At 61.5% G+C, this 57671-nt stretch carries 46 protein-coding genes, 1 tRNA gene and 3 riboswitches; of the genes, 28 read left to right on the top strand and 19 right to left on the bottom strand.

Annotated features, from left to right (window positions below):
• The first annotated feature begins 59 nt into the window (after nt 1-59).
• The 8 genes from atpE to M0D68_RS29205 all read left to right on the top strand — a co-directional run bounded on the left by atpE (nt 60) and on the right by M0D68_RS29205 (nt 8177).
• Nucleotides 60-329 (top strand): F0F1 ATP synthase subunit C, encoded by a 270-nt coding sequence (gene atpE, locus M0D68_RS29240; protein WP_007180033.1) that lies wholly within the window; start codon nt 60-62, stop codon nt 327-329.
• A 138-nt stretch (nt 330-467) separates the two neighbouring features.
• Complete coding sequence (locus M0D68_RS29235) at nt 468-938, top strand: F0F1 ATP synthase subunit B (protein WP_054038575.1); 471 nt, start codon at nt 468-470, stop codon at nt 936-938.
• Nucleotides 939-940: 2 nt separating this feature from the next.
• Nucleotides 941-1480: a F0F1 ATP synthase subunit delta gene (locus M0D68_RS29230; RefSeq protein WP_054038574.1), complete on the top strand. Its 540-nt coding sequence runs from the start codon at nt 941-943 to the stop codon at nt 1478-1480.
• Nucleotides 1481-1540: 60 nt separating this feature from the next.
• On the top strand, nt 1541-3082 hold the full coding sequence (gene atpA, locus M0D68_RS29225) for a F0F1 ATP synthase subunit alpha (RefSeq protein WP_054038572.1): 1542 nt from the start codon (nt 1541-1543) through the stop codon (nt 3080-3082).
• A 91-nt stretch (nt 3083-3173) separates the two neighbouring features.
• Nucleotides 3174-4058 carry a F0F1 ATP synthase subunit gamma gene (gene atpG / locus M0D68_RS29220; protein ID WP_054038570.1) on the top strand — a complete coding sequence of 295 codons (885 nt, stop codon included), beginning with the start codon at nt 3174-3176 and terminating at the stop codon, nt 4056-4058.
• Between the two features lie 102 nt (nt 4059-4160).
• Nucleotides 4161-5555, top strand: coding sequence for a F0F1 ATP synthase subunit beta (gene atpD / locus M0D68_RS29215; protein ID WP_054038568.1), 1395 nt, complete (start codon nt 4161-4163; stop codon nt 5553-5555).
• Nucleotides 5556-5709: 154 nt separating this feature from the next.
• The gene (locus M0D68_RS29210) at nt 5710-6135 is read left to right on the top strand and encodes a F0F1 ATP synthase subunit epsilon (protein ID WP_012434800.1); all 426 of its coding nucleotides are present in this window, start codon (nt 5710-5712) and stop codon (nt 6133-6135) included.
• A gap of 311 nt (nt 6136-6446) precedes the next feature.
• On the top strand, nt 6447-8177 hold the full coding sequence (locus M0D68_RS29205) for an AMP-binding protein (RefSeq protein WP_266226104.1): 1731 nt from the start codon (nt 6447-6449) through the stop codon (nt 8175-8177).
• A gap of 843 nt (nt 8178-9020) precedes the next feature.
• Here M0D68_RS29205 and M0D68_RS29200 read toward each other — a convergent pair.
• The gene (locus tag M0D68_RS29200; protein WP_266226103.1) at nt 9021-9818 is read right to left on the bottom strand and encodes a transporter substrate-binding domain-containing protein; all 798 of its coding nucleotides are present in this window, start codon (nt 9816-9818) and stop codon (nt 9021-9023) included.
• 218 nt (nt 9819-10036) lie between these two features.
• Here M0D68_RS29200 and hemE point away from each other — a divergent pair, with 218 nt between their 5' ends.
• The 4 genes from hemE (at nt 10037) to M0D68_RS29180 (ending at nt 15705) form a co-directional block, all read left to right on the top strand.
• Nucleotides 10037-11137 carry a uroporphyrinogen decarboxylase gene (gene hemE, locus M0D68_RS29195; protein WP_211706279.1) on the top strand — a complete coding sequence of 367 codons (1101 nt, stop codon included), beginning with the start codon at nt 10037-10039 and terminating at the stop codon, nt 11135-11137.
• Between the two features lie 464 nt (nt 11138-11601).
• Entirely contained in the window at nt 11602-13848 is a 2247-nt protein-coding gene (locus M0D68_RS29190) for a primosomal protein N' (protein WP_266226101.1), read from the top strand.
• A gap of 181 nt (nt 13849-14029) precedes the next feature.
• Nucleotides 14030-15460 carry a YeiH family protein gene (locus M0D68_RS29185; protein WP_266226099.1) on the top strand — a complete coding sequence of 477 codons (1431 nt, stop codon included), beginning with the start codon at nt 14030-14032 and terminating at the stop codon, nt 15458-15460.
• Nucleotides 15460-15705: a hypothetical protein gene (locus M0D68_RS29180; RefSeq protein WP_200572713.1), complete on the top strand. Its 246-nt coding sequence runs from the start codon at nt 15460-15462 to the stop codon at nt 15703-15705. Before M0D68_RS29185 ends, M0D68_RS29180 begins: the two co-directional genes overlap by 1 nt.
• 114 nt (nt 15706-15819) lie before the next feature.
• Here M0D68_RS29180 and M0D68_RS29175 read toward each other — a convergent pair whose 3' ends face one another.
• Nucleotides 15820-15990 carry a hypothetical protein gene (locus M0D68_RS29175; RefSeq protein ID WP_167378372.1) on the bottom strand — a complete coding sequence of 57 codons (171 nt, stop codon included), beginning with the start codon at nt 15988-15990 and terminating at the stop codon, nt 15820-15822.
• 312 nt (nt 15991-16302) lie between these two features.
• On the opposite strand from M0D68_RS29175, the gene putA reads away from it, so the two are divergent.
• The 4 genes from putA (at nt 16303) to M0D68_RS29155 (ending at nt 22597) form a co-directional block, all read left to right on the top strand.
• Nucleotides 16303-20232 carry a trifunctional transcriptional regulator/proline dehydrogenase/L-glutamate gamma-semialdehyde dehydrogenase gene (putA, locus tag M0D68_RS29170; RefSeq protein WP_266226098.1) on the top strand — a complete coding sequence of 1310 codons (3930 nt, stop codon included), beginning with the start codon at nt 16303-16305 and terminating at the stop codon, nt 20230-20232.
• Between the two features lie 89 nt (nt 20233-20321).
• Complete coding sequence (locus M0D68_RS29165) at nt 20322-21470, top strand: branched-chain amino acid ABC transporter substrate-binding protein (protein ID WP_093634480.1); 1149 nt, start codon at nt 20322-20324, stop codon at nt 21468-21470.
• Between the two features lie 225 nt (nt 21471-21695).
• On the top strand, nt 21696-21968 hold the full coding sequence (locus tag M0D68_RS29160) for a hypothetical protein (RefSeq protein WP_244862811.1): 273 nt from the start codon (nt 21696-21698) through the stop codon (nt 21966-21968).
• Between the two features lie 8 nt (nt 21969-21976).
• Entirely contained in the window at nt 21977-22597 is a 621-nt protein-coding gene (locus M0D68_RS29155; protein ID WP_200654623.1) for a hypothetical protein, read from the top strand.
• Between the two features lie 100 nt (nt 22598-22697).
• Here M0D68_RS29155 and M0D68_RS29150 read toward each other — a convergent pair whose 3' ends face one another.
• From M0D68_RS29150 to M0D68_RS29110, 9 genes are all read right to left on the bottom strand, one after another.
• The gene (locus M0D68_RS29150) at nt 22698-22964 is read right to left on the bottom strand and encodes a PepSY domain-containing protein (protein ID WP_093634479.1); all 267 of its coding nucleotides are present in this window, start codon (nt 22962-22964) and stop codon (nt 22698-22700) included.
• 150 nt (nt 22965-23114) lie between these two features.
• On the bottom strand, nt 23115-24830 hold the full coding sequence (locus tag M0D68_RS29145; protein ID WP_256455830.1) for a thiamine pyrophosphate-binding protein: 1716 nt from the start codon (nt 24828-24830) through the stop codon (nt 23115-23117).
• A gap of 60 nt (nt 24831-24890) precedes the next feature.
• Nucleotides 24891-26279 carry an L-serine ammonia-lyase gene (locus M0D68_RS29140; protein ID WP_266226097.1) on the bottom strand — a complete coding sequence of 463 codons (1389 nt, stop codon included), beginning with the start codon at nt 26277-26279 and terminating at the stop codon, nt 24891-24893.
• Between the two features lie 28 nt (nt 26280-26307).
• On the bottom strand, nt 26308-27438 hold the full coding sequence (locus M0D68_RS29135; RefSeq protein WP_211706274.1) for an alginate lyase family protein: 1131 nt from the start codon (nt 27436-27438) through the stop codon (nt 26308-26310).
• A gap of 118 nt (nt 27439-27556) precedes the next feature.
• Nucleotides 27557-30487 carry an aminomethyl-transferring glycine dehydrogenase gene (gene gcvP, locus M0D68_RS29130; protein ID WP_266226096.1) on the bottom strand — a complete coding sequence of 977 codons (2931 nt, stop codon included), beginning with the start codon at nt 30485-30487 and terminating at the stop codon, nt 27557-27559.
• 94 nt (nt 30488-30581) lie between these two features.
• The gene (gene gcvH / locus M0D68_RS29125) at nt 30582-30962 is read right to left on the bottom strand and encodes a glycine cleavage system protein GcvH (protein WP_063497688.1); all 381 of its coding nucleotides are present in this window, start codon (nt 30960-30962) and stop codon (nt 30582-30584) included.
• Nucleotides 30963-31025: 63 nt separating this feature from the next.
• The gene (gene gcvT, locus M0D68_RS29120; RefSeq protein WP_266226095.1) at nt 31026-32144 is read right to left on the bottom strand and encodes a glycine cleavage system aminomethyltransferase GcvT; all 1119 of its coding nucleotides are present in this window, start codon (nt 32142-32144) and stop codon (nt 31026-31028) included.
• 80 nt (nt 32145-32224) lie between these two features.
• A riboswitch (glycine riboswitch) is annotated at nt 32225-32384 on the bottom strand.
• A gap of 33 nt (nt 32385-32417) precedes the next feature.
• A riboswitch (glycine riboswitch) is annotated at nt 32418-32519 on the bottom strand.
• A 141-nt stretch (nt 32520-32660) separates the two neighbouring features.
• Nucleotides 32661-33014, bottom strand: coding sequence for a hypothetical protein (locus M0D68_RS29115; protein WP_093634473.1), 354 nt, complete (start codon nt 33012-33014; stop codon nt 32661-32663).
• A gap of 201 nt (nt 33015-33215) precedes the next feature.
• A complete protein-coding gene (locus M0D68_RS29110; protein ID WP_093634472.1) occupies nt 33216-34265 on the bottom strand; it encodes an oxidoreductase in 1050 nt (349 codons plus the stop codon).
• 430 nt (nt 34266-34695) lie between these two features.
• On the opposite strand from M0D68_RS29110, the gene M0D68_RS29105 reads away from it, so the two are divergent.
• Together M0D68_RS29105 and M0D68_RS29100 are read left to right on the top strand one after the other, a co-directional pair.
• Complete coding sequence (locus tag M0D68_RS29105; RefSeq protein ID WP_093634471.1) at nt 34696-36786, top strand: UvrD-helicase domain-containing protein; 2091 nt, start codon at nt 34696-34698, stop codon at nt 36784-36786.
• 102 nt (nt 36787-36888) lie between these two features.
• Complete coding sequence (locus M0D68_RS29100) at nt 36889-37467, top strand: hypothetical protein (RefSeq protein ID WP_266226093.1); 579 nt, start codon at nt 36889-36891, stop codon at nt 37465-37467.
• A gap of 96 nt (nt 37468-37563) precedes the next feature.
• On the opposite strand, the gene M0D68_RS29095 is transcribed toward M0D68_RS29100, so the two are convergent.
• Nucleotides 37564-38463 (bottom strand): cytochrome c5 family protein, encoded by a 900-nt coding sequence (locus tag M0D68_RS29095; RefSeq protein ID WP_211703090.1) that lies wholly within the window; start codon nt 38461-38463, stop codon nt 37564-37566.
• A gap of 296 nt (nt 38464-38759) precedes the next feature.
• Between M0D68_RS29095 and M0D68_RS29090 the strand changes: the two genes are divergently transcribed.
• Nucleotides 38760-38835: transfer RNA gene (locus M0D68_RS29090), tRNA-Arg, on the top strand.
• A gap of 197 nt (nt 38836-39032) precedes the next feature.
• Here the strand turns inward: M0D68_RS29090 and M0D68_RS29085 are convergent.
• Complete coding sequence (locus tag M0D68_RS29085) at nt 39033-39308, bottom strand: BrnA antitoxin family protein (RefSeq protein WP_266226091.1); 276 nt, start codon at nt 39306-39308, stop codon at nt 39033-39035.
• Nucleotides 39280-39561: a BrnT family toxin gene (locus M0D68_RS29080; RefSeq protein WP_266226089.1), complete on the bottom strand. Its 282-nt coding sequence runs from the start codon at nt 39559-39561 to the stop codon at nt 39280-39282. Before M0D68_RS29080 ends, M0D68_RS29085 begins: the two co-directional genes overlap by 29 nt.
• Nucleotides 39562-39820: 259 nt before the next feature.
• On the opposite strand from M0D68_RS29080, the gene M0D68_RS29075 reads away from it, so the two are divergent.
• Entirely contained in the window at nt 39821-40207 is a 387-nt protein-coding gene (locus M0D68_RS29075) for a helix-turn-helix domain-containing protein (protein ID WP_266226088.1), read from the top strand.
• Between the two features lie 38 nt (nt 40208-40245).
• Complete coding sequence (locus M0D68_RS29070; protein ID WP_266226087.1) at nt 40246-40605, top strand: hypothetical protein; 360 nt, start codon at nt 40246-40248, stop codon at nt 40603-40605.
• 59 nt (nt 40606-40664) lie between these two features.
• Here M0D68_RS29070 and M0D68_RS29065 read toward each other — a convergent pair whose 3' ends face one another.
• Nucleotides 40665-41684, bottom strand: a complete 1020-nt coding sequence (locus M0D68_RS29065; protein WP_093640720.1) for an NADP-dependent oxidoreductase — start codon at nt 41682-41684, stop codon at nt 40665-40667.
• Between the two features lie 160 nt (nt 41685-41844).
• A riboswitch (yybP-ykoY riboswitch) is annotated at nt 41845-42016 on the top strand.
• Between the two features lie 100 nt (nt 42017-42116).
• Here M0D68_RS29065 and M0D68_RS29060 point away from each other — a divergent pair.
• Nucleotides 42117-43127 carry a sodium:calcium antiporter gene (locus M0D68_RS29060; RefSeq protein ID WP_200620166.1) on the top strand — a complete coding sequence of 337 codons (1011 nt, stop codon included), beginning with the start codon at nt 42117-42119 and terminating at the stop codon, nt 43125-43127.
• A 59-nt stretch (nt 43128-43186) separates the two neighbouring features.
• Here the strand turns inward: M0D68_RS29060 and M0D68_RS29055 are convergent, their stop codons facing one another.
• A complete protein-coding gene (locus tag M0D68_RS29055) occupies nt 43187-44245 on the bottom strand; it encodes an HAD family phosphatase (protein ID WP_093640726.1) in 1059 nt (352 codons plus the stop codon).
• A 642-nt stretch (nt 44246-44887) separates the two neighbouring features.
• Between M0D68_RS29055 and M0D68_RS29050 the strand changes: the two genes are divergently transcribed.
• The 6 genes from M0D68_RS29050 to M0D68_RS29025 all read left to right on the top strand — a co-directional run bounded on the left by M0D68_RS29050 (nt 44888) and on the right by M0D68_RS29025 (nt 53274).
• Nucleotides 44888-45682, top strand: coding sequence for a hypothetical protein (locus M0D68_RS29050; protein ID WP_167378469.1), 795 nt, complete (start codon nt 44888-44890; stop codon nt 45680-45682).
• Between the two features lie 37 nt (nt 45683-45719).
• Complete coding sequence (locus tag M0D68_RS29045) at nt 45720-47144, top strand: DUF1254 domain-containing protein (protein ID WP_266226086.1); 1425 nt, start codon at nt 45720-45722, stop codon at nt 47142-47144.
• A 28-nt stretch (nt 47145-47172) separates the two neighbouring features.
• The gene (locus M0D68_RS29040) at nt 47173-48660 is read left to right on the top strand and encodes a DUF1254 domain-containing protein (protein ID WP_266226085.1); all 1488 of its coding nucleotides are present in this window, start codon (nt 47173-47175) and stop codon (nt 48658-48660) included.
• Nucleotides 48661-48761: 101 nt separating this feature from the next.
• Nucleotides 48762-49733: a transporter gene (locus M0D68_RS29035; RefSeq protein ID WP_266226084.1), complete on the top strand. Its 972-nt coding sequence runs from the start codon at nt 48762-48764 to the stop codon at nt 49731-49733.
• Nucleotides 49734-50014: 281 nt separating this feature from the next.
• Nucleotides 50015-50743 (top strand): CatB-related O-acetyltransferase, encoded by a 729-nt coding sequence (locus tag M0D68_RS29030; RefSeq protein WP_200620192.1) that lies wholly within the window; start codon nt 50015-50017, stop codon nt 50741-50743.
• A gap of 170 nt (nt 50744-50913) precedes the next feature.
• Entirely contained in the window at nt 50914-53274 is a 2361-nt protein-coding gene (locus M0D68_RS29025; RefSeq protein ID WP_266226083.1) for a carbohydrate-binding family V/XII, read from the top strand.
• Nucleotides 53275-53295: 21 nt separating this feature from the next.
• Here M0D68_RS29025 and M0D68_RS29020 read toward each other — a convergent pair whose 3' ends face one another.
• The 3 genes from M0D68_RS29020 to M0D68_RS29010 are packed head-to-tail and all read right to left on the bottom strand — an operon-like array spanning nt 53296 to nt 57539.
• Nucleotides 53296-53958, bottom strand: coding sequence for an acetyltransferase (locus M0D68_RS29020; RefSeq protein WP_266226082.1), 663 nt, complete (start codon nt 53956-53958; stop codon nt 53296-53298).
• Nucleotides 53959-53989: 31 nt separating this feature from the next.
• Nucleotides 53990-55138 carry a dTDP-4-amino-4,6-dideoxy-D-glucose aminotransferase VioA gene (gene vioA, locus M0D68_RS29015; protein ID WP_266226081.1) on the bottom strand — a complete coding sequence of 383 codons (1149 nt, stop codon included), beginning with the start codon at nt 55136-55138 and terminating at the stop codon, nt 53990-53992.
• A gap of 46 nt (nt 55139-55184) precedes the next feature.
• A complete protein-coding gene (locus M0D68_RS29010) occupies nt 55185-57539 on the bottom strand; it encodes a tetratricopeptide repeat protein (RefSeq protein WP_266226080.1) in 2355 nt (784 codons plus the stop codon).
• Between the last annotated feature and the right edge of the window lie 132 nt (nt 57540-57671).

Raw genomic sequence — 57671 nt, 5'->3', positions numbered from 1 at the left:
TGTTTTTATTAAATCCCAGTTCCAACCAGTTCTAAAAGACTTTTCACAAAGGAGTGATCATGCAAGCTTTCATCGCCAACATCCAGGGTCTGACCGCCATCGGTATCGGCATCATCATCGGCCTGGGTGCAATCGGCGCCTGTATCGGTATCGGCCTGATGGGTGGCAAGTACATCGAAGCATGTGCTCGTCAACCGGAACTGATGAACCCGCTGCAAACCAAGATGTTCCTGCTGGCTGGTCTGATCGATGCTGCGTTCCTGATTGGCGTTGGTGTGGCAATGCTGTTCGCGTTCGCGAACCCGCTGCTGTCGAAGCTGGCAGGCTGAGGTTCCTCGGAAGTTTGCGCCTGAGCTATAACTGGTAAAGGCGCAGGGCGGAACGGGCACTTGGGCGCTGATCGAATACAGAATCGATGAGCGCCTTGCCGTTTCACTTTCCGAACTAGCAACGTTTAAGGAAACACCGTGAATCTCAACGCAACCCTGTTTGCGCAAATGGTCGTGTTCCTGATCCTCGCGTGGTTCACGATGAAGTTCGTGTGGCCGCCGTTGATCAACGCCCTCGACGAGCGCTCAAAGAAGATTGCTGACGGTTTGTCTGCCGCTGAAAAGGGCAAGGCTGAACTCGAAGCCGCCCACAAGCGCGTCGACCAGGAACTGGCTCAGGCACGCAACGACGGTCAGCAGCGTATTGCTGACGCAGAAAAGCGCGCAGTGACAGTCGCCGACGAAATCAAGGCTCAAGCACAAGCTGAAGCCGCTCGCATCATCGCGCAAGCGAAGGCCGACGCGGAACAGCAAGTCGTGAAAGCCCGCGAAACGCTGCGCGGCGAAGTTGCTGCACTGGCAGTGAAGGGCGCTGAACAGATCCTGAAGCGCGAAGTCGACCAGGCAGCTCACGCTGACCTGCTGAATCAACTGAAAGCCGAGCTCTGATCATGGCCGAACTTGCAACCATCGCCCGTCCGTACGCAGAAGCGCTGTTTGGCGTGGCCGAAGCTGGTGACATCGCCGCCTGGTCCACGCTCGTGCAGGAGCTGGCACAGGTTGCGCGTCTGCCCGAAGTGCTGTCGATCGCCTCGAGCCCGAAAGTGAGCCGCGCACAGGTCAGCGATCTGCTGCTGTCCGCGGTCAAGTCGCCGCTCAAGGACAATGCGCAAGCGAAGAATCTGGTGCAAATGCTGGTCGATAACCATCGCCTGCAATTGCTGCCGGAAATCGCCACGCAGTTCGAAGAGTTGAAGAACGCCCGCGAAGGGGCGGCAGATGTGCTGATCGTCAGCGCATTCCCGCTCGAAGGCGCGCAGTTGAACGAACTCGTCGCAGGTCTCGAACGCAAATTCAAGCGCAAGCTGAAGCCGACGGTCGAAGTCGACTCGTCGCTCATCGGCGGCGTGCGCGTGACGGTCGGTGACGAAGTGCTCGATACCTCGGTCCGCGCGCGGCTTGCCAGCATGCAGACGGCTCTGACGGCCTGAAGCGCTTCGTAAGCGCTGAAGCGGCTGGCACGCAACAGAATTGACTATCAGGAGCGAATAATGCAACTCAATCCCTCTGAGATCAGCGAGCTGATCAAGAGCAGGATCCAGGGCCTTGAAGCGAGCGCAGACGTTCGCAACCAGGGCACCGTGATCTCCGTGACCGACGGTATCGTGCGTATCCACGGCCTGTCGGAAGTGATGCAGGGCGAAATGCTCGAATTCCCGGGCAACACCTTCGGTCTCGCACTGAACCTCGAGCGCGACTCGGTCGGCGCCGTGATTCTGGGTGAGTACGAACACATTTCGGAAGGCGACATCGTCAAGACGACGGGCCGCATTCTCGAAGTGCCGGTGGGTCCGGAACTGCTCGGCCGCGTGGTCGATGCACTCGGCAACCCGATCGACGGCAAGGGCCCGATCAACGCGAAGAAAACCGACGCAATCGAAAAGATCGCTCCGGGCGTGATCTGGCGTAAGTCGGTTTCGGAACCGGTTCAAACCGGTCTGAAGTCGATCGACGCGATGGTGCCGGTTGGCCGTGGCCAGCGTGAGCTGATCATCGGCGACCGCCAGTGCGGCAAGACCGCAGTCGCAGTCGACGCGATCATCAACCAGAAGGGCAAGAACCTCTTCTGTATCTACGTCGCGATCGGCCAGAAAGCTTCGTCGATCATGAACGTGGTGCGCAAGCTGGAAGAAACCGGCGCGCTGGAATACACGATCGTCGTGGCCGCTTCGGCTTCGGAATCGGCTGCGATGCAGTACCTCGCACCGTACGCCGGCTGCACGATGGGCGAATACTTCCGCGACCGCGGTCAAGACGCCCTGATCGTTTATGACGATTTGACCAAGCAAGCTTGGGCATACCGCCAGATCTCGCTGCTGCTGCGCCGCCCGCCGGGCCGTGAAGCTTACCCGGGTGACGTGTTCTATCTGCACTCGCGTCTGCTGGAGCGTGCTGCTCGCGTCTCGGAAGAGTACGTCGAGAAGTTCACGAACGGCGAAGTGAAGGGCAAGAGCGGTTCGCTGACGGCGCTGCCGGTCATTGAAACGCAAGCAGGCGACGTGACCGCATTCGTTCCGACGAACGTGATCTCGATTACCGACGGCCAGATCTTCCTGGAAACCGACCTCTTCAACGCAGGTATCCGCCCGGCAATTAACGCCGGTGTGTCGGTCTCGCGCGTGGGTGGTGCGGCTCAAACCAAGGTCGTGAAGAAGCTGTCGGGCGGTATCCGTACCGACCTGGCGCAGTACCGTGAACTCGCAGCGTTTGCGCAGTTCGCATCTGACCTCGACGAAGCAACCCGCAAGCAGCTGGAGCGCGGCCGCCGCGTGACGGAACTGCTGAAGCAGCCGCAGTATCAGCCGCTGCAAGTGTGGGAACTGGCTGTCGCGCTGTTCGCTGCGAACAACGGTTACCTCGACGACCTCGAAGTCGCGCAAGTGCTGCCGTTCGAAAAGGGCCTGCGCGATTACCTGAAGTCGAAGCACGCTGACCTGATCAAGCGCATCGAAGATACCAAGGAACTCTCGAAGGACGACGAAGCCCTGCTGCATACGGCTCTCAAAGACTTCAAGAAGTCCGGCGCTTATTGATCCGCGAATGATCCGCAAGGCATAAACGGACCTTGAAGCGGCGCGGGCCACAGGCAACTGAACCCGCGCTGCTTCGATCAAGGAGCAAGCAATGGCTGGAATGAAGGAAATTCGCGGCAAGATCAAGAGCGTGCAAAACACGCGCAAGATCACGAAAGCGATGGAGATGGTGGCCGCATCGAAGATGCGCCGCGCTCAGGAGCGCATGCGCGCTGCTCGCCCGTATGCCGATAAGGTCCGCGATATCGCTGCGCACATGAGCCGTGCGAACCCGGAGTATCGTCACCCGTTCATGGTGTCGAACGAAGGCGCGAAAGCGGCCGGCATCATCCTCGTCACGACCGATAAAGGTCTGTGCGGCGGGATGAACACCAACGTGCTGCGTGCGTCGCTGCAGAAGTTCAAGGAACTGGAAGGCCAGGGCAAGACGATCGAAGCAACTGCGATCGGTACCAAGGGTCTGGGTTTCCTGAATCGTCTGCGCGCCAAGGTGGTGTCGAATGTCGTGCATCTGGGCGACACGCCGCATCTGGAAAAGCTGATCGGCGCGGTGAAGGTGCAGCTCGACCTGTACTCGGAAGGCAAGGTTTCGGCGGTGTACCTCGCGTACACGCGCTTCGTCAATACGATGAAGCAGGAGCCGGTGATCGAGCAACTGCTGCCGCTGTCGGCAGACCAGTTCGAGCGCAAGGACGAAGACGGCACGACGCCGAGCACGCAGTGGGACTACATCTACGAGCCGGATGCACAGGCAGTGGTGGACGAACTGCTGGTGCGTTATGTCGAAGCGCTGGTCTATCAGGCCGTCGCGGAAAACATGGCATCGGAGCAGTCGGCACGGATGGTCGCAATGAAGGCCGCTTCGGACAATGCGAAGACGGTCATCAACGAACTGCAGCTCGTGTACAACAAGAGCCGTCAGGCCGCGATCACGAAAGAACTGTCGGAAATCGTCGGTGGCGCGGCGGCAGTCTGACCATAAAGGTCAGGTACGCCGCTTCGTGTGCGCCCTTCGCGGCGCACCCACCGAAACTGCGCCTTTGCGCGAGTGAAGAATTGAGTATCTAAAGGAAAAGCGATGAGTACTACTGCTTTGGTAGAAGGCAAGATCGTACAGTGCATCGGCGCGGTGATCGACGTGGAATTCCCGCGTGACCACATGCCGAAGATTTACGACGCGCTTATTCTCGACGGTTCGGAACTGACCCTCGAAGTCCAGCAACAGCTGGGCGACGGCGTCGTCCGCACCATCTGTCTGGGTGCCTCGGACGGTCTGCGCCGCGGTACGACGGTGAAGAACACCGGTAAGCCGATCAGCGTGCCGGTTGGCAAGCCGACCCTCGGCCGGATCATGGACGTGCTGGGTCGCCCGATCGACGAAGCCGGCCCGATCAACTCGGACGTGGTTCGCGGTATTCACCAGAAGGCTCCGGCGTTCGACGAACTGTCGCCGTCGACGGAACTGCTCGAAACCGGCATCAAGGTTATCGACCTGATCTGCCCGTTCGCCAAGGGTGGTAAGGTTGGCCTGTTCGGTGGCGCCGGTGTGGGCAAGACCGTGAACATGATGGAACTTATCAACAACATCGCTAAGGAACACGGTGGTTACTCCGTGTTCGCCGGTGTTGGCGAGCGTACCCGCGAAGGGAACGACTTCTATCACGAAATGAAGGACTCGAACGTTCTCGACAAGGTCGCGCTGGTGTACGGCCAGATGAACGAGCCGCCGGGCAACCGTCTGCGCGTCGCGCTGACCGGTCTGACGATGGCTGAGCACTTCCGTGACGAAGGCCTAGACGTGCTGTTCTTCGTCGACAACATCTACCGTTTCACGCTGGCAGGCACGGAAGTGTCGGCACTGCTCGGCCGTATGCCGTCGGCAGTGGGCTATCAGCCGACGCTGGCTGAAGAAATGGGTAAGCTGCAAGAGCGTATTACGTCGACCAAGACCGGCTCGATCACGTCGGTTCAGGCCGTGTACGTCCCTGCGGATGACTTGACCGACCCGTCGCCGGCTACGACTTTCGGCCACTTGGACGCAACCGTCGTGTTGTCGCGTGACATCGCTTCGCTGGGTATCTACCCGGCAGTGGACCCGCTCGATTCGACCTCGCGTCAGATCGACCCGAACGTGATCGGCGAAGAGCACTACGCAATCACGCGCGGCGTGCAGCAAACGCTGCAGCGCTACAAGGAATTGCGCGACATTATCGCGATTCTGGGTATGGACGAACTGGCGCCGGAAGACAAGCTCGCCGTGGCGCGCGCTCGTAAGATTCAGCGTTTTCTGTCGCAGCCGTTCCACGTCGCTGAAGTGTTCACGGGTTCGCCGGGCAAGTACGTGCCGCTGAAGGAAACGATTCGTGGCTTCAAGATGATCGTTGAAGGCGAGTGTGACCACCTGCCGGAACAAGCGTTCTACATGGTCGGCACGATCGACGAAGCCTTCGAAAAGGCCAAGAAGATCCAGTAAAGGTCGGGTGTAACGAAGCGGGCGCCGCTCGCGCGTAGCGATACCCAAGCGGTATTGGAACGTAGAACCGGCGCCTCTTACTACACTCAATCCAGCCTTGCATGGGACCCGAGTAAGCGCCAAAGCGCTAATTTGGGTCGCCACAGGAGTCGATATGGCAACCATTAAAGTAGACGTCGTCAGCGCGGAAGAGCAGATCTTCTCGGGCCAGGCGAAGTTCGTCGCGCTGCCGGGCGAAGCAGGTGAACTCGGCATTCTGCCGGGCCACACGCCGCTCATCACGCGGATTCGTCCGGGCGCAGTGCGCATCGAAGCTGAAAACGGCGAAGAAGAGTTTGTGTTCGTCGCCGGCGGTATCCTCGAAATCCAGCCTGGCGCTGTGACGGTTCTCGCCGACACGGCGATCCGCGGTAAGGATCTCGACGAAGCCAAGGCCGAAGATGCACGCAAGCGCGCAGAAGAAGCGCTGCAGAACACGGGCTCGAACCTCGAATACGCCACCGCGCAAGCGGAACTGGCGTACGCGACGGCTCAGCTCGCTGCGATCCAGCGTCTGCGCAAGCTGCGCGGTCAGAACTAAGCATCACGTATCAGAGAGAAAGCAGCCTTCGTGGCTGCTTTTTTTTGACATTAACTTGACGTTTACGGAAAGGTAAGAGAGATTCGGTTTTTGGTCGTAACGCTCACGGCCCGCTGCCCGCAACTCGTGGCAGTGGCTGCGCTGCGTGAGCCGACAGGCGACGCGACGTGTGCTATTAGCACAGGCTCCAGCCATGGCAGAAGATGCGCTGCGGGTAAGACTTGATGCCGTACGGACACACGCCGGTGGCACAATCGATTTCAATTTCATTTCAATAGACTGGGCGAGCTTCCGCTCACGGAGACAACACCATGGCAACTCACATGTCAGGCGAAGGCGCACTCATCGAACCCAAAGACAATCTGTCGTATGTTCGCGGGTCGACCGAGATTCCGTTGAGCGAAGCCCCGGTAGGCCAGTTTCTGCGCGACACTGCGGCGCGTTTCCCTGAGCGCCCAGCCGTGGTGTTTCGTGAGCAGGGAATCAGCTGGACATGGAAGGAGTTCGCCGACGAAATCGACGTGCTGGCGGCCGGTCTTCTCACACTCGGCATCGAGAAGGGCGACCGCGTCGGCATCTGGTCGCCGAACCGGGTGGAATGGCTGCTTACCCAGTTCGCTACGGCACGCATCGGCGCCGTGCTCGTCAACATTAACCCGGCTTACCGGCTCGCGGAACTCGAGTACGCCTTGAACAAGGTGGGCTGCAAGGCGATCATCGCCGCAGAGCGTTTCAAGACGTCGATGTACCTCGAGATGCTGCAGGAGCTCGCGCCGGAACTGGCGACCCAGGCGCCGGGCGAACTGCGCGCCGCGCGCTTGCCCGATCTGCGCTACGTGATCCGTATGTGCGACACGGAAACGCCCGGCATGCTGACCTTCTCCGACGTGATCGAGCAGGGCCGCGCAACACTTGACGTCGCCAGGCTCGACGCCATCGGTGCGACACTATCCTCGCACGACCCGATCAACATTCAGTTCACCAGCGGCACGACAGGCAATCCGAAGGGCGCGACGCTGACCCATAGGAACGTCGTCAACAACGCGCGCTATATCGCGATGGCAATGCGTTTATCGGAGCAGGACGGCCTGTGCATTCCCGTCCCGCTCTATCACTGCTTCGGCATGGTGCTGGCGGTGCTGGCCTGCGTATCGGTCGGCGCGAATATGGTGTTCCCGGGTGAGGGCTTCGATCCAGCCGCCACGCTGGCGGCAGTCGCCGAAGAGCAGTGCACCGCACTGCACGGGGTGCCGACCATGTTCATCGCCGAACTCGATCATCCGAGCTTCGCCACTTATGACTTCTCGCGCCTGCGCACCGGAATCATGGCTGGTTCGCCGTGCCCGATCGAGACGATGAAGAAGGTCGTCTCGAAGATGCATCTGAACGAGATCACGATCGCATACGGCATGACGGAGACCAGCCCGGTGTCCTTCCAGAGTTCGACCACCGATCCGCTCGACAAACGCACCACGACGGTCGGCCGTATCCAGCCGCATCTGGAGGTGAAGATCGTCGACCCGCTCGGCGCGATCGTGCCGGTCGGTGAGACGGGCGAACTGTGCACCAAGGGCTATTCGGTGATGCAGGGCTATTGGGGGGACGAAGCGAAGACGCGGGAAAGCATCGTCGACGGCTGGATGCATACCGGCGATCTGGCGACGCTCGATGCCGAAGGCTATTGCAACATCGTCGGCCGCCTGAAGGACATGCTGATTCGCGGCGGTGAAAACATCTACCCGCGCGAGATCGAAGAGTTTTTGTTCCGCCACCCGAAAATCCAGAGCGTGCAGGTCTTCGGCGTGCCGGACGCAAAGTACGGCGAGGAAGTGTGTGCGTGGATCGTATTGCGCTCAGGGGAGCAGGCCACAGCTGAGGAAATCCAGCAGTTCTGCCAGGGCCAGATCGCACACTACAAGGTGCCGAAGTACATCCGCTTCGTCGACGAATTGCCAATGACGGTGACCGGCAAGGTGCAGAAATTCGTCATGCGCGAACGGATGATCAGCGAATTGAAGATTCAGGCAGACAAGACAGCCTGATGGCGAAGCGGGTTCGGCGCTGCGCGAATTTTCGCGCAGCGCCGGCCGGCATATTGGGGAAAACCGTTTGCCATTGAATGAACCCGTGGGCCGAAAATCGATCCGTCGGGAAGCTCGCAAACGTTTAACCAGACGAAAAAAAAGCGGGCCTGGAGCCCGCTAAAAACCACACGCTACGGGGTTAGCGCGAGGAGACCAAAGATGGAACCAACTGAGACGACGACCCTGCGTCGACTACGGCCCCAGCAGGGATGCCCCTTCACAGGGCTTCGGCAAACGCCGACCGGCAAGTGCATCGTATCCGCTCACACCACGCACCCAGCCACATCCGTGTTGAAACCGTTGAGGGCATTGTGGGCGAATTAACCTACGAGCGCGGTAACAAAGTGTTTCAGGTTGTAACGCCCGCCAGATAAGGCGCTGCGGGACTTATTTCCAATCCGAAACGTTTTAAACGTAATTTTTACCGATGACTGTTACGCAATTTCATACGCTTGATTGATGCTATTCGCGACGCATACTGCGGCGTAATCCGTTCAGTCGATTCCGCATGAAATAGTTGCATGCGCATCTTTTTCTGGACGGATCGGCTGTATTACAGGCGCTTTTCCAGCGTTACGAACTCCCTCGATTCCTGGATGAACACGTGCGCTGCGCTGCAACACCCCGCGCTCGGGTAACCGACATGTAAGCAGCCGGTTCGTTGGGCCCTTGTTCAACCGCATTGTTCGAGTTTTGCGTAGTGCCTTGGGGTCTGGTTACATGATTGTGCCGGCCATGCGGACCTATTAATCAATCGAACTGCTTTTCCGATTGAGCGGGGCGCGGGCCGGCCCGTGCAACTTACTTCAGCCACTTATCCGAGATCGCCTGGTATTCGCCGGTTGCTCGCGCAAGGTGCAACCACTGATCGACGTATTGCTGGAACGCCACATCGCCGCGCGGCAGCAGCCACGCCTTCTCGCCATACTGGAAAGGCTTGTCCGGATGCACCGAGCAAAGGCCCGGATTCAGCTTTTGTTGCAGCAAGGTCTCCGACGCATCCGTCACCATCACGTCGGCCTTGCCGGCGAGGATCTGCTTGAAGATCGTCACGTTGTCCGGATAGACGGTCAGGTTCGCATGCGGGAAATACTGCTTGGCGAAACGCTCGTTGGTACCGCCCGGATTGACGATCACGCGGGTTGCCGGCTGGTCGATCTGCGCCACCGTTTGATACTTGTTGACGTCGTCACACCGAACGATCGGCGTCTTGCCGTCAATCATGTACGCCTGCGTGAAAAACGCGCGCTTCTGGCGCTCGAGCGTCGGCGAAACGCCGCCCACGCCGACGTCGCATTTCGCCACGAAGTCGTTCATCAGGTTCGACCAGGATGTCTTGACGAATTCTGTCTTCACGCCGAGCGATTTGGCGAGCGACTCGGTCATATCGATATCGATACCTTCGAACTGGCCGTCTGCCTTGTAGAACGAGTACGGCTTGTAATCGCCGGTCGTACAGGCGCGCAGCGTGCCGCGCGCGAGGATTTCGTCAAGCCGCGAGGGTGCCGCGGCGGTGGCGGCGGTTTGTGCCTGAGCCACGCCTGCGTGCATCAAAACACCGGTCAAAACGCCGAGCAGTGCGAGTGCTGCCTTGTTCATCGAGTCTCCTTGGTTGCGCGTAATTGTTTGGTAAGGCCGTCGGATGATAGCCCGGTAATTCACGCTTGAACATTGGCCGTTCAGCTGAGTCATGGCGCCGCACTGGGTAGCCAATTAGCCGGCCGCAAGCAAGGTGCGCGACAGTTATTGCCTGCATCAAGCGCGATGTGGCCAGCCGGGTCCGGTAAAATGCTCCTTTGCCTTCAGTCGTACGCAACGTGGCCCATAAACTCCTGAACGACACTTTCCTGCGCGCGCTGCTGCGCCAGCCGACCGACTACACGCCGATCTGGCTGATGCGGCAGGCTGGCCGCTACCTGCCGGAATACAATGCCACGCGGGGTCGCGCGGGCAGTTTCCTCGGTCTGGCGAAGAACCCGGCGTACGCAACGGAAGTCACGCTGCAGCCGCTCGAGCGCTATCCGCTCGACGCCGCGATCCTGTTCTCCGATATCCTCACCGTGCCTGACGCCATGGGCCTGGGTCTCGAGTTCGTCGCCGGCGAAGGCCCGAAATTCGTTCGCCCGGTACGTACGGAAGACGATGTGGCGCGCCTCGCCGTCCCCGATATCGACGCCACGCTGCGCTACGTGACCGACGCCGTGCGCGAAATCCGCACCGCGCTGACCGACGCGCAAGGCCGTCAGCGCGTGCCGCTGATCGGCTTTTCGGGCAGCCCGTGGACACTGGCGTGCTACATGGTGGAAGGCGGCGGTTCAGCGGACTTCCGCACCGTCAAATCGATGCTGTACGCGCGTCCGGACCTGATGCACCGCATTCTCGACGTCAACGCGAAGTCGGTTGCGGCGTACCTGAATGCGCAGATCGAAGCCGGCGCGCAAGCTGTGATGATCTTCGACACATGGGGCGGGGCGCTCGCTGACGGCATCTACCAACGCTTCTCGTTGCAGTACATCCAGCAGGTCGTGAGCCAACTGAAGCGCGATCACGACGGAGAAAAAGTGCCGGTGATCACCTTCACGAAGGGCGGCGGGTTGTGGCTCGACGAGATCGCCGATATCGGTGTGGATGCGGTGGGTCTCGATTGGACCGTGAACCTGAGCAAGGCGCGCGAGCGCGTAGGTAGCAAGGTGGCGCTGCAAGGCAATATCGATCCTTCGGTGCTGTTTGCGCCGCCGGCCGCAATCCGCATGGAAGCGCGCGCGGTGCTCGACAGCTTCGGTAATCATCCCGGCCACGTTTTCAATCTCGGCCACGGCATTTCGCAGTTCACGCCGCCGGAGAATGTTGCTGAACTCGTGGATGAAGTCCATCGTCATAGCCGGGCGATTCGCAGCGGCGCGCATGCACCAAGCTGACGCCGAAAACGTTGCCATTTTTGTTGCAATGCAGCGAACTGGGCTCTCGCTCTAAGGGAATATTTGTAGTCGGCAGGCCGTCAGATGGCGGTCCTGTGAAAGTCAAGACGTGACTTATGCACATTAATCACGCTGCGGCGCGGTAGAAGCTTTCGTCGTGCCCTAGCCCTTGCACATTGCAGGCGCATTTGATCTAAGCCTTGTCTGGCAAGGGTTTCAAGGGTTCACGGCAAAATGTGCGGAAACCCACAGAAGGCCGCTGCAGCGCGGTTCCCGGCCCATCTGAACGAAGTTCTCAACAAAGTTATCCACAGGCAAGCGGACCGATTGCAATTGTTCAGCCGAATCCAAAACTTAGCGCCGAAATTGAAGTTTTACTTTAACTTCGATGGGTTCGCCGTTTGCTCAATGTGCACCGTGACGCGGCGTCATGCCGCATCCATTCACCCGATTCACACCGCCGCGTGAGCGAAGTATTCGTCCGCGTCGCGCTGGATCATCCGCTGCCGACTTTGTTCGACTACCGCTGCGACACGCCCGAAAGTGTCGCGCCGGGCATGATGGTGAGCGTGCCGTTCGGCAAGCGTCACGTGGTGGGACTTGTGTGCGAAGTGACCACTCACAGTGACGTACCCGCTGACCGCCTGCGAGCGGTCACCCATGTCTGTACCGCCTGCCCGCCCGTGTCGACTGAATGGCTGCGGCTCGCAGCCTTCGCCGCGGACTACTATCAACGCGGCCTCGGGGAAGTGGCCCTGCCTGCTTTGCCGCAAGCCCTGCGTGACGCGTCGCGCTGGTCGCGCCTGTTTGCACCTGATGAGCGCTACAGCCTGACCGCCGAGGGTCGCGCCGCGTTGCCGGAAACATTGCCGGCGCGTGCAAGCGCATTGCGCAAGCTTGCCCAAGCGCTAGCGGAAGCCGAGTTTCTGAGCGCCGCCGACGCTCGCGCGCTGCATCCCAAAGCCATGGCAACTCTGGACGCATGGCTGGCCGAAGGCTGGATCGCGCTTGAGGTGATCGAAGCCGCCGAGGTGCTCGCCACCCCCGCATCACCAGATACCCCCGCACCCATCCTGCCCACGCTCACAGACGAGCAGGCGACTGCGGTCGAAGCGATCCGCGACGCGAACGGCTTCGCGCCCTTCCTGCTGCACGGTGTGACTGGTAGCGGCAAAACCGAGGTGTATCTGCGCGCGCTCGCCGAGATTCTGGCGGCCAAGCCCGACGCGCAGGCCCTCGTCCTCGTCCCTGAAATCAATCTGACGCCACAGTTCGAGTCGGCCTTCCGTGCGCGCTTTGCCGCGCTCGAAGGCACCTCGATCGTCACGTTGCACAGCGGCCTCGCGGAAGGCGAACGCGCCCGCAACTGGTTCGCCGCGCATACCGGGCGCGCTCGCATCGTGCTCGGCACGCGGCTGGCCGTGCTTGCCTCGCTGCCGAAACTCGCGATCATCGTCGTCGACGAGGAACACGATCCGGCCTACAAGCAACAAGAAGGCTTGCGCTATTCGGCACGCGATCTGGCGATCTACCGCGGCAAGCAACTCGGTTTGCCGGTTGTGCTCGGCTCGGCTACGCCGTCGCTGGAAAGCTGGTGGCAGGCGGATCAGGGGCGCTATAAGCGTCTCACGCTGTCGCGCCGTGCGGTTGCCGAGGCCGTCCTGCCGACCGTCAGGTTGATCGATCTCGAAGAAGAGCGGCGGCGCGGGCGGGCCTCGGTGGAGGGTTTGTCCGGGCCGTTGATCGCGGCGTTGAAGGTGCGGCTCGAGCGCGGCGAGCAAAGTCTCGTGTTCCTGAACCGGCGCGGCTACGCACCACAGCTCTCCTGCGACGCTTGCGGCTGGGTGGCCGGTTGTCCGCGTTGCAGCGCCTACGTCGTGTTGCACAAACCCGAGCGCGCGCTGCGTTGCCACCACTGCGGCTGGGAATCACGCATTCCACGCTCGTGCCCGGAGTGCGGCAATGTCGACATCGCGCCGATGGGGCGCGGCACGCAACGCGTCGAAGAAACGCTGGCGAGCGCGGTGCCCGGCGCTCGCGTGCTTCGCATCGACGCCGACAGCACACGCCGCAAAGGCAGCGCGCAGGCGCTGTTTTCCGATGTCCACGCGGGCGAGGTCGATATCCTCGTCGGCACGCAGATGATCGCGAAGGGCCACGACTTCCAGCGCGTGTCGCTAGTGGGTGTGCTGAACGCCGACACTGCCTTGTTTTCACACGACTTCCGCGCGAGCGAACGCCTCTTCGCGCAATTGATGCAAGTGAGCGGCCGCGCGGGCCGCGCCGGTTTGCCGGGCGAAGTGCTGGTGCAGACGCGCTATCCGCGCCACGCGCTGTATCACGCGCTGGGGCGGCATGACTACGTCGGCTTTGCGAATTCGACGCTGGCCGAGCGGCGCGACGCTCATCTGCCGCCGTTCGCCTATCAGGCTTTGCTGCGCGCCGAAGGCCGCACGCTCGAAGCCGCGCTCGCTTTCCTGCAGCAGGCGGCTGCCGCGCTGACGGAGATCCCGGCCGCCGGGCGCGTGACGGTCTATGACGCCGTGCCGCTCACCATCGTCAAGGTGATGCACGTGCATCGGGCGCAATTGCTGATCGAAAGCGCGTCGCGGGCCGCGTTGCAGGCCACTTTGCGCGCCTGGCAACCGATGCTGCGCGGCCTGAAGGGCGTGCTGCGCTGGAATCTCGAAGTCGATCCCCTCGACATCTGAGGCTCTTTGCCGTCCGCTTTACGACAACGTCGCGGCATTACTCCTTTAAGTCATATTCATAGAGCGAATGGTCGTTTCGTTTTGCGCCACCGCTCGCCTATATTTCGCCGAATCGGCGCACCTTCAGGCAAAACTCAAAAATCCCGCGCCGACGCACCTCAACTTCCTCGGGGCATTTGCGATGAGCGATACCAACCAGACATTGCCGACTGGCGCCGCGCCCAGCAAACCGCGCGGTGACCATAGCGCACACGGCGGCGGGCTCTTTTCAACAGAAGACTGGTGGGCCGTCTGGATCGGCCTGCTGGTGATCGTGATTGCCTGGGCGCTATTCGCCTCGGGCAGCAGCATCAAATGGCTGGCGGTGGCGCCGGCCAAATGGGCGAGCGTGGGACAGGCCGCGCAGGACATCGGCAAGCATCTGCCGAACTATGTCGCGCTGTTCGTCGTGTTCGCCGTGCTGTTCGGCGTGAGCCTTGCCGCGTTGAAGCAGCGGGTCGGCGTTTTCCTGGGCTCTTTCCTGATCCTGTTCATCGCCTCGGCGCTGATTTTCACGCTGGGCGCGTGGGTCAATGCGTCGAAGTACAACCTCGAGCCGCCATTGGTTGCGTTGGCGCTTGGCCTTCTGATTTCCAATGTGTTCACGTTGCCCGAGTGGTTTTCTGCGGGCTTGCGCGTGGAGTTTTATATCAAGGTCGGCATCGTCTTGCTCGGCGCGACGCTGCCGTTCACCTTGCTGGTGTGGGCGGGGCCGGTCGCGGTCGGGCAGGCGACCATCGTCTCGCTCGTGACGTTCTTCGTGATCTTCCTTGTCGCCAAGGCGCTCGGTCTCGACCGGCGCTTTGCGGCCGTGCTGGGCGTGGGCGGCGCGGTGTGCGGCGTGTCGGCGGCGATCGCGATTGCCGGTGCGGTGCGCGCCAAACGCGAACAGGCATCGGTGGCGATTACGCTGGTGGTCTTGTGGGCGATCGTGATGATTTTCGTGCTGCCCTTTGCGTCGCGCTCGCTGGGACTCTCGACAGCCGTGGCAGGCGCATGGATCGGCACGTCCGAATTCGCCGACGCCGCGGGGATTGCCGCCGCGCAAGCCTACGGCGACTTCGCGAAGCACGCGGGCGGCGCGATTGCGGGCGCTCCCGAGACATCGTTGCAGGCGTTCACGCTGATGAAGGTGGTCGGGCGCGATATCTGGATCGGTATCTGGGCGTTCGCGCTCGCCATCGTCGCGACGACGCGCTGGGAGTCGCAGGACAGCGGCGTCAAAGCCAAGGCCAACGCCGGTGAAATCTGGGCACGTTTTCCGAAGTTCGTGATCGGCTTCGTGATCGCATCGGCGCTGGTGACGTGGATTGCCAGCCACTACTCGCTGGCCGACTACCGTAAGGTCGTCACGCCAGAATTCGTCGCGCCGATCACGGCGCTACGCACATGGGCGTTCACGTTCTGTTTCCTGAGCATCGGGTTGACCACGCGTTTGCGCGCGCTTTCGGCCACCGGCCTGAAGCCGTTTCTGGCCTTCACGGCGGGCGTGGTCGTCAATATCGCCATCGGCTACGCGCTGTCCGCGCACGTGTTCGCACCGTACTGGAATAGCTTAGGGCAGGGCTCGTGATGAGCGAGGCGGTCCGCATCGCCGGCACGGCCCACGCGCGTTTCGATGCGTGCGCGCCGCGCTGTGCAAACTGCCGGTATCGCGCCGAGGATCGGCATTCACTGGAGCAGAGCATTCCGGGCCTCGCCGTGTTCAGTTCCGGGTTTGGCGCGAGCGTGGCGGACAGCCGGCTTTGCCGTCTGCACGACCAGCTCGTTTCGCCCGACGACACCTGTGCTCAGTACGACCCCATTCCACGGCATTGACGCGTGCGTCTGCATCGCCGCCCGGTGTGAGCCGGGCGGCGCGCGTACTTGGTTTGCGGTGTCAGTCGAGGAACGGCGTCCTGATGTCCATCATTAGCCGCCGGGCTTAGCCCCTCAATCGTTCAAAGCTGCCCGCGCATCGCCAGCCGATGCACGCGATGCCGGACGCGCCTGCCTTCCTTCCGTCTCACGTTTGCCCGGGCCGCGCGTCGCGCCGCGGATGAACAGCACGCCGCACGTCGCGCACATCGCCCAGATGCCCAATATCACTAACCACTTTTCCATTTCGCCAGTCCTCTAAAACCCCGTACCGTTTTTATGTGCGTGCCTTGCGGCCGCGACCATCCATATTCTGTATAACGGCGCGCCGAGCGATCTGATAAGGGTAAAAGCGAAAAGAATCACGCCAGGGAAAGTACTGATCGCAACCGCCGTCGCCACGCGCAGCGCCATTCGGCGCAAACCCCCGCCGTACCGGGCTTTCAAAAAGGTGCAACCATGCGTTGAGCATGGTTGCACCTTTTTATTTGGAGGCGTACGATTCGCCCAACTTTTAGTCTTTCCCACCGAATTCGTTTGGTATCCGAAGAAGGAAACATGGCTAGCACCACCCTTGGCGTCAAGGTCGACGACCTCCTGCGTTCCCGGCTGAAAGATGCCGCCACCCGGCTCGAACGCACTCCGCACTGGCTGATCAAGCAGGCGATCTTCGCGTACCTCGAAAAAATCGAGCATGGCCAATTGCCGCCGGAATTGTCGGGCCACACGGGCTCGGCCGATCTGGCTGACGGCGCCGCGGTGGAGCACGAGGAAGACGGTGCGTCGCATCCGTTCCTCGAATTCGCGCAGAACGTGCAACCGCAATCGGTGCTGCGCGCGGCGATCACCGCCGCGTATCGCCGTCCCGAGCCGGAGTGCGTGCCGTTCCTTCTTGGCCAGGCGCGTCTGCCGGCCAATCTCGCGGACGACGTGCAGGCGATGGCCGGCAAGCTGGTCGAAACGCTGCGCGGCAAGAGCAAGGGTGGTGGCGTCGAAGGTCTGATCCACGAGTTTTCGCTGTCGAGCCAGGAGGGCGTGGCGCTGATGTGCCTCGCCGAAGCGCTGCTGCGCATCCCGGATCGCGCCACGCGCGACGCGCTGATCCGCGACAAGATCAGCAAGGGCGACTGGAAATCGCACGTCGGCCAGGCGCCGTCGCTGTTCGTCAACGCCGCAACGTGGGGCCTGATGATCACCGGCAAACTGGTGGGAACCAACAGTGAGGCGAGCCTCTCGTCGGCGCTTACGCGTCTGATCGGCAAGGGCGGCGAGCCGCTGATCCGCAAGGGCGTCGACATGGCGATGCGCCTGATGGGCGAGCAGTTCGTCACCGGCGAGAACATCTCCGAAGCGCTGGCGAATAGCCGCAAGTACGAAGCACGCGGTTTCCGCTACTCGTACGACATGCTCGGCGAAGCAGCCACCACCGAAGCCGACGCGCAACGCTACTACGCCTCGTACGAACAGGCGATCCACGCGATCGGCAAGGCAGCCGGCGGCCGCGGCATTTACGAAGGCCCGGGCATCTCGATCAAGCTCTCCGCGCTGCACGCACGCTACTCGCGTTCGCAGCAGGAACGCACGATGAGCGAGTTGCTCCCGCGCGTGCGCTCGCTGGCGATCCTTGCGCGCCGCTACGACATCGGCCTGAACATCGACGCTGAAGAAGCCGACCGCCTCGAAATCTCGCTCGATCTGCTCGAAGCGCTGTGCTTCGATCCGGAACTGGCCGGCTGGAACGGCATCGGTTTCGTGGTGCAGGCGTATCAGAAGCGCTGCCCGTTCGTGATCGAATACCTGATCGATCTGGCGCGCCGCAGCCGTCACCGCATCATGGTCCGCCTCGTGAAGGGCGCGTACTGGGACACCGAAATCAAGCGCGCTCAAGTGGACGGCCTAGAAGGCTATCCGGTCTACACGCGCAAGATCTACACGGACGTCTCCTACCTCGCCTGCGCGAAGAAGCTGCTCAGCGCGCCGGACGCGGTTTATCCGCAGTTCGCCACGCACAACGCGCACACGCTCTCGGCGATCTATCACCTCGCGGGCAATAACTACTACCCCGGCCAGTACGAGTTCCAATGCCTGCACGGCATGGGTGAACCGCTGTATGAGGAAGTCACCGGCCGCGACAAGCTGAACCGTCCGTGCCGCGTGTATGCGCCGGTCGGCACGCATGAAACGCTGCTCGCGTACCTCGTGCGCCGCCTGCTGGAAAACGGCGCGAACACCTCGTTCGTGAACCGCATCGCCGATGAGACCGTCGCGATCAAGGACCTGATCGCCGACCCGGCCGACGAAGCCTCGAAGATCGTCCCGCTCGGCGCGCCGCACACGAAAATTCCGTTGCCGCGCAATCTGTTCGGCGCCGAGCGTCTCAATTCGATGGGCCTCGATCTGTCGAACGAACATCGTCTGGCCTCGCTGTCGTCGGCGTTGCTGGCGAGCGCGCATCATCCGTGGCGCGCGGCGCCTATGCTCGAAGACAACGAAATCGCCGTGGGTGTCGCGCGTGATGTGCGCAACCCGGCCGATCATCGCGACCTCGTCGGTACTGTTGTGGAAGCGACCTCGGAACATGTGAGTGCCGCCATGGCCCACGCAGTCGCCGCCGCACCGATCTGGCAAGCGACGCCGGTCGACGCCCGCGCCGATTGCCTCGCGCGTGCCGCCGATCTGCTCGAAGCGCAGATGCACACGCTAATGGGTCTCGTGGTGCGTGAAGCCGGTAAGTCGCTGGCGAACGCGGTCGCGGAAATCCGTGAAGCGATCGATTTCCTGCGCTATTACTCCACGCAGATCCGCAACGAATTCTCCAACGACACGCACCGCCCGCTTGGTCCGGTGGTCTGTATCAGCCCGTGGAACTTCCCGCTGGCGATTTTCATGGGTCAGGTGGCTGCAGCTTTGGCTGCTGGTAACACTGTGCTCGCCAAGCCGGCCGAACAAACGCCGCTGATCGCCGCGCAAGCTGTGCGTATCCTGCGCGAAGCCGGCGTGCCGGCGGGCGCGGTGCAACTGCTGCCGGGCAATGGCGAAACGGTCGGCGCAGCGCTGGTGGCCGATCCGCGCACCCGTGCGGTGATGTTCACCGGTTCGACCGAAGTCGCGCGTCTGATCAACAAGACGCTGTCGAATCGCCTCGACCCGGAAGGTAAGCCGATTCCACTGATCGCCGAAACCGGCGGCCAGAACGCGATGATCGTCGATTCCTCGGCGCTTGCTGAGCAGGTGGTCGCGGACGTGCTGCAGTCTTCGTTCGATTCCGCCGGTCAACGGTGTTCCGCGTTGCGCGTTCTTTGTCTACAAGAAGATGTCGCGGACCGCACGCTCGAAATGCTGACGGGCGCGATGCGCGAACTGTCGGTGGGCAATCCGGACCGCCTGTCGATCGACGTCGGCCCGGTCATCGACCTCGACGCAAAGCGCGGTATCGATGCGCACGTCGCGGCGATGCGCGAGAAAGGCCGCAAGGTCGAGCAGCTGCCGATGCCGGAAGGCGCGGGACAAGGCACGTTTGTTCCGCCGACGTTGATCGAACTCGACAGCATCGACGAATTGAAGCGTGAAGTGTTCGGCCCGGTGTTGCATGTGGTGCGTTACCGCCGCAGCCAGCTGGACAAGCTGCTCGAACAGATTCGCACGACCGGCTACGGCCTGACGCTTGGCATTCACACGCGGATCGACGAAACGATCGCTCACGTGATCAGCCGCGCGCATGTCGGAAACATCTACGTGAACCGCAATGTGATTGGCGCGGTGGTGGGTGTTCAGCCGTTCGGCGGCGAAGGTTTGTCGGGCACGGGTCCGAAAGCAGGTGGTGCGCTGTATCTGCAGCGTTTGCTGGCGACGCGTCCGGCCGGGTTGCCGAAGTCGCTGGCCGATGCATTGATCGTTGATGTGCCGCAGGCCGGCGTGAACGGGGATAATCCGTCCGCTGCCTTGACGGCGCTGCGCGACTGGCTGATCAGCGAACAGCAGCCGGTGCTGGCTGCGCGCTGCGACGGTTATCTGTCGCATGTGCCGGCGGGCGCAACTGCGGTATTGTCTGGACCCACGGGCGAGCGCAACACGTACACGCTGGGTGCGCGCGGCACGGTGCTGTGTATCGCCTCGACGGCAAGCGGTGCGCGCGTGCAGTTTGCTGCAGCACTGGCTACGGGAAATCGCGCCTTGTTCGAAGGCGCGGCTGGTGAACAATTGGTGTCGCAGCTCCCCGCCGCGTTGAAGTCCTACGCAAGCGTGAAGAAGAGCGCAGATACATCGTTCGACGCCGTGCTGTTCGAAGGCGATAGCGATGAACTGCTGGCGCTGGTGAAGGAAGTCGCGAAACGTGCGGGACCGATCGTTTCGGTGCAGGGCGTCGCGGCGGGCGCGCTGGAAAGCGGCGATGAGGACTATGCGCTCGAGCGTCTGTTGACGGAACGCTCGGTCAGCGTGAATACGGCAGCAGCAGGCGGCAATGCAAATTTGATGACGATCGGTTGAGCGAACCTCATCGATTACTTCAAAAAAACGGAAGCGGTACGGCGACCCCGAAAAACCGCTCCATCCACACCTGGTACCAAGGAGAAGCTATGCAACACAAAATGAAACAGCTGGCAGGCGCAGCGCTGGTTGCAGCAATGTCGCTGGCGGGGACGGCCAACGCTCAATCGACCGAAGACGTGAAGATCGGTTTTGCTGGTCCGATGACGGGCGCACAGGCGCACTACGGTAAGGACTTCCAGAACGGCATCACGCTGGCCGTGGAAGACATGAACGCCACCAAGCCGGTGATCGGCGGCAAGCCGGTTCGCTTCGTGCTGGATTCGGCCGACGACCAGGCTGACCCGCGCACCGGCACGACCGTTGCACAAAAGCTGGTGGATGACGGCATCAAGGGCATGCTCGGCCACTTCAACTCGGGCACCACGATTCCGGCTTCGCGCATCTACGCGAACGCGGGCATCCCCGAAATCGCAATGGCGACGGCGCCTGAGTACACGCAACAAGGTTTCAAGACCACGTTCCGCATGATGACGTCCGACACGCAGCAAGGTTCGGTTGCCGGCACGTTCGCGGTGAAGACCCTGGGCGTGAAGAAGATCGCGATCGTCGACGACCGCACGGCTTACGGCCAAGGTCTGGCTGATCAGTTCGAAAAGGCAGCGAAGGCAGCGGGCGGCTCGATCGTCGATCGTGAATACACGAACGACAAGGCTGTCGACTTCAAGTCGATCCTGACCAAGCTGAAGTCGGTCAACCCGGACCTGATCTATTACGGCGGCGCGGATTCGCAAGCGGCACCGATGGTCAAGCAGATGAAGGCGCTGGGCATCAAGGCACCGCTGATGGGCGGCGAAATGGTCCACACGCCGACGTTCATCCAGATCGCGGGTGACGCAGCGAACGGTACGGTGGCATCGCTCGCCGGCCTGCCGCTGGAAGAAATGCCGGGTGGCAAGGACTACGTCGCGAAGTACAAGAAGCGTTTCAACGAAGACGTGCAAACGTACTCGCCGTACGCTTACGACGGCGCAATGGCGATGTTCGACGCGATGAAGAAGGCTAACTCGACCGATCCGGCCAAGTATCTGCCGCTGCTCGCGAAGACCTCGATGCCGGCAGTGACGGCAGCGAACCTCGCGTACGACGGCAAGGGCGACCTGAAGAACGGCGGCATCACGCTGTACAAGGTTGTCGACGGCAAGTGGACGACGCTGCAAAGCGTGGGCGGGAAGTAAGCGGTTTTTCGCTGCTCGCTTTGATGTCAGGAACCCCGCTTCGGCGGGGTTTTTTATGGCTCTTCGAGTTTGTGCTACCTGCGTGAGCTCGATTAGTTAGCCTTCTCCCGAAAAAAAATTCATCGACAATCCTCACGGGTGGCGCGAAATCAGCGAAGCGCTTTTTATACGAGACATATCGTATAATCGGGGGTGCGGTTGTCGATACCAAGCAAGTACAGGCAAGTGAAGCGCGCGGTGATCTCCGCGCTTAGATCCGGGAAGTTCGAGCATGAGGCCCGTTCTGCCATTAACGTGAAAAACCTTCTGTCGACCGGGCAAGTCACCGCTCAGTTCGTTGAGGATCTCATTACGAAGAGCGATGGCACACAATACAGTTCGTCACCTCATCACAACGCGCCGGCAATAGATGTTCATATCATTGAGTCGGGTGGCTGGTACGTGAAGTTCTACTTCGTGGGTAATCCGGAAACCGTGTTTATCAGCGTGCACCAGTGAGCGAAGCCATGAAGATGAAACTCTACGAAGAAGGCGAGAAAAGCAAGGCAATCTGCCATCACTGCAAGCAGCTTGTGAGCACGACCTTTGCGCGGCGTGACGTACCTTTCAGCGACGGCAAAGGTGAGGTGAAGAATATTCTCGCGGCGGTGTGTGACGTCTGTGACCACGTGGTCGCCATTCCAGCGCAATCCACGCCAGCCGTCCGCGAAGCGCGGCAGAAGGAAGTCAGGCCGATTGAGGCACAACTGCCGGCCATTTATCTCGATGTTCTCGACCTGGCCGCTTATATGGTCGACAGCGCGAGCTCGACCGAATTCCGCAAGGTGCTCATGACGCTCTATCTGCACCGGTTTGCATCCGGTGAATATCCGCGGGCACGGTTGATTAAGGCACATAAGTCGGCGACCGAGCGCTTCAAGGAGCGCCGCGGCGCTGCACGGCGGCGGCTTTCGATGAAGGTGACGCCGCGCATCGCCGAAGATATCAAGACACTCATGCACGAGACGACCATGAGTCAGACAGAAGTCATCAAGTCCGTGATCTATCAAATCCAAACCGACGTGATCGAATCGCACAAGCCCGCGTTGATGAAAGAGCTTGGTGCGTTGTCGGTGATATACGCGTAGTTGTTCGTTTGGCAGGTAATCAGGTTATAGCGTGAAGGTAAAAAAGCCCCGTTTTTCCCGCGGGGCTCTTTTATGCAGCTGCTTGCGTGAGCCAATGGCTTCAGTCGATCTTCTGCCGGATGACAGCGAGCGTCTTGGTGTCGTAGTTCAACTCCATCCTTCTGCCGTCCTGGTTGTAGGCCTCGACCTCATAGCAGTTATCGTCGATCTCGAACTTCGCGATCTTGTAGCCTTGCGCTTCGATTTGCGCACGGGCGTCACTCTCCTTCATCCATTCTGCCGTTGGATGAACTGGACAGGACTCGCCCATCGCGAACACCGCGCTCGACAATCCCAGCGCACCTGCAAATACAGCAGCCTTCAGCATACCGACTCCTTGAATCGTTCAGACGAATGGCTACCGTAGCCGATTCGTCAAACGCTGCACAAGGTGATCGCATGGTAAGTCTGCTGTACGTCAAAAATTCGACTTAAGACTCGCCGGTGCCGAGGGATATTGCCCACAAGCCTTTTTTCGCTAAGCCGTCTCTCCGCGCAGCTTCCTCCCCTGCTCGCGAATCTGCTCCAACGTCGCGCCCGGCGTACTCGCCTCCTGCGGCATGCGAATCTCGATCACTGCCGCGCGCTTCGCTTCCAGAGAACGCTGCAACGCCGGCAGAAAATCTTCAGTCCGCTCCACCGTCTCACCATGTGCGCCGAACGACTTTGCGAATGCCGCAAAGTCAGGATTCGTGAGACCGGTGCCGTGCACGCGATTCGGATAGTGCCGTTCCTGATGCATCCGAATCGTGCCGAAGTGGCTGTTGTTCACGACGATGAAAATCACATGCAGGTCGTACTGCATCGCCGTCGCGAGTTCTTGCGCGGACATCATGAAGCAGCCATCGCCGGCTAATGCGACCACCGCGCGTTGCGGATACATCGACTTCGCCGCAATCGCCGCGGGTACCCCGTAGCCCATCGCGCCACTGGTCGGCGCGAGTTGCGAGCGGAAATGCCGATACGAGAAATGCCGATGCAACCACGTTGCGTAGTTGCCCGCACCGTTCGTGAGGATCGCGTCTTCCGGTAGATGCGCGCGCAACTGCTGGATGACTTCGCCCATTTGCACGTCGCCAGGAATCGGGCGCGGCTTGCGCCAGTCGAGATACGCGCGATGCGCTTCTTCCGCGGCACCGGTCCATGCGAGCTTGTCGGAAGACGGTCTCAACGCCGCAAGCAATGCTGCAAGTTCTGGCATGCCCGAGACAATCGGCAGATCTGCCGCATACACGCGCCCCAGTTCTTCCGCGCCTTGATGCACGTGCACCAGAGTTTGTTTGGTCTTCGGAATGTCGAGCAGCGTGTAGCCGTTGGTCGTCGCTTCGCCTAGCCGTGGACCGAGCGTGAGCAGCAGGTCCGCATCGCGGATACGCTGAGCAAGCGCCGGATTGATACCAAGGCCGACATCACCCGCGTAGTTCTGATGCTCATTATCGAGCGTGTCTTGAAAGCGGAACGCGAGGCCGATCGGCAATTGCCAATTCTCGACGAAGCGTTGCAGGTCGGCACATGCCGCAGGCGTCCATCCGCTGCCGCCGGCAATCACCATCGGCCGTTGCGCACCTTCCAGCAATCGACGCAACTCGTCCATCTGAGCCGCGGACGGCGACGCCGCCACACGCTTGTACGCGGGCGCGCCGGCAACAAGATCACACGCGTCGCTCAACACATCTTCCGGCAACGACAACACGACCGGCCCCGGACGCCCCGACGTCGCCGTGTGAAACGCATGACTCAGATACTCGGGAATGCGTTTCGGATCGTCGATTTGCGCGACCCATTTCGCCATCTGACCGAACATGCGCCGGTAGTCGATTTCCTGAAAGGCCTCGCGATCGAGATGCTCGCGCGCGCATTGGCCGATCAGCAGGATCATCGGCGTCGAGTCCTGAAACGCGGTGTGCACACCGATCGATGCATGCGTCGCGCCGGGGCCGCGCGTGACGATTGCGACGCCCGGACGTCCGGTCAATTTGCCGACGGCTTCGGCCATGTTCGCGGCCGCCGCTTCGTGCCGGCAGACGATGGTCTGGATGCGGTCTGTTTCGTCGTGCAGCGAGTCGAGCACCGCGAGAAAGCTCTCGCCGGGTACACAGAAAACCCGTTCGACGCCATGCGTCAGCAGCGCGTCGACGACGAGACGTGCGCCGGTAGTTTGGGCAGTGGAAGAAGATTCAGAAGCGAGCGGCATTGCGATGAAGCCTCCAGTCATTGCGATGGGTGCGATCGGTGCGGTCGGGTCGTTGTGTTCTCAACACTCCACAATATTCACCGCCAACCCACCGCGGGACGTTTCCTTGTACTTCGTCTTCATATCGGCGCCGGTCTGCATCATCGTCTTGATCACAGAGTCCAGCGACACGTAATGCGTGCCGTCGCCGCGCAGCGCCATTCGCGCGGCATTCACGGCTTTCACCGAGCCCATCGCATTGCGTTCGATACACGGAATCTGCACCATCCCGCCGACCGGATCGCACGTCAGCCCGAGGTTATGTTCCATGCCGATCTCGGCAGCATTCTCGACTTGCTCAGGCGTGCCGCCCATCACCGCGGCGAGCCCACCCGCGGCCATCGAGCAGGCCACGCCCACTTCACCCTGGCATCCCACTTCCGCGCCTGAAATCGACGCATTCAGCTTGTACAGAATGCCGATTGCCGCCGCCGTCATCAGGAAGTCGATCACGCCCTGCTCGTTCGAGCCCGGCATGAAGCGCGTGTAGTAATGCAGCACCGCCGGGATGATTCCGGCCGCGCCGTTAGTCGGCGCCGTGACCACGCGCCCGCCCGCCGCGTTTTCTTCATTCACGGCGATGGCGTAGAGATTGATCCAGTCGACCATCGAAAGTGGATCGCGCAGCGCCAGCTCAGGATTGCCCGATAGCGCGCGATACAACTGCGGCGCGCGGCGCTTCACCTGGAACGGACCGGGCAAGTGGCCGTCGGCATCCGGATTGTTGATACCGCAGCCGCGCGACACGCACGACTGCATCACATTCCAGATCTTCAGCAAGCCCGCACGCGTCTCTCCTTCTGTATGCCAGACGCGTTCGTTTTCCCACATCAATTGCGCGATGCTCTTGCCGGTCGATTTGCACAGCGCGAGTAATTCGTTGCCGCTGCGGAACGAATGCGGCAATTGTTCGACGGCGCTCAGCACCTTCGTGTTCGGCGCGCCCGCCGTCACCACGAAACCGCCGCCCACCGACAGATAGGTCGACTCGCGCAGCGTCTCGCCTTGTGCATCGAGCGCGCGGAGTTTCAGGCCGTTCGGATGCTCGGCCAGCGCCTGGCGAAGAAACGAAATGTGATCTTTCTGGACGAACGGCACGTCGTGCGTGCCGAGCAAGGCGAGCTTGCGCGACGCCTTTACCGCTTCGAGCCGCTGTGCGATCGTGTCCGGATCGACGGTGTCAGGGGCATCGCCCATCAGGCCGAGCATCACGCCGCGATCGGTGCCGTGACCCTTGCCGGTCGCGCCGAGCGACCCATACAGATCCACTTTCACCGATGCCGTCGCGCCAAGCAGCCCGTCGCGTTCGAGCCCTTGCGCGAACATCAGCGCCGCACGCATCGGCCCGACCGTATGCGAACTGGACGGACCAATGCCGATTTTGAAGAGGTCGAACACGCTGACTGCCATTTACTGCTCCCTGCTGATAAAAGTTAGTTTAGCGCGCCGGCAGCGGTAAGCACACGGCGAGCCATGCGGGCGGCGTCGGTGCGAGCTGCAGCGCGATCGGCGTATAGCGTCCGTCGAGACGCGCCGCCAGGTGAAACAGTTCCGTCGCGTTTTTCGGATCCCATTGACCCGAATAGCCGGGCAAACCGGCCTCGCGACGTTTGGCATCGAACGGAACGTTCGAATGCACGAATTCTTCATGCGTTTTGCTGCCATCCGCGTACGGCGTGAGCCAGTTCAGCGCGGCTTGCAGCGACGCGCCGTTCGCTCCCTTCTCTGGCAACCAGTTGCGGTTGTGGCGGCGCGCAGCGAGCGCGGCGGTCACGAGCGGCTGCAGGTCGTACGTAACATAGTGCAGCGCGTCGCGCTCGCCGAAGTCGAACGTCGAGCCGTCCGGCGCAATGTTGTCGCCGATATGCTCGTCGAACAGGCGCTGCGCCGCGTTGATCATCTTGCGGTTATCCAGCGTGAACGCAGCCATCGAGATCAGCTTGATCCGGTGGCTTTGCCAATTGTTCTTGAACGTACCCCTGAGCGGTCGCGGCTGCGCGTCGATCTGCTCGATGTAGCCGCTCGCGAGCTTCGTCAGGAACGCCATCGATGCATTGCGCGTCTTCACCGGCAACGCGCTCGCGGTCATGTCGTAGGCGAGAATCAGGCCTTCGAAATGGGTTTCGTCGATCGGATTGAAACTGGGTTGATAAGTCGTGACCCATGCATACAGCAAGCGGTCGACCAGTTTCAGATAACGGTCGTCACTGGTCGCGCGCCAGGCGAGCGCGGCGTCGCGCAGCAGATCCAGATCCTTCTCCGCCTCGACGCTTTGATCGTAGATGCCCTCGTGCGGAAGCGTGCCTTCCGTATGCAGTTTCGCCAGCGCATGCGGCGGGTCGTTCAGATGTGCCAGTACATTGCTCACCAGCGCCTTGACGCCTGGATCGGCATTCGTGCGCTCGCTGGTTTGCAGCGCGGGCGCCGCGCAGAAATTCATTGCGGCTTGCGCCTGCCGTAGCGGCAGCAGCACCGCTGCGCCAGCCAGCAATAGCGTGCAAGCCTGCTGCCATGTTTGGGTTCGCCTGATTTCGGTCCGGCTTTGCATCAATCGCACCTTTCGCGCCATGCGAAACTCCTCGTTAGGCTGATTCGGTGTGTGATGTTAGCCGTTTGCGGACACAAGCGACAGAACCGCGCAACGCCTGCTTACAACCTTCGAGGCGCTGCGCGGTTTGCGGGCCGGCTTACTCGTAGTCGGCGATCGGCACGCAGGAGCAGAACAGATTGCGGTCGCCGTACACGTTGTCCGCACGGCCGACCGGCGGCCAGTACTTCTTCGCGATCAGCGTGGGCAGCGGATACGCGGCGGTTTCGCGCGCATACGCATGCTTCCAGTCGTTGGCGATGACCACCGCCGCCGTGTGCGGCGCATGCTTGAGCGGATTGTCTTCGCGGTCCGAGCGGCCGTCTTCCACAGCGCGGATTTCCTCGCGGATCGCGATCATCGCTTCGACGAAGCGGTCGAGCTCTTCCTTCGATTCCGATTCGGTCGGCTCGACCATCAGCGTGCCCGGCACCGGGAAGCTCATGGTCGGTGCGTGGAAGCCGTAGTCGGCGAGGCGCTTGGCGACGTCGTCAACGGAGATGCCGCTGGTTTCCTTGATGGGACGCAGATCCAGAATGCATTCGTGCGCGACCAGTCCGCCCGGGCCCGAGTACAGCACGGGGTAATGCGGCGCGAGTTTGTTCGCGACGTAGTTCGCGTTGAGGATCGCGGTTTCGGTGGCGGCCGTGAGGTTCTTCGCGCCCATCATCGCGATGTACATCCACGAAATCGGCAGGATCGAAGCGGACCCATACGGCGCGCCCGACACAGCGCCGATGCCGTTCTGCGCACGCTCGTAGCCCGACGAAATCTGATTCGGCAGGAATTGCGCGAGATGCGCGCCGACCGCGACCGGACCGACGCCCGGTCCGCCGCCGCCGTGCGGAATGCAGAAAGTCTTGTGCAGGTTCAGGTGCGAGACGTCGCCGCCGAACTGACCCGGTGCGCAGAGGCCGACCATGGCGTTCATGTTCGCGCCGTCCACATAGACCTGGCCGCCGTGCGCATGCACTATCTCGCAGATTTCACGGACGTTCGCTTCGAACACGCCGTGCGTGGACGGATACGTGATCATGATCGCAGCAAGCTTGTCAGCGTGCTGTTCGGCTTTCTTTTTCAGGTCTTCGATATCGACGTTGCCTTGCGCGTCGCAAGCAACCACGACCACTTGCATGCCGGCCATCTGCGCCGATGCCGGGTTCGTGCCGTGCGCCGAAGCGGGAATCAGGCAGACGTTGCGGTGGCCTTCACCGCGCGATGCGTGGTACGCGTGAATGATCAACAGACCCGCGTACTCGCCTTGCGAGCCGGCGTTCGGTTGCAGCGACACCGCTGCGTAACCGGTGGCCGCGACCAGCATCTGTTCGAGCTGATCGATCATTTCGCGGTAGCCGACCGTTTGCTCAGCCGGAGCGAACGGGTGAATCTGACCGAACTCAGGCCACGTGACCGGCAGCATTTCCGAGGTCGCGTTCAGCTTCATCGTGCAGGAGCCGAGCGGGATCATCGAGCGGTCGAGCGCCAGATCCTTGTCGGAGAGGCTGCGCAGGTAACGCAGCATTTCCGTTTCAGAATGATGACGGTTGAACACGTGGTGCGTGAGGTATGCGCTGGTGCGTTCGAGCGCGGCAGGCACCGTGTTCTCTGCGGGGAGTTCTGCGTCGAGGGTGTCGATCTGCGGGACTTCGTCGACAAATGCCGCTTGCGCGAAGGCTGCGAGCAGATCGGCCAGATCGCTGCGCGTGGTGGTTTCGTCGATCGAGATGCCGACGCGCGAGTCGCTCACACGACGCAGATTGATGCGCCGCGCAGTCGCCGCGTCATGCAGCGCCTGGGTGCGTGCGCCGGTTTCGAACGTGAGCGTGTCGAAGAATGTGTCGTTGACTAGCGTGTAACCGAGCTTCTTCGCGCCGGCTGCCAGCAACGCAGCAATGCGGTTCACGCGCAGCGCGATCGTCTTCAGACCGTGCGGACCATGATAGACAGCGTACATGCTGGCCATGATCGCGAGCAGGGCTTGCGCGGTACACACATTCGAAGTCGCCTTCTCGCGTCGGATATGTTGTTCACGCGTTTGCAGCGCGAGACGCAGCGCCGGATTGCCTTGAGCATCGACAGTCACGCCGACGAGACGGCCCGGCATTTGACGCTTGAATTCGTCGCGCACGGCGAGGTAAGCCGCGTGAGGGCCGCCGAAACCAACCGGTACGCCGAAACGTTGCGTGTTGCCGACGGCCACGTCCGCGCCCCATTCGCCCGGCGGTGTCAAAACGGTCAGCGCGAGCAAATCAGCAGCAACCACCACGTGGCCGCCTGCTGCATGGATGGCTTCAGCGAGTGCGCGGTAGTCGCGCACATCGCCATTCACGCCCGGGTATTGCAGCAGCACGCCGAACGCATTCGCGTTCGCGGCGTCCGCAGCCGGGCCGACTTTCACTTCGATGCCGACCGGCGTGGCGCGCGTCTTCACCACTTCGATGGTTTGCGGCAGCACGTCTTCGGCGACGTAAAACACGTTCGACTTCGGCTTGCCGACGCGTTGCAGCAGCGTCATCGCTTCGGCGGCGGCAGTGGCTTCGTCGAGCAGCGAGGCGTTCGAGATCGCCAGACCCGTCAGGTCGACGATCATTTGCTGGAAGTTCAGCAGCGCTTCCAGACGGCCCTGCGAGATTTCAGGCTGATACGGCGTGTACGCGGTGTACCACGCCGGATTTTCCAGCACGTTACGCAGGATCACCGTCGGCGTATGCGCGTTGTAATAACCCTGCCCGATATACGAGCGGAACACCTGATTCTTGTCCGCCAGCTCACGCAGCGCGGCAAGCGCTTCGGCTTCGCTCTTCGGTTGCGCGAAGGGGCCGAGCGGCAGCGTTTCGGTGCGGCGGATCGTCTTCGGAATGACCGCGTCGATCAGCGCGGCGCGCGACGCGAAGCCGAGGGCTTCGAGCATCGCTTGCTGGTCGGCCGAATCCGGGCCGATGTGCCGTTCAGCGAAGGCGTCATGCACTTCGAGCGCGGCGAGCGAGAGAGGAGTGCGGTTCATCAGACGATCCGGGTGTTCGAGCTTCATGAGGTGTTCCTGGCGGTGCGGGCGTCCGTTCGACTGTCGAATCGGACGCGCCGCGCCTGTCGGGTTTAAACGTAATGGTGCAACTTGCGGTGAATCAGGCGCCGACGGACTTTGCGTACGCGTCTGCGTCGATCAGGCGATCCTGCGATGCGTCCGCAGCCGGCTTGATCTTGAAGAGCCAGTTCTCGTACGGCGCGCTGTTGACGCCATCCGGCGTGTCGGCGACGGCCGGGTTCGCTTCGATGATTTCGCCCGAGACCGGCGCGTAGATATCGGAAGCGGCTTTCACCGACTCGATCACGGCGACGGTGTCGCCGGCGTTGACGGTCTTGCCCAGTTCCTGGACTTCGAAGAAGACGATGTCGCCGAGCGCTTCCTGCGCGTGGTCGGTGATGCCGACCGTCAGCGTGCCGTCCGCTTCGGTGCGGACCCACTCGTGCGATTCGGTGTATTTCAGATCGGCCGGGATGCTCATCGGATGCTCCTATGCGGTGTTATTCGGTATGAACTTAAAAAGATAGACGCACGCGCTGGCTGCTTAAACTGCGAGCACTTTGCCGTTGCGTACGAACGGCAGTTTTACCACGCTTGCGGGTACGTTCTTGTCACGAATCTGGACGTGAACGGTGTCGCCCGGCTGCACGCCTTTCGGCACGCGCGCAAAGGCGATCGATTCCTGCATCGTGGGTGAAAAAGTGCCGCTGGTGATTTCGCCTTCGCCTTCCGGCGTGACGACTTTCTGGTGAGCACGCAGCACGCCTGCCGCCTTGCCGTTTTCCTTCAGCAGGATCAGGCCGACGAACGAGGCCTGCGAGCCGTCGGCCTCAAGTTTGGCCTTGCCGACGAAGTCGCGCGGCGAGGTCAGGTCGACGGTCCAGGCGAGGCCGGCATCCAGCGGCGAGACGTTGTCGTCCATATCCTGGCCGTACAGGTTCATGCCGGCTTCGAGACGCAGCGTGTCGCGCGCGCCGAGACCCGCGGGGCGCACGCCTTGACGCACTAATGCGTCCCAGAATTCGCAGACGGACGTAGCGGGCAGGACGATTTCGAAGCCGTCTTCGCCGGTGTAGCCGGTGCGGGCAATCATCAATTCGCCAAACGGCGTGTTGTTGACGATGGCGGCGTTAAACGGCTTAAGGAGTTCGGTGGAGGTGCGGCTGGACGGCGCGACTTGCCAGACCTTATCGCGGGCGTTCGGGCCTTGCACGGCGACGATCGCCAGATCGCGGCGCGGCGTGATGGTCAGGCCGTAGCTGCCTTCGGCGTTGAGCTTGGTGAACCAGGCGACGTCTTTCTCTGCGGTGCCGGCGTTGACGACCAGGCGGAAGTGCGTCTCGCTGAAGTAATAGACGATCAGATCGTCGATCACACCGCCATTCGGGTTCAGCAGACAGGAGTAGAGCGCGCGGCCCGGCGTTTGCAGCTTGGCGACGTTATTGGCCAGCGCGTGTTCGAAGAAGGCGCGCACGCGCTCGCCGGTGAAATCGACGACGCACATATGCGAGACGTCGAACATGCCGGCGTCGGTGCGCACGGCGCGGTGTTCGTCGATCTGCGAGCCGTAGTTGACGGGCATGTCCCAGCCGCCGAAATCGACCATGCGAGCGTTGAGCGCACGATGGGTGGCGTTGAGCGGGGTGTGTTTGAGTTCGGTCATGGGGCCTCAGGCGTCTCGCGAAACAAAAAAGGCCATGCGGCGCTACGCCTCGCGGCTGATGCCTGCGAGCGATTGCGTTGCATGACCCCTCTGTCCTCGATACCTGAGAGATTGCGCTGCCGTGCGATGGTGAAGCCGTGATCGCTACGGTGAAACGCGCGCCCCTTCGGTGGGCAGCTTGCCAGAATCTGCTCGATTAAACGATGCAGACGGCTACTGCCGCTCTCCAGAGTGCGAAAAACCGGTGCCTTGATGTTGCCTGGGCGCGGGTTCTTCGACGCAGTCGGTCCTTTTGCCTGAGAGTTTGCGGGTGTGCCCCTTCGGCGGTGCGGCCTGCGATTTTCTGCGGCCAGCACGCTCTCCCGACGCGTGCGGCGAATGTACGCGAGGGCCGGGGGCTTGTCAAATAAAGGCCCGCAAGGGGCATGGGGGTTGGCGCTGCGGGTTCGCGAAAGTCAAAAAAAGCGCGGGACGTGATGCCCGCGCTTCTTTGCTTCGGTGCCTGAACCGGCGCGATTATTCGCCGATGGCGTGTGCCGCGTTGTCCAGTTCCTGGTTCAGCACGCGCTGTTCGTCGCCGGACAGGCCGCCGCCGTGTTGCGCCGCCATGTCATGAGCTTCCTGGCGGATCACGTCGAGGCGATGGTGCAACGCGCCGCCTTGCGGGGGCGGGTAGTAGCCTTGGTTGACGCGAGCGTCGATGCGGCGGCTCAGGTTGTCGATACGGCCGTTGACCTGGCTGAAGCGCTGATCCGCAATTTGTTGCGGGTTAGGACGCGGCGCCGGCGCGGGTTGCTGAGGGGCCACCACGCAGGCGGCGAGGGAACTGAGCAATGCGCATGCTGCTAGTGCGCGGACGATACGGGGCATGGACACTCCGGGAAGTCGTTGTCGTTTTGTGGTGCTACTGGGGTAGCAACGGATTGCCGAGGATTCACGCTGACCGCGGAGACGGGGTTATTTGTAACGTTATGTTCCTTTCGGGTTTGTCAGGCTTTTTGCCATTGGCGGCGGCATGGTTCGCGTGTTGCCGCCAATGGCGCAGAAAGCGGCCCATAGCGCAGGAAAACGTCAGCGAATGCGTTCAAACGGCAGCCGGACGCCTTCTTCTGAGCTCCGGGCTGCAAGCTCGATGATCGTCATGACGTCGACTGCGTCCTGAGCGCTGACGGGAAATTTCGCGCCGTTCTGAATGGCATCCGCCAAGGCAATATAAAAGCCGACGTAGTCGCCGTTGCGTGTGGGCACCTCCCGCTCGACTTCCTGACCCTCTTCAAGCACACGCAACACACCGGGCGCATTGCCGGCGCCGAACCCGTCATCGCCCGGCCGCAAGCCGGCTTTCAACTGATCTTCCTGCGTATCGAGCCCGTATTTGACGTAGCTCCCTTGCGTGCCGTGAATCGTAAACCTCGGTGCGACGTACGCAGTCAACGCGCTGGCATGCAACACCACTTCGAACTCGCCGTAGCCCAGCTGAATATGGACGTAGTCCGGTGCACTGGCCTGGTCACGGTGGGTGCGAACCGTCGCGGACACGGTCTGCGGTGCGCCGAACAACGCCAGCGCCTGATCGATCAGGTGCGGTCCAAGATCGAATAGCAGGCCGCCGCCGCGCGAAGCTTCCTCGCGCCAACGCTGCCGAACTTCCGGCCGGAAACGGTCGAAATGCGATTCGTATTGCGTGATGCGCCCCAATTCTCTGCTGGCAAGCAGATCCCGCACGGTCAGAAAATCACCGTCCCAGCGGCGGTTATGAAAGGGGACGAACCGCTTGCTGCGAGCCAGTGCAATGTTGGCGAGCGTATGGGCGTCGGCGGCGGTGAGCGTGACCGGCTTGTCGACCACCACGTGCTTGCCTGCTTCGAGCGTGCGGCGCGCCAGGTCGAAGTGCGTGTCATTGGGCGTCGCGATGACGACGCAGTCGATTTCTTCGAGCGCCAGCAGGGCGTCGAGATCGGCCACCACCTTTGCGTGCGGGTAATCGGCCAGCGCGTGCTCGGGTTGGCTCGTCGCGATGGCTGCGATGCTGGCCCGCCCGCAGTGCTCGATCACCGGCGCATGAAAGGTCGCGCCAGCAAAACCGTAACCCATCAATCCAATCTTCAGCGATGCGGACATGCGTGTCTTCCTGCAAAAACGGCGCGCCGCTTTGCCACCGCGGCGGCGGCGCGCAACAGCGTAATTGTGGCATGTCCCGAAGGCGGGCTGTCAGCATCGTCGCAGGCGTTTGTCAGCGGCGCCTGTTTGGCGGCGCCCGGATGGCAGTTGTGGCCGTGTTCCAGGCAGCCCGGTTGAGCCTCCGTTTTTGTCGTCGGGCGAGCTGCCATTGCGGCCCCCTTTCCTTGCCGTCCGACAGCGCATCTGTCACGGCATCGGCTTCGGGCATCCGTGTTAACATCGCTCCTCTCGCGCGGAGCGCAGCGAGCCGGAATGCCCCTCACACCGAGTCGAGCGTCCCAGCCGCCAGCCCCGCGCAGCATGCCCCCGGGCCTTCGGTCTCGCGATTCCGCACCCAAGCGCCCTCAACCGCATTACCCATCCACTGACGATGTCCGCAGGCCTGAACCCCGCTCAAAATGAAGCGGTCCGTTATCTTGACGGTCCGTGTCTCGTGCTCGCCGGCGCAGGCAGTGGCAAGACGCGCGTGATCACGCAGAAAATCGCCCACCTGATCGAGGCCAAAGGCTTCGAGCCGCGCCACATCGCCGCCGTCACGTTCACGAACAAGGCCGCGTTGGAAATGCGCGAGCGCGTGGGCAAGCTGCTCGAAGGCAAGACGCTCACCACGCCCGGCAAGGAAGGCCGCAAAGTGCCCGTCAATCAGTTGACGGTCTGCACCTTCCACTCGCTCGGCGTGCAGATTCTGCGGCAGGAAGCGGAACACGTCGGCCTGAAGCCGCAGTTCTCGATCATGGATTCGGACGACTGCTTCGGCATGATCCAGGAGCAGGTCGGCTCGACGGACAAGGGCTTTATCCGCAAGATCCAGTCGATCATCTCGCTGTGGAAGAACGGCATGATCATGCCCGAGCAGGCGATCGCGATCGCCGCGAACGAGGACGAACACCAGGCCGCGATCGTCTACCGCAATTACGTGGCTACGCTGCATGCGTATCAGGCGGTCGATTTCGACGACCTGATCCGTCTGCCCGCCGAGCTCTTCGAGAAGAACGAGCAGGTGCGCGACCGCTGGCAGAACAAGCTGCGCTATCTGCTGATCGACGAGTATCAGGACACCAACGCGTGCCAGTACGAACTGGTGAAACTGCTGGCCGGCAAGCGCGCGGCGTTCACTGCGGTCGGCGACGACGATCAGGCGATTTACGGCTGGCGCGGCGCGACGCTCGAAAATCTCGGGCAGCTCAGCAAGGATTTTCCGAAGCTGCATCTGATCAAGCTCGAGCAGAACTACCGCTCGACGGTGCGCATTCTGACCGCCGCGAACAACGTGATCGCGAACAACCCGAAGCTGTTCGAAAAGAAGCTGTGGTCCGAACACGGCATGGGCGACACGATTACTGTCACACCTTGCAACGACGAAGAGCACGAGGCCGAATCCGTGGTGTTCCGCCTGTCCGCGCATAAGTTCGAGCGGCGCGCGAATTTCCGCGACTACGCGATCCTGTACCGCGGCAATTTCCAGGCGCGCATCTTCGAACAGGTGCTGCGGCGTGAACGGATTCCGTATGTGCTGTCGGGCGGGCAGTCGTTCTTCGATAAAGCCGAGATCAAGGATATCTGCGCGTATCTGCGCCTGATCGCCAACGCCAACGACGACCCGGCGTTCATTCGCGCGATCACCACGCCGCGCCGCGGCGTCGGCAATACAACGCTCGAAGCGCTCGGCTCGTTCGCAGGCCAGGCGAAGGTGTCGCTGTTCGAAGCGGTGTACATGGGCGGCATCGAGGCGCGCCTGTCGCCGCGTCAGATCGAACCGATGCGTGTGTTTTGCGACTTCATGCAGCGCCTCACCGATCGCGCCGAGAAGGATGCCGCGGGCACGCTGCTCGACGAACTGATGGACGCGATTCACTACGAAGCCTATCTGTACGACGCGTTCGACGAACGTCAGGCGCAGTCCAAGTGGCAGAACGTGCTCGAGTTCATGGAGTGGTTGAAACGCAAGGGCACCAAGGCTGAGCCGGAAGGTTCGGAGAAGAGCGAGGCAACCGGCTACGACACCGCCGATGGCTTCGGCGACACCGGCAAGAGTCTGCTCGGCCTGATCCAGACCGTCGCGCTGATGTCGATGCTCGAAGGCCGTGAAGAAGACCCGGATGCGGTACGGCTTTCGACGGTGCATGCGTCGAAGGGGCTGGAGTATCCGCACGTGTTTCTGGTGGGCGTCGAAGAAGGCATCATGCCGCACCGCGGCGGTCCGGACGACGAGCCGATCGACGACGCGCGCATCGAGGAAGAGCGTCGTCTGATGTACGTCGCAATCACGCGGGCGCAGCGCAGCCTGCATCTGAACTGGTGCAAGAAGCGCAAGCGCGCGCGCGAAACCGTGGTGTGCGAGCCGTCGCGCTTCATCCCCGAAATGCTGCTCGACGACGCCCCGCCGCCGACACCCGAAGAAGCGCCGATGTCGCCGAAAGACCGGCTTGCGAGTTTGAAGGCGTTGTTGCAGAAGCCTTGAGCGTGGGCGTGGATGCAAGACCCCGGGCGCGCCAGGTGCATCGGCGGTTTTTCGACGTACGCACGCTACAGTGGCACGGCCCATCAAACGGAGACCGCTCGCATGCCCCCGCCACCGCTCGCGCACTATCGCCGCGCGCTCGAAACCTACATCGACGCGAAAGACAACACGCGTGCTAACCGCATCGCCGAGGCTTTCGCACCGAATGCGGTTCTCACAATTTCGCTTGCTACGTCGAATATCGCGTTTCCGGCGCGCACAGTCGGTACGGATGCGATTGCTAAAACGCTCGTCACCGATTTCGGTGCGCAGTACGCGCAGTGCCGCACCTATTACGTGTGCGATTCGCTTGCGGTAGAGAACGGCACGATCGACGCCTTACCCTGGCTCGTGGTGATGCGCGAACGGGCAACGGGCGCGTTGCGCGTCGGCCACGGGATGTATCGGTGGACTTTCGATGCGGCACCGGCCGTCACGGCGTTCCACATTCACATCGCACGCATGGACGTCGTGCCGGACGTCGACGGTAAGTTGCTCGACGCGTTGCAGGATGGGCTGAGCTATCCGTGGCTCGTCCCTGCCGACTTGCACATGCATTTGACGTCGCTGGCGCGTAGCACGCCGGCGTTGGCATTTGTCGAGGCGTTCAGCCGTCCCGCAGTTGCATCGGCAGGCGGCTGACCCGACGGCGTGTAAAACGCATTTGGCATAAAAAATCCCTGCACCGTGGCGACACGGGCAGGGATTGTTTGTTTTGCGACAGGGGCCGGAAGCGCCTTACTTCGCCGCGCTGACCATGTAGTCGACGGCGGCTTTCACGTCCGCGTCGGAGGCAGTCGAGCCACCTTTGGGCGGCATCGCACCCTTGCCGTGCAGGGCGTAGTTGTAGACCGTGTCCATTGGTTCTTTCAGGCGCGGCGCCCATGCGTCCTTGTCGCCGAACTTCGGTGCGTTCAGCACGCCGGCCGCGTGACATGCCTGACAAACCTGCTGGTACAGCGCCTTGCCGGCTTGCGAGGCGTCCGCGCTTTGTGCTCCGCCTGCTGCTGGCGCAGCCGCCTGCGGCACGCTTGCCATGGCCGCCATTGCTGCAGCGGCCTGTGCGGCGCCAGCATCCGAAGCACCCGCCGGCGCCGCGGCGGCAGCGCCGGACGCGGCGGCTGCCGCACCCGCTGCCGGCTGTGCCGGTTCAGGGAAGCTCGCGCCGGAATTGTTCGCCATGTAAGCCACCGCGCGGGCGATTTCAAAGTCGCTGTAGTCGTCCGGGCTGGTGCCGCCACGCGCGGGCATCGCGCCCTTGCCAGTCAGCGCCGTGTGCAACAACGTGTCGAAACCCTGCGCGATGCGCGGCGCCCAGTCGGCGGTATTGGTGAATTTCGGCGCGCCTGCCGCACCCGACGCGTGACAGGCGGAGCAAACGGCCTTATAGACCTCTTCGCCGGTCTTGTAGACGCGTGGCGCGTTGGCATCGCGAATGTCGACTTGCGCGAACGGCTTGATGCGCGCGCTGACCTCGGCGTCGGAAAGACTGTCTGTGCCGGCGCCCGTGCGCGTCGAATTATCGACGTAGATCACTAGCAGAACGATGATGACGATCGGTACCGCAAAGCTGGCAATGATCGCGGCGATGAGCTGCCCGGGGGTTTTGATTGGGGCTCCGTGTGGTGCTTCGCTCATGCTTGTCTCGTCTCCGTGGGTATGTGAGCGGTACAGCGTGACGGCAACTTCTTGTTCTTTAATCAGGCACGGACGATTATAGACGCAACATTTCGGCGGCGGCGAGGGGCGCGGCGAGGTGTTCAGCAGGCGTTTACCCGCATCGCGGGGTGCGGCCGGCACCGCCGGGATGGCGGGCAGGAGGCGCGCGATCCCGCCATCTAGGCCGTCCGGTGGACGGTTTGGCTGAAACCGGGTATCCTTTCGGTCTCGCTTTGGCGTCGCTCCTGTTCAGGTTGCCGCGCTTTCGTGTTGAAGCGCCCGTAGCTCAATGGATAGAGTACTGCCCTCCGAAGGCAGGGGTTGCTGGTTCGATCCCAGCCGGGCGCACCAATAGCCGTAAGGCTTTCAGCGGTTTCTCTGCTTCACCGTTTCCCCCAACACAGTGAAAATACAGTTGGCCGGCAGTCGTCTGTAGGTCGACGACCCGTGTGTGCGGCTGAACCCAACGTGCCAGGTGATCGGCCGACAGGTGCGCGTAGCGTTGCACCATTTCCAGCGTTTCCCATCCTCCCAACTCCTTTAGCACCTCATGCGCGGTGTGTCTTGAGCCAGTCGCGCAGTGCGTCGTTCATGCGCGTTTGCCAGCCTTCGCCGCTTGCTCTGAAACGCTCCACTATCTCAGCGTCGTATCGAATCGTCACCGCGACTTTCGGGTGCGCGAGCTTCGGCCGGCCGCCGCGCGGCTTCATCTGTGCGAACTGCTCATCGGTCGGCTCGAACGTGTCAGGGTCGTCCGCGATGCCGCGAGCAATCGCGGCTTCTTCTTCGGGCGTATTACGGATCAATTTGGGTTGCTTTTTCATAGCGGTCTATCTCCCGGTTGTTCGCCTTTCGCAGACTGATAACCCGAAAGGTTTCGCCGCGCTGCGTGAACACGACGCAATAGAGGCGGGCGTCGATCACGGCATAGCCAATTTTGCGCAACTCGCCGTAATCCTTGCGGTCGTCGGGTGCGCACCATACGGACGACCAATCAATCGCTTCGGCGATTGACAGAGATACGCCGTGCTTCTGTTCGTTGGCGTTGCTCTTGGTTTGGTCGTGAGTTGTTTTCATATGGTTATTGTAGTTACAAAAACAAAGGGCCGTAACAGGTTTTTGTAACTACGTTTACTTGCCTGGCTTGCGAAGTGGTCTCGGTATCGGTCGCTCGTCGGGTCGTCGTGCGTTTCCAGTTCTTCCTGAGGGATGCGCGGCATGAATCCGTCCTTCGACTAAAAACCAATCAAGGGGTTTTGACTAACAATAACTCGACTGTAGAGTACTCCGTCATGATGTAAATCAACCTATTAACTCACAATCCAGAGCTACAATCATGACTGGACTTTCACCGCTGAACTTAGCCATGAACCCAAAGGACGAACAGTTTTTCAAGGCGCTGGGCGTGCGTATCGCCTGCGCTCGTAAGGCCCACGAGCTCACCCAGCAGCAACTCGCCGGGCAGCTTGGTATTGCTCAGCAGACCCTGGCTCACTACGAAGGTGGGCGGCTGCGGCTGCCTGCCTCACTGCTACCGGAGTTGACCAGAACGCTTGGGCTTTCATCCGATGAGCTGCTGGGACAGAACGTCACCCCCGACGGCAAACGCGGTCCGTCCTCTAAGCTGCAACAGCAGATCGAAGCGATCAGTCGGCTACCGAAGGCGCGGCAACGCTTCGTGTCCGAGATGCTTGATACGGTGCTGGCACAGAGCCAGCAGTAAGGAAGGAGATTTGATGCAGTAGAAGAAGCGCGGGCCGCATGGGCGGCAACCCATACGGCCCGCTGACCACCACCAACTCACCGAAGGAGTTGACCATGGCTGATGCCAATCTTAAACCACGTCGCGCACGCGACGAACACGTCACGCGCATTTCCGTTGCGCTTGAAGCGGAACGCACGCACGAACACGGCAAGCGTACGGCCTTTCCCTGGATGCAGGTTACCGATGCCATGCTCGAACACGCAGGCTTCCTGCCCGGACACCAGGTCCGGTTCATCATCGACTACCGGCTCGGACAGATCACCATCACCCCGGACTATGACTACAGAGTTGCCGGCAGGTACATGACCGCGCCAGAGACCGAGGCCATGCTGCAAAGACGCAGCAAACGGAAATAAACAATCCACAAACGACAACCCCGGCCAGTGTCGGGGTTGTCGTTCAGAAACTCACGCCTTCACACCCTGACCAGCAGCTTCCCGAGGTTCTTCCCTTCGAACAGGCTATTGAGCGCGTTCGGCAACGCGTCGAAACCATCGACGTACGTCTCCTGGTAAACGATTTCACCGTTCTTCACCCACGGCGCGACGGTCTGCAGCATCTCGTCCATCCGGTGCGTGAAGTCGCGGGCGAGAATCCCCTGAATCGTCGCGCGCTGAAACAGCATGTGCTGCAGGAAGCGCGGCGCGAGGTCCGGCGTGTCGAGGCCGCCGTCGTACTGAGCGATCGCGCCGCAGATCACGATTCGCGCGCGGCGCTTGATGAGCGGGATTACCGCATCGGTAACCATGCCTCCCACGTTGTCGAAATAGACATCGACGCCGCCGGTGGCTGCCTGCAGAGCCGACTGCAAGCCTTCAAGTGTGGGATGCGCCCGGTAGTCGACCGCACCGTCGAGCTTCAACGTGTCGGTCAGAAACGCGCACTTGTCCGGGCCGCCGGCGATCCCGATGACGCGGCAGCCGGCGCGCTTGCCGAACTGCGCGACCAGCGAGCCGACCGCGCCCGCCGCACCGGACACGACCAGCGTGTCGCCAGGACGCGGCTTGCCCGCTTCCATCAAGCCGAACCACGCGGTGCGTCCCGGCATGCCGAGCACACCGAGCGCAGTCGAAACCGGCGCCGCGTCGGGGTTCAGTTTGGTCAGCTCGCTGTGATGGCATTTGGCGTAGAGCTGCCAGCCGCTATAGGCCGACACCCAGTCGCCCTGCTTGAAAAGCGGGCTCGCCGACGCCACCACTTCACCCACCACGCCCGCCCGCTGGACGATCCCGAGCGGATGCGGCACGTCGTAAGTATTGCGTTCATGCTGCTGGATTCGAATGTACGGATCGACGCTGACGATACGCGCCCGGATCAACACTTCATTCGATGACAAATTGTCGTCGAGCTCGCTTTCGCGCAACTCGTAATGCTCGTCGCCAACGCGTCCTTCCGGGCGCTTGACGTAAAACCACTGGCGATTCTGGTAGTTCATGTGAGGACTCACTGCTGTCGTAGACGGTGAGTGATCTTACCAGCGGGGCGATCACGCACTTGGCCGCCTGACGTCGCAGCGCTGGACGTGCGCGGTGAAACCGGGAGCGGCGCAGGCGCCGGATCCCAAGCTTGTTGAAAGCCGCCCGTCCCGTTAGAATCCTCCGGTCATTGGGGAGTAGCCTTCCTTCATCCATTGAAGGAGAGCGCGTCAACATACTTGGCCTACGGGTCATGGCGCGTTCGACCGGGTCGGTTTGGCGAGACCATTGGCGCACTGCTTCGTTCTGGTCGGACGGGTCGCGGTGCGTCATTGGTTCGTTACTTGCGTCCGACCGCGGAGTTGCCCTGTGAAACATCGTTGTGCCCTGCCAGTCTCCCCACTTGCCCGTCCGCTGTGCCGCTTCCCCTTTGCATTTGCAGGGAGCCACGCATGACCGGTCTCCTGTTCGAACTCGCCATCATGCTGGTCGTCATTCTGGTGGCGGCCGAGCTCTTCACCAACGCACTCGAACATCTCGGCGAGCGTCTCAAAATCTCCGAGGGCGTGACGGGTTCGCTGTTCGCAGCGGTCGGCACCGCCTTGCCCGAAACGCTTGTCCCGCTGCTTGCGATTGCGGGCGGCACGACCGATAGCGCGGTCAATCAGGAAATCGGCGTCGGCGCGATTCTTGGCGCGCCGCTCATGCTTTCCACCCTCTCCACCTTCCTGATGACGCTGGCGATTCTCGGTACGCGCGGCGCCGGCGGCTGGGTCACGCCCGAACGCACGGGTTTCACTCGGGATCTGAACTACTTCCTGTGCGCCTTTGTGTTGGCGGCCGCGGCGATGTACGTGCCGCACGAACAGATGATCGTGCGGGGGCTGTTCAGCGCGGCGCTGGTCGGTGTGTACATCACCTATGTGGTGATGACGTTCCGTGCGTCGAACAAACTGGTCGACGCCGGTCACGGCACCGAAGCACCGGGCAAGATGCTGCTGTCGCGTCTTGGTTTGCCCACCAATCTCGTGACCATCGCGGTGCAACTGGTGCTCGCAGTTGCGTTGCTGGTGTGGGGCGCAGAAGGCTTCATCCACGGCGTGCGGGGCGTGTCGCAGGTGCTCGGCGTCTCGCCGTTGCTGCTGTCGCTGCTGATCATTCCGATCGCCACCGAGTTGCCGGAGAAGGTCAACAGCATCCTGTGGATTCGCCGCGGCAAGGACACACTGGCGTTCGGCAACATCACCGGCGCGATGGTGTTTCAGGGCACGCTGCTGCCCGCGATCGGAATTCTGCTGACGCCGTGGGCGCCGCGTATCGAAGTGGTGACCGGCATCGTGATCACGCTCGCCGCCGCCGCGTGGCTGCGGATCAACGTGCGCGAGCGAGGCGTGCCGGTGTGGGCGCTGTTGGTGTGCGGCGTGTTGTACGCCAGCTATCTGGTCATCACGCTAACCCGCTAAGCGAGTGATGAAAGGCCGGGAAGGCCGCTGCCAGGCGCGGCCTTCCCAACAAGCCGCCCTTAGTTGGACGGTGCCGCAGCCGTTGCCGCGCTATCCGGCTTGAACACCGTTGTCCAGTCATCCTTCATATCGACGACGAGCCAGCCTTTCGTGCCGGCTTCGTCCAGCCCCTTGTCGAGCTTGCCGCTTTTCGCAGCGCGGTCGTACGCATACTCCCGTTCACCGTCGGTGTGATGCAGCAGCGCCGCGAGGCGCGGACCGTCGCCTGCCGAAGTCCATTCGAGCATCGGCACATCGCCGTCCGCGTTGCCGAACGCGATCACAGGACGCCGGCCGATCGCACGGTCGATGGCGAGCGGTTTGGCCGCGCCGTCGACGAGCGTGTCGACCTGCGCAAGCCGGGTCAATGCGACGGCGCTGTTCGTCTGGCTGTACTTGTATTTGACGGTGCTGCCGATCACCTGCTCGGGCGGAATGCCGTACACGCGCTGCGCGATGTCACGGACGAACTCGACATCGCTGCCCGTCACCAGATAGGTCCTGAAGCCGTTGGCGCGCAGGTAGGCGAGCAACTCGAGCATCGGCTGATAGGCGAGGTCGGCGTACGGACGATTGAAGCGCGGGTCGCTCGCGGAGTCGAACCATTCGTGCACGAGCGCGGCGAATTGATCGCTGGTCATGCCTGCATGTGCCGCCGCCAGCACCTTCATCGAGCCGGCGTCGCCGCTCGCCGCGACACTCTTCAAATTGCCTTTCAGAATCGAGCGGAACGGTTCCTGCCGTTTCCATTCTGGATGCCGCCCGGCCACTGTCTTCACGCGTTGCAGCGCGAACACCAGTTGGACCGAGGCGGGTTGCTCCGGCCACAACGTGCCGTCGTTGTCGAACACGGCGATCCGGTCCGCACGCGGGATGAAGTCTTTCGACTCCGGCGTGGTGACCAGCGTGACGAAATCGACAATCGAGCGTTTGGTCGCGGAGTCGTTCCACGACGCAAGGCTTGCGGCGGTCGATGCGCTGGCTGGCGACTCGCTCGCGTCATGGTGCGGTGTAACGGTGCAAGCGGAAAGAACCACAACGGTCAAAGCAATGCAGTACCGGTGCATCGTGCGAATCATGAAAGCCTCATCAAAAGCGGTGGATCGAACTTTGAGCGAGCGCAAGTCTAATGGGACACGGCGATTGTTGCAGCCCATTTTGTTGCTTTTTTGAGCGGGGACGTCAATGCCGGTAATTGCAAATGGTGTATGCCGCTATGCGGCTTTTATGCAGTAAGCAAACAAATGCTCAAAACTATGGCAATTGTGTGGAATAAGAATGGCGGCCAAAATCTAACTCCGTCCGAAATTGCGTAGCTTTCTATCGTGTTACAAATTTATCTCTGTAATCTCGTGAAACGTTTGCTACCATTCCGCCACAACACTCCCAGATTGTGAATTTCTTACCTCCGCATGCGTCGTTTGGTGCGGCGTCTCTTGAGTCTGAAAGGAGCGTCCATGCAAGCCCTGTATCCGGCCGTACTGTCTTTCCAGCTTGCTCGAGAGACTTAGCGCGAATTAATCGCGTATCTCATTCGCTTTGCATATTTCCCCGTTGCGCGTAGCCGCCGGGGCGGGCGAACTTACACCCGCGATTAGCTCGAATTAGTTCGCGCTAGTTCGACACAATTCGAAAATACGAATGCCATTGCTTTTGCTTTATATGCATTGGGCAAAAGAATGCGTTCGCCTATAAGAAATGCCCATAGACGAGGTGCGGGAATGGGTTGTAAAGGCGTGGTTAGTTCGGCTGCGTTATACGCTGCCTCGGCGATGTTGTCGCCGGCGTTCGCTCAGGCCTCGGCCGACGAGGCCAATAAAAGTAATAACCCGCTTAATCTGGCAGCCTCATTCAACATCCAGAATTACTACACGCCGAGCGTGTTCGGCGCCAGTGCGCATACCAACGATCTGCTCTTGCGCCCCACCGTGCCGATCGGCCCGAACAGCCTGATTGGCGTGCCGGAAATCTTCCGCGCCACAGTGCCGGTCAGTACGCGGCCCGATCCGAGCGGCGGCTACAACACCGGTCTCGGCGACCTGAATCTCTTCGACATCTTCCTGCTCTCGCAAGGCGACGTGCAGGTCGGCGTCGGCCCGCTCGTGACGATGCCGACTGCCACGGACCCCAGCCTCGGCACCGGCAAGTGGCAGGCCGGTCTTGCCGCTGTCGCCGTCAGCGCGACGAAGGCGCGGCTCCTCGGCGCACTGGTGCAGTGGCAACACTCGTTCGCCGGGCAAAGCAGCCGGCCCACCACACAATCGCTCACCGCGCAGCCATTTGGCATCTTCAACCTGCCGGGTGGCTGGTACATCCGTTCGACCGGCACCTGGACCTTCGATCTGCAGCATGGCAGCTATTACATCCCGGTCGGGCTCGGCGCCGGCAAGGCGTGGAAAGGCGGCTCGACCATCTACAACGCGTTTATCGAGCCGCAATACTCGGTAGCGCATTCCGGCGCCGGCGTGCCGAAGTTCACCATCTTCGCCGGGCTGAACATGACGTTCGGCAAGTAAGCACAAAAAACCAAGCATAGAAACAGAGGGCTTAACCATGACCTTGTTCAACCGCCTGCGTATTTGCGCAGTCATCGCGGCCGTGTCACTGACCACATTGCCGCATACGCAAGCCGTCGCTCAAGCGAGCGCCCCCACTGCGGCGACAGCGGCTGTCACCGCCTCGCCTGAAGAAGCACGAGCGATCGCCAAAGACGCGTTCCTCTACGCGTATCCAATGTTGTTCAACTACAAGACGCTTTACGAGCAGGCGATCGATTCCGGCTCGAAGTCTTATGTGGGCGGCTTCGGCAAGTTCCGCAACTACTCGCATCCGTACGGTCCTGAGAACAAGGACATCGTCACGCCGAACAACGACACGCCGTACTCGTGGGCGTGGCTCGATCTGCGTCGCGAGCCGTGGGTGCTGACGGTGCCCGCGGTGCCGAAAGAGCGCTACTACGTCTTCCAGTGGATCGACCTGTACACCTACAACTTCGCGTATGTCGGTTCGCGCGCCACGGGCAACGGCGCGGGCCACTATCTGTTCGCCGGCCCGAACTGGCACGGCGATACGCCCAAGGGCATCGACAAGGTGTTCCGCTCCGAGACGGACCTGATCCTGACGCTCGGCCGCACTGCGCTCAATGGTGCGAGCGACGTCAAGAACGTCGAGGCGATCCAGAAGCAATACAAGCTCACGCCGCTGTCCACCTTCGAACACGCGGCTGCACCGCCGCCCGTCGCGAAGCTTGATTTTCCGAAGTGGGATGAAGCGAAGGCGACTTCGGCGGACTTCATCGCGTATCTGAACTTCATGCTGCAGTTCACGCAGCCGCCGGCGCCGTCCGAGCAGGAATTGATGGCGCGTTTCGCGAAGATCGGCATTGCGCCTGGTGCGCCGTTCGATCCGGCCGCCTTGCCGCCGGAAACGCGCGCCGCGCTTGAAGCAGGTGTCGCGGACGGTAAAGCCGCATTGGCGGACGCTGAAAAACACACCACCGGCTCGTTCAACCTGTTCGGCAGCCGTGCGGATCTGAAAGACGACTACACCACCCGCGCCGTCGCGGCGGCGATGGGGATTTACGGCAACACGAAGGAAGAAGCGGTGTACGTCGGCACGCGCGTGAACAGCGAACACGCTCAACTGCTCGGCTCGCAGCCGTACGTGTTGCACTTTGACAAGAAGGACCTGCCGCCCGCGAAATTCTTCTGGTCGATGACGTTGTACGACCTGCCTGCGCGCCATCTGGTCGCGAATCCGATCAACCGTTACTCGATCGGCGATCGGACCAAGGGGCTGAAGTACGGCGCTGACGGCTCGCTGGATATCTACGTGCAGAACACGTCGCCGGGTGCGGACAAGACGTCGAACTGGCTGCCGGCGCCCACCGGTGCGTACACGCTCGTCATGCGCATCTACGGCCCGGACGAGAAGGTGCTCAACGGCGACTGGAAATTCCCCGAGCCCCAAAAGCGCTAAGCCGCGCATGGACGAACCTGAGGACAATATGAATAAGAAAACCGCGACATGGGTCACGGCCGCCGTACTGGCGTCGGTCGCCGCGCCCATTCTGGCGAAGACCCAGCAAGACCAATCGGTCCATGCAACGGCCACCGCGGCGTCCGTACCGGGCCCAGTGGCCGGCTACGCGATCTCTGAAGAATACGCACGGCTGGTAGCGCGCCAGACCTACTTCTGGGCGTGGCCGATGGTGAACGTCTACGGCCGCCTGCTGGCGATGAAGAAGGTGCCGCAGCCGGGCCTGAACGGCGGCATTGTGCCGGTCGCACCACCGAATCATCTGTCGATGCTGCGCGACTACATTCAGCCGCAGGAGCGATTTGTCGCGTGTCCGAACCAGGACGTGGTCTATGGCTCGTCGATTCTCGATCTGAATAAGACCCCGGTGGTCGTGCAGGTGCCCGATTTCGGCAAACGCTTCTGGGTCTATCAGGCTGTCGATCTGCGTACCGACGGTTTCGCGAGTCTCGGCAAGATGTACGGCACACGTCCGGGCTTCTATCTCCTGACAGGTCCTGACTGGCACGGCCCGGTGCCGAAGGGCATCCGCCAGGTGTTCCGCTCGTCGACTGGGGTCGGCAGTTTCATTCCGCGCGTTTTCATGGACGACACGCCTGAAGATCGCGTGGCCGTGCAGCCGGTGCTCGCGAAGATTGGCCTGTATCCGCTCGCCGAATACGATGGCAAGGTCAAAGAGACCGACTGGTCGAAGTTGCCGAGCTTCGGTGAGGCCGGTGGTGCTGCGGGCGGCAACGCCGAAGAGATCAAGTGGGTCGATCCAAACCGCTTCTGGGACATGCTGTCCACCGTGCTCGACGAGACGCCGCCGCAACGCGGCGAAGAGGCGATCTACGCGCAGGCGCGCGGGTTGATCGCGGCAGCGCAGAAAGATCCGGCGATCAAGGCCGCGATTGTCGACGAAGGGACCAAGGCCGAAGCGGATCTGGTCACGCCGTTGTTCAACTTCAACACCTTTGGCAAGCGGCTGCCGGCGAACTGGAACACCGTTAGCAACGGCGCCGCCTTCGGCACGGACTACTTCACGCGCACGGCGGTGGCGAAGTCGAACATCTTCGTCAACAAGCCTAACGAGACCAAGTATTTCTACGGCGATGCCGACGCTTCAGGTCAGCGTCTCGATGGCAACGCACGCTACACGGTGACGTTTGCCAAGGATCAGTTGCCGCCGGTCAAGGGCTTCTGGTCGCTGACGCTGTACAACTCGCATCACTTCTTCTCGCCGAATGCGCAGAACCGCTACTCGCTCGGCACCAAGAACAAGGACCTGAAGTTCAATGCAGACGGCTCGTTGACGCTCTACGTGCAGAACACGAGTCCAGGTGACGACAAGGTCTCCAATTGGCTGCCGGCGCCAGCCAATGAAGCGTTCTCGTTGTACGTACGTGCCTATTGGCCGCAGCAGCCGGCGCTCGACGGCAGCTGGACGCCGCCGCCGGTTAAGCGTGAACCGTAAGAAAACACGCCGATGCGCACGCGTGCGGCTCGCCGCCGCGGTTTGTCAAAACCTTGTTCCGCAAGGTGGAAGTGCGGAAAGTTAATTTCGTGAGGATGACTATGAGTCGCACAAACCGTTTGTCCGCAAGCCGGTCACTCGCCAGGTTGTGCACGGGTGCGCTTCTCACCACTGCCGGCGTGGGTCTTTCGCAGCAAGCGTGGGCGACTGAAGGTGGCATCGGCAGACCGATAACCGGCATGCAGGTTACGCCGTACGCAGGCGTCGTACCGCCCACGGACGACTGGATCGTGTCGGCCACCACGATCTATTACGAAGGCTCGCTCGGCGCGAGCAAGACGATTCCGATCGCCGGTCAGATCACGGCGGGCGTCGACGTCACGGCGGTGTACACCATCCTCAACGCGGTCAAGACGTGGGGCATTACGCTGGGCGGCTGGAACTTCGCGTCCTCGTTCGGGGTGCCAATTCAGTACACCAACATCTCGTCGTTTCACGGCCGTTTGCCGAATGATCACGGCACGCAGTTCGCCGATCTCTTCTTCACGCCGGTGGTGGCGGGCTATCACCTGACCAAGACCGATCACATCGCGTTCAGCGTGCAGATTTACGCACCGACCGGCGCCTACAGTTCGAGTCGCCTCGCCAACGCTGGACAGAACACGTGGACCTTCACGCCGACGGTCTCCTACACGAAGCTGTTCCCGAAAGAAGAGATCGAGCTGTCGTTGAACTACGGTGTTGGCTTCTACACGCCGAACAGCGACACGCACTATCACAACGCACCGGTTAGCGTGCTCGACCTGCTCGCGCTCAAGCGCTTCGGCAGCGGCTGGGGTGTGGGTGTCGTGGGCGGCTATATCCAGCAGCTCGGTCATGACAGCGGCGGAGTAGCCGATGTCATCGGCGGAAGTCAAGGGCACTCGGTGGGTATCGGGCCGATGGTCACGTGGTCGGGCAAAGTCCAGAAAACGCCGGTGTCGGCGTCGCTGCGTTGGGTCAATGAATTCAACGTCAGCAACCGGCCTAAAGGGAATGCGGTCGAACTGTCGATCAGCGCGACCTTCCAGTAACGGGGCATGCATCTGGTGATCCGCCGCTCCTCGTGTGTGCCGCTTCCCGTCGACGTCGCGCACGGGCCGGGGCAGAACGCGTTTTATGTGCAAGTGGGCAGCGCATGGCGCTGATCCGCGCAATGTGGTTACGCATCGAACTGGTCGTGAAATGCGGTCCTAATCGGCAAAGTGCATTTCTGTGCTCGCCGATATGCTGTTCATGACCATCGTCGGCTTTTGCGACCTCAATGTTGAGGCGTGGCTGGCGACGCGATGCGAACCACCTTTTGCGGACCATCATGAACGTAACCACATCAGACGACTTTATTGGCGTTCAAGCTCAACACCCTTTTTCGAAGGCTTTTATCGTGCTCGGGTATCGGGATGGATCGATCTCGACGATCCCGAACAACTTCTTTCGCGACTGGCTGGATGAAGAAGCAAAGGTTGGGACTTTCTCGATTGGCAAGTGTTCGGGAATCGGTGTCGGCTCAATCGCCAAATATGACGCAGGGTTGCAGAAGCTTGTAGTCGGAAAATTCGTCGCAGGTGGCTTGAGACTGAAGTTCCTGCTGAATGGGCAGCACGACATGCGGACGATTTCAACGTCGATGCTGAGCGCCTTCGGCAGTGGGCTAAACAACGTCCCACCGCCTCAATACGGCGACACAGTAATCCGTAACGATGTATGGATCGGCGACGAAGCGATGTTTCTTGGCGGTTCCACGATTGAAAATGGCTGCGTTATCGGTGCAAGAACCGTGGTACCGCCCAATTTCAAAAGCGAACCCTATGGCATCTATGTGGGCAGCCCCGCACGCCTTGTTCGGTTCCGTTTCTCCGAGCGTATCCGCGAGAAGCTTCTTGAACTTGAATGGTGGGACATGTCGATGCCTTGGCTGCAAAAAAATAATGACCGTTTTCTCGTTGACTTAACGGTAGACGAGGGGCGGTCGATGGAAATCCTGACCGAGTTGCTGCGCGCAAAAAGCCAGTCCACTGAGGCGATGGCCGCGACGAAAACTTGATGCGTCTGCACCGAGCAGGATGGCATTGCTTGATTGGAGGTCATGCGGACGGCGAGCAGGAGCGAATTCGCATCCTTGCCGATCAGCGGGGCCCAGTTGATTTGCCGACTGGGTCCGCCGCGTCTGATGACCGGTCTATCCCGCCGTCAATGCTCATGGAGCGATGCACAATGAAAACTACGATGAAGCGGTCTTTGCAGTTGCTCGCGGGTGTCTGCACGTCGCTTGCGGTGACACTCGCCACACCCGGGCAGGCGCTCGCCGCCGCCGCGGTGCAGCCGCTGCCGACCGTCTGGCCGCGCGACTTCGATAGCGCACAGCAGCGCATCGAGTTGTATCAACCGCAGGTGGAAGTGTGGCAGGGCAACCGGATCGAAGGCCGCGCCGCTTTCGCGGTCGGCGCGAAGAGCGCCACGCCGAACTACGGCGTCGCGCATTTCACCGCGCGGGCTGAAGTCGACAAGACGAGTTCGACAGTGCAACTGCTCGATATCGTCTTCGACCAGGTCGACATGCCGGCTACGCCCTCCGCCGCCGCTGGGGTGAAAACTGCCTTGCAGGCCCGCATACCCAAAGACGGTCTCATCACCTCACTTGAACAACTGCAGGCCAGTTACGCCAGCACCCACGAAGGCAGCGAACCGGGCCTCGCGGTGCAGAACAACGTACCGAACATCATCTTTGCCGAACGTCCCACGCTGCTCGTGCTGGTCGATGGCGACGCGAACTGGCGTGCGCTCGGCGACGCGCACTATCAACGCCTGATCAATACGCGAGCGATGCTGCTCAAGGACGCGAGCGGCGCTTTACATCTGAATGCCGCGGGCTATTGGTACGAGGCGAATTCGCTCGGCGGTCCGTGGCATCTGAACGCGACACCGTCGAATGAGCTTGTCGCCGCGGCGAAAAGCGCGCAGACCAATCTGAAGTCCGATCCGATGCTTCCCGCCGATGGCAAAAAGCCAGCGCAGGCGCCGGACGTGGTGGTCGCCGCGCAGCCGGCCGAACTGGTGGTGACGAACGGCAAGCCGGCGCTGCAACCGGTGAAGGGCGTGAATCTGCTCTCCGTCACTAACGCCGACCACGCGCTCTTCGTCGAGCCGCGCGACAATCACTACTACCTGCTGCTGTCGGGCCGCTGGTTCACCGCAGCGGGCCTCTCCGGCCCTTGGACTTTCGTCGACGGCAAGAGCCTCCCCGCCGATTTCGCAAAGATCGCTGCCGACGACCCGCACGCGAATGCGCTTGTCTCCGTGCCCGGCACACCGCAGGCCAAAGAAGCGGCGATTGCAGTGACCATCCCGCAGACAGCAACCGTATCGCGCAAGACCACCACGTTGAAGGTGGTCTATGACGGCGCGCCGAAGTTTGTCGGGATCGCGGGCACGTCTTTGTCGTATGCAGTGAACACGGCGACGCCGGTGATCCAGACGGCGCCGTCGCAATTCTTCGCGGTCGCCAACGGGATCTGGTTCACCGCGAACGCGGCGAGTGGCCCGTGGCATGTTGCCGATACCGTACCGGCCGCGATCTATACGATTCCGGCCGCTTCGCCCGTGCATTACGTGACCTACGTTCACGTTTATTCGGCGACGCCGGATACCGTGGTGGTCGGTTATACACCGGGCTACATGGGCGTGGTTGTCAATGCGGACGGCACCGTTGTGTACGGCACGGGCTATGTGTACGCGCCGTATGTCGGCGACGTCTACTACGGCTACCCGGCCACCTATGGCTACGGCGCCGGCTTCGCGCTCGGCACGACAGTGGGCTTCGCCTTCGGCTTTGCGATCGGCGCCACGTGGGGCGCGCCGTCGCCGTACTGGGGGCCGTATTGGGGCGGCGGCCCATGGAGCTGGCAATACGCGAACGTCAACCAGGCCAATATCTACGGCCGCTGGGGGCAGGGCACCGTGACGCACGCGAGCGGCTGGAACGGTTGGACTGGCAATAGCTGGGCCGGAACGGCAGCATCCGGATTCAATCCTTATACCGGTGGCCACTTCCAGGCGAGCCGTGGCGCGGTCGAGAACGCGTACAACGGCAACTTCGCCGCCGGGCGGCAGGGCTCGTTCAGCAATCCGTCGACGGGACGCAGCGGGGCGGCGCGCGGTGGCGTGGTCGGCAATGAAGGCACCGGCGACTATGCGGCGGGTAGGCAGCGCGCCGGCTACAACGCGCAGACCGGACGCTACGGCGCGGCAGAAGCGGGCGTGACCGGCAACGCGTATTCAGGCGATCACGAGGCGGGCACGAAAGGCATCGTGGGCAATAAGGACACGGGCAAGGCTGTCGCGTGGAATAACGGCAATGTGTATGCGGGCAGCGACGGCAACGTCTACCGGCATGATCAGGGCGGTGGCTGGGAGCAGCACAGCGCGGATGGCTGGCAGCCGGTTCAGCCGAACGCCAGCCAGACGCAGCGGCTCGACTCGCTTAAGCAGGGGCACGATCTTGGGAATGCGCGAGCGAGTGGGCAGTTTCAGCCGCAGCGGCATTTTGGCGGCGGAGGCGGGCGGTTCAGGCGGTGAAGCGGGGGCGGCAGATTCCGACTAAAGATATTTGTCACCCTGCTGGCGATCCCGGATTTTCTTCGCGGGGTTTCCGTACGTCACTGAAAAAGCGTCGACTGCCTTCAGAACGATTGATCCGGCGCCCACCACGCTGTGCTCGCCAATCGTGATTCCATGGCGCAACACCGCGCCGATGCTCACGGCGGCGTGGCTACCGATGCGGCAATTGCCGCCGGTGGTCACGCCAGGCGCGAGGCTCGAAAAATCCTCCATCACGCAATCGTGGTCGAGCGATGCCTTCGTGTTCACAATGCAGAACCGACCCACGCGGCAGTCGGCATTGATAACAGCGCCCGCCATGACAACCGTGCCGGCGCCGATGCTTGTCCCTTTGCCGACGCTCGCTGCAGGGTGCACAGCACTCACGAAGGGTAATTGCGGGCAGACGTCGGCCACTTTGGCGACCACTTTGGCGCGAACGCTGTTATCGCCGATCGCTACGATGACGCCCTGCAGATCGTGTTCGGCGGTCAATCTCGCCAGATCGGACTCGCCGCCAAGGACCGGATAGCCGAGGGTCTCTTCGCCAGTCACCCGAAAAGCGTCGATGAGCCCGGCGATCCGGTAGCGCCCCTGCTTTTCAACGATGTCGATAACGACCTTGGCGTGGCCGGAAGACCCGACAAGCACGATGTTTTGCATTGCCCATATTCCGCTTTAAGACCGGCTCAAATCATTGAATGCCGGCGATGATGCTGACAATGCGTTCAACCTGTGCCGGATTCAGATCGGGATAGATCGGCAGGCACAAGATCCGTTTCGATGCCGCGCTGGCGGCACTCAGATTGTCCTTATGCGACGACGGCAGGCCTCGATACATCGGGAATTCGGAAATCAGCGGGTAGAAGTAGCGGCGCGCATAGATATCGTGTTGCTTAAAGTGGTCATACAGTGCATCGCGGCTGATTGGAAAATCGTCTTCGACCTGAACGGGAAAGTACGCGTAGTTCGCGACTTTTTCGCCCGCGTCCGACAGGCAGCGAATGCCGGGCACCTCTGCCAGCAACTCGCGATACTGCGCGTCGATCGCCTTGCGTTTTGCCAATGCGTTGTCGACGTGTTGCAGTTGCAGCAGTCCGAAGGCTGCATTGATTTCGCTCATCTTGCCGTTGATGCCGGCGGCCACAACGGTCACCTCATCCACGAAGCCGAAGTTCTTCAGATGGTCGATACGCTGCTTCGTCTTCGCATCCGGGCAGATGATCGCGCCGCCTTCGAATGTGTTGAAGACCTTGGTCGCGTGGAAACTGACGATCGACAGATCGCCGTGCTTGAGCACGCTGCCATCTTCGGTTTGCACACCGAACGCGTGCGCGGCGTCGTAGATGACCTTGAGGTTGTAGTTGTCGGCGATCTTCTGGATGGCCTTCACATCACACGGATGGCCGTAGCAGTGCACCGGCATGATGGCCGTGGTTTGCGGTGTGATCGCCGCTTCGATCTTCTCCGGGTCCAGATTGAGCGTGTCCGGATGGACGTCCACGAAAACCGGCTTGATGCCGTTCCACAGGAGCGAATGCGCGGTCGCTGCGAAAGAATAGGGCGTCGTAATGACTTCGCCATTGATGCGCAGCGCCTGCAGCGCCGTCACGAGCGCCAACGTGCCGTTTGCGAACAACGCGAGATGCTCGACACCCAGATACTCGCAGAGCGCCTTTTCGAGTTGCTGATGGAACGGTCCTCCATTGGTGAGGATCTTGCTGTTCCAGATCTTTTCGAGGTACGGCATGAACTCGGCCAGCGGCGGCAGATGCGGCTGGGTCACATAGATGCGTTCGTCGTCCAGCGACGCGATCGCACGAAGAGGAGCGCTTGAGCCCATGGTTTCCTCGCTACTGTTTTTTGGTCCGGGTCACGTTTGACGGACGTTATGCGGTATGAACCGGATCGCCGCTTGCTGCTCGCGGATCGTGTGCGCTGAAGGCCGCCGGCGCCAGGTCGGCGCACCAGCGCTGCCACATCGTGCGAAATGCGCGTGAAAGGCTTTGTGCGACAACTTCCGGCTGGAACGGCGCCGACTGCATGCAACGCTCGCGCAACGCCGTGCGAATGCTGGCGAGCGCGGGAATGTCGGAAGCAAGCTTGACGCCCTTCGCCACGAAATCATCCGCATCTTCGGCCGCAAACGCGTCGAGACCCGCATGGGCGAGCCATGCCGTCGCTGCCCGGCTTGCCATTGTCCTGCCGGCTATCGTCAGCGTAGGCGTGCCCATCCACAACGAGTTCAGAACGGTCGTCGAACCGGTATAGGGGAAGGTGTCGAGGCAGATGTCCACCTGAAAGTGTTGTTGCAGGTAGACCTCTACGCGGGAACGCGGACGGAAAGTCAGGCGGTTTCGTGAAATGCCTTCGTTGACGAACCAGTTGATGAGGTTTTCGTCGCCTTCGTCGCCGTTCATCGAACCGAGCACCATCCGGGCAGTGGGCAGCTCGCGAAGCAATCTCGCCCACACAGCGATCACGTCGGGGCGCAACTTGTTCAACCGGTTGAAACTGCCGAACGTGACATAGCCGTTATGCATGGCCGGCAGGATGTTGACCGGCGGGGCATTCCGGTCCGGCTGGAACGGTCCGATGGCTGCCAGATGCACGAGTTTCTCGGAGAACTGCTGCTCCATGTCGCCGAACGGCGTAAAGAAGCGGTCGCTGAGGTAGTAGTCCATCGCGTCGAGACCGGTCGTCGCCGGGTAACCGATCCAGCTGACCTGAATCGGCGCGGGCTTGCGCGCGAACGCCTGCAGTCGGTTACGGCCGGTATGTCCGCTCAGGTCGATCAGGATATCGATTTTGTCGGCGCGAACCTTAGCGATGAATTGCTCGTCCGACATGCCAGTAACCATGTTCCATTGGTCAGCCTGGGTGCGTAACCACTGCGTATAGTCATCCTCTTGCACATGGTTGTAGTAGACATGGAGCTGCAGGCTCTCGTCTTTTGCGAGCGGCTCCATGATCGGCATCAGGTAGGAGGCGACTGCGTGCCGGAACAAGTCGCCGGAAACGATGCCGATTTTCAACTGGCGATCGGGCGCGCGGCTATTCGTGTGACGCGGCTTCGGCAAGCGTAGCGATGCTTCGTGAATCCGGGCAAATTCGCGATGTTCGGCGTAGATTTGCTCAGGGGCGATGTGAGGGTTGTGCGCGATGGTAAAGAGCAGATTGCTGCGCGTCGGTGCATTTTTGGGATCGAGTTCGAGCGCGCGGCGAAAGCATAGCTCGGCCTCGTCTGTGGCGCCGGCGTTAAGCAGCACGACGCCCAGCGTGCTATGTGACTCCGAGTAGTCGGGCGTGAGTTCGGTTGCACGACGGCACTCGGCGATCCCTTCACGGGTGCGGCCGAGGCCGGCGAGCACCATGCCGAGGATACGATGACCTTCTGAATGGTCCGGATGCAGTTCGAGCAGTTTTCTGCACTCGGCTTCTGCCTCGGCGTAGTGACCGAGCAAGCGCAGCAAGTCGGCCAGCGCCTTCCGAACGTCGGAATCGTCGCTACCAAACTTTATGGCGTTTCTCAGGGGCTCGGCGGAATCGCTGTATTGGCCAGCCTTATGCAGAGCGATACCGAGGCAACGCCATGCGAGGCCGCTCGACGGAAATCGTTCAGTCAGGCTTTGTGCAAGCTTGATGGCATCCGGAACGTGGCCCCTGGCGTAGAGGGTGTTGAAGCGGCTTATTTCTTGTGGAGAGGGGCGGCGCGTATCGAGTGCTGCCGTTGGGGGCTCCGAGGCATCCCGGTTTGTCGAAATGGCCACCGTCACAGTGGGTTCCGGCGATGCAACGACAGGTACGACGGCGGCGGTCGCTAAGCCAGTACCGCCGCGCGCCATCCGCGTAATCAGCCCGTCGACTGCCGGCCCCTTCAATCCCCTTTGCTGCCCCATCTCCAGTGCCAGCCAGGCCGCCTGGGTCTGGTCTGCGTCGATCAATGCGTTGATGTAGGCAACCCAGAATTGGCCGTTATCCGGCGCGCCGCCGAGCGCGGCTTCCAGGTGTGGCAGTGCCTCGACAGGACGACTGCGCTGCACGTACAGCACGCCGAGGTTGTACTGCACGTCGGTGTTGCTGGGCATTGCTTCTAGGATCGCCCTATACAGCGCCTCGGCGTCGTCGAACTCCCCCTTGTGGTGATGCGCCAGCGCTGTCTGCAAAACGAGAGCGATGTCATGCTCGAACTGCTGTTCGGGCGTCAAGTGTTCAGCGGTCGGCTGCTCGTACAGGAGAGTCATGGTGTCAGCGCAGAATGGTCTATGACGGAAATTGTGCGACCGGGAGGGTGTTTCCGATGCGCGGAGATGACGGTAAAAAAGCCGCCTGTTTAGCGCATGGGGCGCGGCGGCGGAAGGCCGGACGCCAAGAAA

This window comes from Paraburkholderia sp. SEWSISQ10-3 4 (assembly GCF_030464785.1).
Lineage (GTDB): Bacteria > Pseudomonadota > Gammaproteobacteria > Burkholderiales > Burkholderiaceae > Paraburkholderia > Paraburkholderia aspalathi.
Note: the sequence above shows the minus strand (reverse complement) of the source record. Positions and strands in the feature narration are given on the sequence as shown.

Coding starts and splice junctions, on each gene's coding strand:
- atpE (WP_007180033.1), top strand. CDS start 60: ATGCAAGCTTTCATCGCCAACATCCAGGGTCTGACCGCCATCGGTATC.
- M0D68_RS29230 (WP_054038574.1), top strand. CDS start 941: ATGGCCGAACTTGCAACCATCGCCCGTCCGTACGCAGAAGCGCTGTTT.
- atpA (WP_054038572.1), top strand. CDS start 1,541: ATGCAACTCAATCCCTCTGAGATCAGCGAGCTGATCAAGAGCAGGATC.
- atpG (WP_054038570.1), top strand. CDS start 3,174: ATGGCTGGAATGAAGGAAATTCGCGGCAAGATCAAGAGCGTGCAAAAC.
- atpD (WP_054038568.1), top strand. CDS start 4,161: ATGAGTACTACTGCTTTGGTAGAAGGCAAGATCGTACAGTGCATCGGC.
- M0D68_RS29210 (WP_012434800.1), top strand. CDS start 5,710: ATGGCAACCATTAAAGTAGACGTCGTCAGCGCGGAAGAGCAGATCTTC.
- M0D68_RS29205 (WP_266226104.1), top strand. CDS start 6,447: ATGGCAACTCACATGTCAGGCGAAGGCGCACTCATCGAACCCAAAGAC.
- M0D68_RS29200 (WP_266226103.1), bottom strand. CDS start 9,818: ATGAACAAGGCAGCACTCGCACTGCTCGGCGTTTTGACCGGTGTTTTG.
- M0D68_RS29185 (WP_266226099.1), top strand. CDS start 14,030: ATGAGCGATACCAACCAGACATTGCCGACTGGCGCCGCGCCCAGCAAA.
- M0D68_RS29180 (WP_200572713.1), top strand. CDS start 15,460: ATGAGCGAGGCGGTCCGCATCGCCGGCACGGCCCACGCGCGTTTCGAT.
- M0D68_RS29175 (WP_167378372.1), bottom strand. CDS start 15,990: ATGGAAAAGTGGTTAGTGATATTGGGCATCTGGGCGATGTGCGCGACG.
- putA (WP_266226098.1), top strand. CDS start 16,303: ATGGCTAGCACCACCCTTGGCGTCAAGGTCGACGACCTCCTGCGTTCC.
- M0D68_RS29165 (WP_093634480.1), top strand. CDS start 20,322: ATGCAACACAAAATGAAACAGCTGGCAGGCGCAGCGCTGGTTGCAGCA.
- M0D68_RS29155 (WP_200654623.1), top strand. CDS start 21,977: ATGAAGATGAAACTCTACGAAGAAGGCGAGAAAAGCAAGGCAATCTGC.
- M0D68_RS29150 (WP_093634479.1), bottom strand. CDS start 22,964: ATGCTGAAGGCTGCTGTATTTGCAGGTGCGCTGGGATTGTCGAGCGCG.
- M0D68_RS29145 (WP_256455830.1), bottom strand. CDS start 24,830: ATGCCGCTCGCTTCTGAATCTTCTTCCACTGCCCAAACTACCGGCGCA.
- M0D68_RS29140 (WP_266226097.1), bottom strand. CDS start 26,279: ATGGCAGTCAGCGTGTTCGACCTCTTCAAAATCGGCATTGGTCCGTCC.
- M0D68_RS29135 (WP_211706274.1), bottom strand. CDS start 27,438: ATGGCGCGAAAGGTGCGATTGATGCAAAGCCGGACCGAAATCAGGCGA.
- gcvP (WP_266226096.1), bottom strand. CDS start 30,487: ATGAAGCTCGAACACCCGGATCGTCTGATGAACCGCACTCCTCTCTCG.
- gcvH (WP_063497688.1), bottom strand. CDS start 30,962: ATGAGCATCCCGGCCGATCTGAAATACACCGAATCGCACGAGTGGGTC.
- gcvT (WP_266226095.1), bottom strand. CDS start 32,144: ATGACCGAACTCAAACACACCCCGCTCAACGCCACCCATCGTGCGCTC.
- M0D68_RS29115 (WP_093634473.1), bottom strand. CDS start 33,014: ATGCCCCGTATCGTCCGCGCACTAGCAGCATGCGCATTGCTCAGTTCC.
- M0D68_RS29110 (WP_093634472.1), bottom strand. CDS start 34,265: ATGTCCGCATCGCTGAAGATTGGATTGATGGGTTACGGTTTTGCTGGC.
- M0D68_RS29105 (WP_093634471.1), top strand. CDS start 34,696: ATGTCCGCAGGCCTGAACCCCGCTCAAAATGAAGCGGTCCGTTATCTT.
- M0D68_RS29100 (WP_266226093.1), top strand. CDS start 36,889: ATGCCCCCGCCACCGCTCGCGCACTATCGCCGCGCGCTCGAAACCTAC.
- M0D68_RS29095 (WP_211703090.1), bottom strand. CDS start 38,463: ATGAGCGAAGCACCACACGGAGCCCCAATCAAAACCCCCGGGCAGCTC.
- M0D68_RS29085 (WP_266226091.1), bottom strand. CDS start 39,308: ATGAAAAAGCAACCCAAATTGATCCGTAATACGCCCGAAGAAGAAGCC.
- M0D68_RS29080 (WP_266226089.1), bottom strand. CDS start 39,561: ATGAAAACAACTCACGACCAAACCAAGAGCAACGCCAACGAACAGAAG.
- M0D68_RS29075 (WP_266226088.1), top strand. CDS start 39,821: ATGACTGGACTTTCACCGCTGAACTTAGCCATGAACCCAAAGGACGAA.
- M0D68_RS29070 (WP_266226087.1), top strand. CDS start 40,246: ATGGGCGGCAACCCATACGGCCCGCTGACCACCACCAACTCACCGAAG.
- M0D68_RS29065 (WP_093640720.1), bottom strand. CDS start 41,684: ATGAACTACCAGAATCGCCAGTGGTTTTACGTCAAGCGCCCGGAAGGA.
- M0D68_RS29060 (WP_200620166.1), top strand. CDS start 42,117: ATGACCGGTCTCCTGTTCGAACTCGCCATCATGCTGGTCGTCATTCTG.
- M0D68_RS29055 (WP_093640726.1), bottom strand. CDS start 44,245: ATGATTCGCACGATGCACCGGTACTGCATTGCTTTGACCGTTGTGGTT.
- M0D68_RS29050 (WP_167378469.1), top strand. CDS start 44,888: ATGGGTTGTAAAGGCGTGGTTAGTTCGGCTGCGTTATACGCTGCCTCG.
- M0D68_RS29045 (WP_266226086.1), top strand. CDS start 45,720: ATGACCTTGTTCAACCGCCTGCGTATTTGCGCAGTCATCGCGGCCGTG.
- M0D68_RS29040 (WP_266226085.1), top strand. CDS start 47,173: ATGAATAAGAAAACCGCGACATGGGTCACGGCCGCCGTACTGGCGTCG.
- M0D68_RS29035 (WP_266226084.1), top strand. CDS start 48,762: ATGAGTCGCACAAACCGTTTGTCCGCAAGCCGGTCACTCGCCAGGTTG.
- M0D68_RS29030 (WP_200620192.1), top strand. CDS start 50,015: ATGAACGTAACCACATCAGACGACTTTATTGGCGTTCAAGCTCAACAC.
- M0D68_RS29025 (WP_266226083.1), top strand. CDS start 50,914: ATGAAAACTACGATGAAGCGGTCTTTGCAGTTGCTCGCGGGTGTCTGC.
- M0D68_RS29020 (WP_266226082.1), bottom strand. CDS start 53,958: ATGCAAAACATCGTGCTTGTCGGGTCTTCCGGCCACGCCAAGGTCGTT.
- vioA (WP_266226081.1), bottom strand. CDS start 55,138: ATGGGCTCAAGCGCTCCTCTTCGTGCGATCGCGTCGCTGGACGACGAA.
- M0D68_RS29010 (WP_266226080.1), bottom strand. CDS start 57,539: ATGACTCTCCTGTACGAGCAGCCGACCGCTGAACACTTGACGCCCGAA.